This is a genomic window from Enterobacter sp. BRE11, from assembly GCF_031844285.1.
Classification (GTDB): Bacteria; Pseudomonadota; Gammaproteobacteria; order Enterobacterales; family Enterobacteriaceae; genus Pantoea.
This window is the reverse complement of sequence record NZ_JAUZUX010000009.1, coordinates 57124-114338: the sequence shown is the minus strand read 5'-3', so window position 1 is coordinate 114338 and position 57215 is coordinate 57124. Positions and strand designations below refer to the sequence as shown.

Below are 57215 nucleotides of genomic sequence, written 5' to 3'. Positions count from 1 at the left end.
TTTTGCCCGCATCGATGCGCGTGACGCTCAGCACCAGGCTGTCGAGGGTATTGAAGCTGCGGCTGGTCAGGCTTTGCAGCCCCTGGATAATCTGGCTGGCGGCGACAATCGCGTCGACGCCCTCTTCGGGATGCGCCGCGTGCGCCCCTTTGCCGCTGACGCGGATAATAAACTTGTCGGCGTTGGCGTAGAACGCGCCGCCGCGCGTGGCGAACACCCCGGTCGGCAGACCTGGCTCGTTGTGCATGCCAAAAATCGCCTGTACCCCTTCCAGCACCCCGGCGTCAATAAACTGCCGCGCGCCGGCGGCGATCTCCTCGGCGGGCTGAAACAGAATGCGCACGCGCCCCTTCAGCGCCTTCTCATGCTGCTTCAGCAGCAGCGCCGCGCCCAGCATCACCGCGCTGTGCACGTCGTGGCCGCAGGCGTGCATCACGCCGGAATGGCGAGAGTGAAAGGCCAGCCCGCTCGCTTCATGCACCGGCAGCGCGTCGATATCGGCGCGCAGCGCAATCAGCGATTCGCCCTGGCCAAGCTCCGCCACCAGCCCGGTTTTTAGCGGATAGTCGAGCAGCGGAATATCTGCCGCCTGCAGCCAGGCGCGCAGGCGCTCGGTGGTCGCCTCTTCCTTGCCGGACAGCTCCGGCCAGGTATGCAGCTCGCGACGCCACGCAATCAGCTGGGAATCGAATGTGCTCATGGTTCTCTCCGGCAGGGTCAGGCCGCGACCAGATGGTGCGTCGCCAGCAGCTCAAGCGAGCGAAAGCGCGCTTTCGGTTCGGCAACTGGCGTGTCGACAATAAATTCGTCGACGGCGTAGTGCTGCTGTAGCGCATCCAGCTGGGCATGCACCTGCGCGGCGGTGCCCTTCAGCAGCGACGGCGTGCGCGGCTCAATAACGTAGTCGCTAAAGCCGCCCTGGCGCACATAGCGCTCCGCCTGCTCAAGGCTGGCGACGTTGACGCCCTGCCCGCCATTAACCTTAACGTGAAAATGACGCAGGCCGCTGGCCAGCAGATCCGCCTCCGCCGGGGAGTCTGCCACCACTACCTGCACCGCGACGAGCGCGCGCAGGCCGCTCAGACGATGGTAGGTGCCGAGGGTGTTCTCCATTAGCTGACGATCGCCGTTAAGATGGGCGGCGAAGACCAGCTGCCACCCCTGCTGCGCGGCGAGCGCGGCGCTCTCTTCGCTGGCGCCCAGCAAAAACCGGTTAGCCGGACGCGGCGGCAGCGGCGTGGCGTGCAGCGCCTCGCCGTCGTCCGCGGCGCGCTGCGGCGCGTCAAGCCATTGTCCCAGCTGCTTCAGCTGCTCGGCGAAACTGCCTTTCGCCTGCGCGTCCACGCCCGCCTGCAGCGCGCGGGTCGACAACGGTAGCCCGCCCGGCGCCTTGCCGACGCCGAGATCGATGCGGCCTGGCGCCAGCGACGCCAGCAGGTTGAAGTTTTCCGCCACTTTATAGGGGCTGTAGTGCTGCAGCATCACGCCGCCGGAGCCGACGCGAATATGCCCTGTCTGGGCGATAATCCAGGCGATCAGCACCTCCGGCGACGGACTCGCCAGCTGCGCGGTGTTGTGGTGCTCGGCCAGCCAGAAGCGGTGATAGCCCCAGCGTTCCGCCTGCTGCGCCAGTTGCAGCGTGCGCTGTAACGCGCTGCTGGCCGGCTCATCCGCAAGCACCGGCGCTTTATCTAACAGACTCAGACGATATGACATTCACCTTTCCTCACTAATACTCCGTTGCGACCCAGTGTGGAGCGAGGCGAATAATTCGTAAAACAACAAATATGGAAAAAGGATCGCGAAAAATGGCATAGCAGCTGTTATTTCTGCCGGGCAGTGCGCTCCTGAAATAAATAAATAAAAGCGGATAGCGAGAGAAATAATAAAACCCATCCTTTCTGGCGAATTACGCTCTCCTCCTTAATCCGCCGTTATTTGTTATTTTCAGATAAGCTTTGCGCAATTCGTTGGTTCATTTGGCCTGCGCCGCGTCCGATGATGAATTCCGCCTTTTAAGGCAGTTGATAACAAAGGAATTCACATGACGCGTTCTACTTTTTCGCCACTGCCGCGCGCGCTGGCACTGGCTCTGCTTGCAGGGAGTATCACCGTTTACGCGGCGGAGACGCCGGTTAAAGGCGGCACGCTGATCTACCTTGAGCAGCAGGCGCACACCAATCTTTATCCGCCTGCGGGCGGCTTTTACCCCAACGGCGGCATCCTGAATCAAATCACCGATAAGCTCACCTGGCAGAACCCGGAAACCTTGCAGGTTGAGCCCTGGATTGCCGAGAGCTGGAGCAGCAACGCGGATAAAACCGAATATACCTTTACGCTGCGGCCCGGCGTCACCTTCTCCGACGGCACGCCGCTGGACGCCAGCGCGGTGGCGAAAAACTTCGATACCTACGGTCTGGGCAATAAAGCGCAGCGCCTGCCGGTCTCTGAAGTGATTAATAACTACGACCACAGCGAAGTAATCGATCCCCTGACGGTGAAGTTCTATTTCAAAAAGCCCTCGCCCGGTTTTTTACAGGGCACCGCCACCATCGGTTCCGGTCTGGTTTCGCTCAGCACCCTCGCGCGTAATTTCGACCAACTCGGCGACGCGCGACATATCATCGGCTCCGGCCCCTTTGTGGTCAGCGACGAAAAGCTGGGCCGCGAGGTCGACATGATCGCGCGCAAAGGCTATCAGTGGGGGCCGAAAAACGGCCAGCAGCAGGGGCCCGCCAATCTTGACGGCATCAAAATCATCGTCACGCCGGAAGACAGCGTGCGCATCGGCGCGCTGCTGGCGGGCCAGGCGGACGTGATCCGTCAGGTGCAGGCCTATGACGAGAAGCAGGCGAAAGATCGGCACTTCCCGCTCTACGCGGCGCCGACGCGCGGCGTAAACGACAGTATCAGCTTCCGCCCCGACAACCCGCTGGTGAGCGACCTGCGCGTGCGTCAGGCGCTGCTGCATGCCACCAACGCGAAGCAGGTGGTCGACACCCTCTTCTCGCCCAACTACCCGCAGGCTAAATCAGTGATCGCCGCCAGCGCGGCGGGCTTTGTCGATCTCAGCGACAGGCTGACGTTCGATCCGGAACAGGCGAAAAAGCTGCTGGACGAAGCGGGCTGGAAGGCGGGCACCGACGGCATCCGCGCCAAAGCGGGCAAGCCGCTGGCGCTGACCATCTATGAATCGCTGCCGCAGCCGCAGAACAAAGAGGTGCTGCAGCTGATTGCCCAGCAGTGGCGTCAGGTCGGCGTGACGCTGACGGTGAAAGCGGGCGACGCGGGCAGCAAGACCCTCGACAGCCTCGATCCGCTGAAAACGCCGCTGACCGTCTCGGAAGTGGGCCGCGCCGATCCCGACGTCATCAAAAGCCAGTTCTACCCCAGCAACCGTGACGCGCTGCTGCAAAAAGGCGGCTCCAGCGACAAAGTGCAGAGCTTCCGCGATGACAAGCTCAACGCGCTGCTGCTGGCGATCTCCGCCGAGGTCGATCCGGCGAAGCGCCTGCAGCTAGCGGGCGACGCGCAGTGCTATCTGCTGGATAACGCCTACGTCATTCCGATCTTCGAGGAGCCGCAGGTGTTTGCCGGCGCGCCCTGGCTGAAAGGGGTGCGCTTTGAAGCGGTCGGGCGCCCGGCGTTTTACGGCGCCTGGCTGGAAAAACATTAAGGCGGGATAAATGATGCGACACTCTCTGCCGCAACGACTGGGGAGCGGTCTGATGGTGCTCTGGGCGGCCTTTACCCTCTCTTTTTTGCTGCTGCAGGTGCTGCCCGGCGACGCGGTGCTGATTAAGTTTCAGAACCCCGATTTGGGGCTGAGCCCGCAGCAGATAGCGGAGATGCGCCTCGCCTACGGCGCGGACAGCCCGCTGTGGCAACAGTATCTGCATACGCTGTTCGCCATGCTGCGCGGCGACTTCGGCTTTTCGGTGCAGGCGGGTGTGCCGGTGAGCGCGCAGATCGCCGATAATCTGCCGGGCACGCTGCGCCTGGCGCTGTGCGGATTTCTGCTGGCGACGCTGCTGGCGTTCGCGCTGGCGGCGCTGTCGCGTCAGCCCGCGCTGCGCGGCCTGCGTTCGCTGCTGCAGTCGTTCCCCGCGCTGCTTATCTCTGTTCCGACCTTCTGGCTCGGCATCGCGCTGATCCAGATCTTCTCTTTCCAGCTGCGCTGGATACCGGTCATCAATCCTTCGCCGTGGCAGGGAATGCTGCTGCCCATCGTCACGGTGGCGGTGCCGATCTCCGCGCCGCTGGCGCAGATCCTGCTGCGCAGCATTGATGAGGTTTCGACGCAGCCCTTTGTGGCGGTGGCGCGCGCCAAAGGCGCAAGCGAAAGCCGCGTGCTGTGGCGTCACGTCTTGCGCAACGCCATGCTGCCGGTGCTGACCATCGCCGGACTGCTGCTGGGCGAGCTGATCGCCGGCGCGCTGATCACCGAAACGGTGTTCGGCCTTGGCGGCCTCGGCCAGCTGACGCAGCAGGCGGTAAACAACCAGGATGTCGCGGTGCTGCAGGCGGTGGTGATGATCTCTGCGCTCGGTTTCGTAGTAATCAACCTGCTGGTGGATCTGCTGATGCCGCTGTTCGATCCGCGCCTGAATCGCGCAGCGGGAGGTGCCCTGTGAGCCTTGTGGACTACGCCGCCGCGCGCCGCGCCTCAGGCGGACGCCGGACGCTGCGCCTGCAGCCAGGGTTATGGCTGGCGTGGCTGGTGATCCTGCTGGCGGCAGGCGCCGCCTTCGCGCCCACGCTTTTTACCGCCTTTAGCGCCACCGAAGGCATCGCCGGGGCTCAGCGTCTGGCGCCGCAGGCGGGGCACTGGCTCGGCACCGATCAGCTGGGACGCGATCTCTGGGCGCGTATGGTTTACGGCGCTTCGGCGTCGCTCTCCGCCGCGCTGATCGCCGTGGCGATGGGGCTGACGGCGGGCACCGCGCTCGGCGTGCTGGCGGGGGCCAGCGGCGGTAAAACCGAGATGCTCATTATGCGCGCCGTCGACGTGCTGCTCTCCATCCCTTCTCTGCTGCTGTCGCTAAGCGTGCTGATCCTGCTCGGCTTCGGCACGCTGCACGCCGCGCTGGCGGTGGGCGTGGCGTCAATCGCCAGCTTCGCCCGGCTGGCGCGCGGCGAAGTGGTGCGCATCCGCCACAGCGACTACGTCGAGGCGGCTTTTGGCAGCGGCGGCACCTTTTTCGCCGTGCTGCGCCGCCATATTCTGCCTAACGCGCTGACGCCGGTGATCGCCTTCGCCGCGCTGCAGTTCGGCCAGGCGATCCTCGCGCTCTCGACGCTCAGCTTTCTCGGCTACGGCACGCCGCCGCCCGCGCCCGAATGGGGGCTGCTGATCGCCGAAGGCCGCAACTATCTCTCTACCGCATGGTGGCTGACCACCTTCCCCGGCCTGCTGGTGATCGCCGTGGTGCTGGCCGCCAGTCGCATCAGCATTCAGATTGCAGGAGGTCGCCGATGAGCGCATCCGCGCCGCTGCTGGCGGTGAAACATCTCAGCCTGAGCTATCGCAGCGGGCATCAGTGGCGTCAGGTGGTGCATGACGTCAGCTTTGAACTCCGGGCCGGAGAAATGGTGGCGCTGGTGGGCGAATCGGGCTCCGGCAAAACCACCACCGCGCAGGCGATTATCGGGCTGATGGCGGAGAACGGCCGCCGCGACGGCGGTGAGATCCGCCTCAACGGCGAAGATATCGCCACCTGGTCGCAGAAGCGGCTCGATCGGCTGCGCGGCGCGCGCATCAGCCTGGTGCCGCAGGACCCGGGCAATTCCCTTAACCCGGTGAAAACCATTGGCGCGCAGGTCGAGGAGATCCTGCGCCTGCATACCGCCCTCAGCGGCGACGCGCGTCGCCGCCGCGTGGTGGAGCTGCTGACGCGCGTCGGGCTGAGCCATCCTCAGCAGCGCGTCGATCACTATCCGCACCAGCTGTCAGGCGGCATGAAGCAGCGCGTGCTGATCGCTATTGCGCTGGCGCTCAGCCCGGATCTGATTATCGCCGACGAGCCCACCAGCGCGCTCGACGTCACGGTGCAGAAGCGCATCCTCGATCTGCTCGACGCGCTGCGTCGCGAGACCGGCACCGCCGTGCTGTTCGTTACCCACGATCTGGCGCTGGCGGCCGAGCGCGCGGATCGCATTATGGTATTTCGCCACGGCGAGATTCAGGAGTCGGGACCTGCCGCGCAGCTGGTCGGCGCGCCGCAGCATCCCTATAGCCGCCAGCTGTTGCGTGATGCGGCGCCGCAGCGCGTCGCACGGCGCGCGCCCGACCGGCTGGCGACGCCCGCGATTAGCGCCACCGCCGTCAGCAAAAGTTTTACGCTCGGTAAAAACAGGCGGCTGCAGGCGCTGCACAACGTTAGTTTTCAGGTGGCGCGCGCCTCGACGCACGCGCTGGTAGGCGAATCCGGCTCCGGTAAGACCACGCTGGCGCGCATTCTGCTCGGCTTCGAACAGGCGGAGAGCGGCAGCGTGACGCTGGACGGCGTCCCCGTCGGCGACCTGCGCGGCGAAGCGCTGCGCCAGCTGCGGCGTAAAATTCAGTTCGTCTATCAGAACCCGTTCGCCTCGCTCGATCCGCGCCAGACGTTGCTGGAGATCATCGAAGAGCCGCTGCGCAATTTCGAACGGCTCAGCGCCGCTGAGCGGCGGCGGCGGGCTGAAGCGGTCGCCGAGCGCGTGGCGCTGCCTGCCGAACTGCTGGCGCGCGGCGCGCGCGAGCTCTCCGGCGGCCAGCGCCAGCGCGTCGCCCTTGCCCGCGCCCTGATCCTCAACCCCGACATTCTGGTGCTGGATGAGGCGACCTCGGCGCTCGACGTGACCGTTCAGGCGCAGATCCTGCTGCTGCTGCAACAGCTGCAAAACGAGCTGGGACTCACCTATCTGTTTATCACCCACGATCTGGCGACGGTGCGTCATATGGCCGACGGCGTCACGGTATTGCGCGCAGGCGAAGTGGTGGAAAGCGGTGACGTTGTCACCCTGTTCGCCTCACCGCAGCACCCCTATACCCGCGAACTGATCGCCGCCATTCCGCAGTTCACTCCGCGTATGAGGGCTTCCGCATGAGGCGACGTATTGGCTTTTTCACCCGGCTGCTGGATAAGGCGCCTGCGCAGCAGCGCTACCGCCTGGCGACCGAACAGATCCAGCACGCCGAACGGCTCGGCTTTGACAGCGCCTGGATCGCCCAGCACCATTTTCACGAGGCGGAAGGCGGCCTGCCGGCGCCGCTGGTGTTTCTGGCGCACGTCGCCGCGCATACCCGCACTATTCGCCTCGGCACGGCGATTATCACCCTGCCGATGGAGAACGCCCTGCGCGTGGCGGAGGATGCGGCGGTGCTGGATCTGCTGGCTGAAGGACGGCTGGAGATCGGGCTGGGCTCTGGCGGCACGCCAGACTCGTTTTTGCCGTTCGGCCTGACCTTCGACCAGCGCGCCGCCGCCTTCGCCGATAATCTGCATCAGCTGCTCGGCGCCTGGCGCGGCGATTCGCTGGCCCATCCCGACAACCATCTCTATCCCCCCGCGCCGCAGCTGGCGCAGCGCGTCTGGATCGCCACCTTTTCCGCCGAAGGCGCCGCGCGCGCTGGCGCCGCCGGACACGGGCTGATGCTGTCGCGCACCCAGCCGCGCCCCGCCAGCGATCCCGGCCTGCCGCTGGATGCGATACAGAACCCGATTATCGACGCCTACCTCGACGCGCTGCCCGCCGGGGTGACACCACGCATTCTTGCTTCGCGCACCGCCTTTGTCGCCGACTCAGACAGCTATGCGCACCGCGTCGCGGAGCCGGGCATCCGCCAGCAGGCGCAGCAGTACCGCGCCGCTGGCCATGCGCTGCGCGGCGACTCGCTGGACGATCTTTTCGCCCAGTTCGATGCCCACATCGGTGACGCCGTCACGGTGCGCGCCTCGCTGGCGCAGGACAGCGTGCTGCCGCGCGTCACCGATATCTCTTTTCAGGTGCACTCGGTCGAGCCGTCGCCCGCCGATACGCTGCGCTCCATCGAACTTATTGCCGAACAGCTTGCGCCCTGGCTGCGCACGCACGGCGCTCAGGAGAAGCTATGACCCATTCTCACGATCTGCTGGCTGAACTGGCCGATATCGATCCCGCCAGCGCCCTGGCGCAGGCGCGGGCCACGCGCGATGCCGCTACCCGCCACGCCCAGGGCAGCTACGAGGTGCTGTTTAGCCAGCAGGAGCACGATTTTCCGCTGGCCGAGCGCCTCGCGCTGGCGGCGCAGGTGGCCGAATGGCACGGCGCTGAACGGCTGCGCGCCCACTATGCCGCCCATCCGGCGTATCAGCCGCTGAGCGATAACGCGCGCCATCAGCAGGCGCGCGATTTTGCGCAGCGCCTGACCGTTGAGCCGGTCGCCGCCGCGCCGACGCATATTGAAGCCTTGCGCCGCGCAGGCTGGAGCGAGCGCGGCGTGGTGACGCTGGCGCAGCTGGTCGGCTTTATCAGCTTTCAGAGCCGCCTGCTGGCCGGTTTGCGACTGCTGCAGGGCGAAGAGCGCAGCGGCCCGTCTCCCGCCGTCGTCGCGGGCCGCTGGCACACCGCCGCGCAGACCGCCAGCGGCCAGACCGCGCCCACCGCGTTTACCCAGGCGGAGCTCGGCTGGGAGCCCTGGCTGGCGGCGAAGCCGCTGGCAGCGTTCAGCGCCGAAGAGCAGGCGCTGCTGGCGCGCTTCGGCCACAGCGACTCCGACTATTTCCGCCTGCTGGCGCGCAACCAGCCGGTGCTGGAGCAGCGCACCCTGACCGATAAAGGCATCTTCTACACCTCGGGCGGGCTGCCGCGTGCCGAACGGGAACTGGCGGCGACGGTGGCGAGCAAGATCAACGGCTGCTTTTACTGCGCCTCGGTGCACGCGCGCAAGGCGTCGCAGCTGGCGAAAGATCACGATGCGGTGCAGAAACTGCTTAACGTCGCGCCCGGCGCGGTGCTGTCGCACGGCCAGTCGCCGCGCTGGGCCGCCGAGATCGACTTCGCCGCCTCGCTCTCCGTTACACCACCGGCGGCCAGCCAGAGCCAGCTTCAGGCGCTACGCGACCAGCAGCTGGATACGCTGGCGCTACTCGATCTGATCCAGGCAACCGCCTTCTTCGCCTGGGCGAACCGCCTGATGCTGACGCTCGGCGAGCCCTTCCTGCCTTCTGACGCACAAGGATAAGCATGTTGTTATCTGACCAACTGATCGCCTGGCGGCGCGAGCTGCATCAGCATCCTGAGCTGTCGAACCAGGAATTTCAGACCACCGAGCGCATCACGCGCTGGCTGCGCCAGGGCGATATTCGCCTGCTGCCGCTGCCGCTGAAAACCGGCGTGGTGGCGGAGATCGGCCACGGCACACCTTTAATCGCGCTGCGCGCCGATATCGACGCGCTGCCGATCGAAGAAGACTTTGAACGTCCCTGGCGGTCGCAGCAGCCCGGCGTGATGCACGCCTGCGGTCACGATCTGCATACGTCGGTTATGCTTGGCGTCGCGCACCGCCTGCGCCAGCAGGAGCAGCAGCTGCCCGGCCGGGTGCGCATTCTGTTTCAGCCAGCGGAAGAGACGTTTAACGGCGCGCAGCAGCTGATCGACGCTGGCGCGCTGGAGGGCGTGCAGGCGATTTTCGGCCTGCACAACGCGCCGGATCTGCCGCTCGGCACGCTGCGCACGCGCGGCGGCGCCTTTTACGCCAACGTCGACCGCTTCGTGATCCACATTCGGGGTAAAGGCGCCCACGCCGCGCGGCCGCATGAGGGCATCGATTCGATTGTAATCGGCAGCCATATCGTCACCGCCTTGCAAACGCTGCCGAGCCGCGTATTCAGCGCGCTGGAGGCGGTGGTGCTGAGCGTGACCCGCTTTACGGCGGGCAACAGCTGGAACGTGCTGCCGCAGAGCGTCGAGCTGGAAGGCACGGTGCGCACCCATAACGACGCGATCCGCGAGGCGATCCCGCACCGGATGCGCCAGCTGATCGGCAGCATCGCCGCGGGTTTCGGCGCGGAAGCGGAGCTGGAGTGGATTGCCGGGCCGCCTGCGCTAGTCAATACCCCTGCCTGGGCCGACTTTGCGCTGGATCTGGCGCAGGCGTGCGGCTTCGCTACTGAACACGGCACGCCGCAGATGGGCGGCGAAGACTTCGCCTTCTATCTGCACCATGTGCCGGGCGCCTTTGTCAGCATCGGCAGCGCCAGCGCCTTCGGGCTGCATCATCCGGGATTCGATCCCGATGAGGGCATGCTCGACGCGGCGGTGGACTATTTTACCCAGCTTGCGCCGCGCGCCCTGGATATCGTGGCCAGCGCATGACGAAAAAGAGGAGAAAGGAGATGGCGATCCCCGTTCTCGTACCGGTACTGGATCATGTGGTCATTAACGTGGCGGATCGGCTGGACGAGGCGAGCGCGCTCTACCGGCGGCTCGGCTTTCGGCTCAGCGAACGCGGCCACCATACGCTCGGCTCCAGCAACCATCTGGCGGTTTTTGGCGAAAACTACCTGGAGCTGCTGGGCTACGAGCCCGGCCGCGGCGAACAGCGCAAAGATGTGTGGCAGGCGCCGCCTGGCCTGACAGGGCTGGTATGGAAAACCCAGGATGCAGAGAGCGCCTGGCTGCATCTGCAGCGTCAGGATCTGGACGGCGACGCGCCCGCCGCGTTTCACCGCCCGGTGACGCTGCCGGACGGCGAAGCAAGCGAGGCGCACTTCCGCACCGTGCGGCTGCGCCCCGCGCTGATCCCCAATGGCCGCAGCTTTTTCTGCCAGCACGACACGCCGCATGCGGTGTGGCAGGCCGCCTGGCAGACGCATCCCAACGGCGTGCGCAATATCAGCGAATTTGTCATCGTGGCGCAGGATCCGGCGCTCTCCGCCCAGGTTTACAGCCACCTGTTCGGCGCGGATCGCATTCTCGCCTGTCAGGATGGTGCCTTCGTGCTCAGGGCGGGCGAAGCGAAGGTGCGTTTTGCCTCTGCTGCCTATGCGCAGACGCGCTTCGGCTCGCTGCCGGCGGACTATGACGGCTCGGCGCGCATGTCTGCGCTCAGCTTCCGCAGCGACGATCTGGAGAAGGTGAAGGCGAGCCTGCTGCTGGGGGATATCCCTTTTCGCGAGGAGCCGGATGCGATTGTGGTCGCGGCGGAGCAGGCTTTTAACCTGGCGCTGCGGTTTCATTTGTGAGGTGAAAAAGGGGCCGCAGTGATGGCAACATTTAACCTGCCTGTTTGTCATGCGCAGCGGCGAGAGGCACAAAGCCCGCTTGAAACACAAAGCGGGCTTTGTGCCCGGTGAATGATTCAGGCCACCTTGCTACATAGCTGGCTGGCGAGCTGGTCGAGCGCCCTGTCAAAGGAGGCGCGCTCTGCAGCGCTGAGAAATCCCTGTTGCTTCACGTAGTGGGCCGCGTCGCCTCTTATCTGCGACGCGTGCTGCCAAAGCCTGTCGGCCTGGGCCTGCGTAAGCCGGCGGGCCTTGCGGGCCGTACTGATATCGGCCTGCAACACATTTATCCGCCAGGATATGTGCGCCTGGAGCGGATCGGCGATGCGGCCCCCCGTCTCCTCTTTAACATCACGCTGTGCCTGTATGTCACAGGAGGGATAGGCCTGCGCAGGCATGGCGTCTGCCATTATCTGACCAGATACCAGTAAAGCGAGCCCTGCTATGTAATATTTCATCTGTGAGATACTCCCTGACAATTTGTAAAAGCGGCGCGGACATACAGGCCAGCCTCTGCTGTTAATCCCTTTTGCAACGCACGGTTAGCCGAGGCTGAACAGCGTGACGTCAAGAGTCAGAAGCTGCTTAGCCCTGCAGGTCTGGTATACCGGAAAGCGCGCGGATATCGCTGACAATCAAATCGGGAGCGGGCGCCAGCGGATAAAGCGCCTGCCCCTCCCGGCTGATAAACGCGGTCTTCATACCTGCCCGTTTCGCACCGCATACATCCCAGCCGTGTGCGGCCACCATCATGCAGGCAGAGGCAGAGTGACCCATTTCGCTCATCGCCCACTGATACACCCGCAGGTCAGGCTTGTAGATCCGCCGCTCGTCAACGCTGAGAATGCGGGTAAAAAATGGCTTAAGTCCGGCCGATGTTAACTGTTTTTCTGCCAGATCGGCAGAAGAGTTGGTCAGCGCAGCCAGACAAAACCCCTGATGAGAGAGCGAAGCTAATCCTTCAGCCACATCATCGTATGGCGGCATTGATGCCAGCACCTCCGCCACTGAAACGGCATCTTCCGTGAGCGGGATACCATAGCGCTCAGCCGTCATGCTTAACACAGCTTCGGCTATTTCCCCAAAGTGCGCCAGCTTCCCGTGACCGTCTCCACAAGGGAGTGGTGCAAAAGTGAGGTAAACCAGGCCTCGGCGATGGCGGGATCATTTCCCAGCCAACGTGCCAGATACGCCTTCAGGGGGCGGGTATCAAGCAGGGTTTCATTTACATCGAAAAAGATAACGCCCTTTTTCTCGGCTGCAGGTTGATGATGAGCCATCCAGTCTCCGGTTAAGTTAATCTTTGCGGTTGCTTATCTGACCCGTCCATACCCCAAGTCAAACTGAAGCGTCGCTTTATTTAAGAAAGTGGCTTGCCTGCTACGCGGCAGAAAACGTTTAACCCAAAAAGGCTAGCTTCTTGCACTTGAATTGCAAACGGAACAGGTAACCGCTTTTTAAGGGTACCGGTTGCGGTTGTGAATGCGTCGATAGCGCGTGCTGAAACAAAACAGGAGCAGAAAAATCAGGCATGGATCTTTTTTGAGGGTATTCCATCACTTCTCTTAAAATTGCGCGTGTGATTTTAAACTAATTTTTAGTTTTCTTTTCTGGCGATAAAAGTCGACGGTTAAATAAGCGATTGCATTCAATGCGTTAAATTTTGAACGCTTTTTTGGCTTCCGCTCTCTTAAGGTTTTGAGACGTTTTCTTTCAATGACTACTTATTAACGGTGCGTAATTTTCCACAGCCAGTGACCGATAACCAAAAAACATCTTACCTGGAGGTTAACTGGCATGCTGAAAAATACCCGTCTTACCACAATCCTGACGCTATCCGGTCTGTTTCTGTTTTTGGTTTTTCTTACTTCTTCACTGCTGAGCGTGATTTATCTCAATCGCAGCGCGAAATCTCTTAATGATCTTAACTATGAAGTCTCCGCAACTCTCGGCGTCGCTGACACGACCAACTGGATGCGTGCTGCTCGCACTACGCTGCTGGCCGCAGTGCCTTATGCTGACGGCAGCAATCCAGAGGCGTTTAATGCCGCACTGACCCAGGCCAGATTTTACTATGATGGCGGCTTACGTTTTATGCAGGCCTATCAGGCTGCGCCAAAACTGGCCGGTGAAGCGGAACTGGCTCAGGAACTGGCAGCCCGCTACAACGATTATACGGAGCAAGGCGTTGGGGCTCTTTTTACCGCGCTACAGAAAAAAGATGTGCACGCTTTTCTGACGCTTGCCGGCACGAAAGTGGTGGCACTCGATGAGGCTTACCGGGTTCCGCTGGACAAGGTTATTGCCATACATAAACAGTCATCCGTCAATATTACCCGCCAGGCCGATATCAATACCTATATTGCTTATACCGCGGCGGGTGTGTCGGTCATACTGTTTATTCTGGCTTCAGTCGTCGTGGCGGTGGTGCTGAAAAATGTTCTGATCAAACCTCTCCGTCGCGCTGGCGAGGTCACGGCAGCCATTGGCGCAGGCGATCTGACCTCGGTAATCGTTCATACCCGCAACGATGAAATTGGCAGGCTCTTGCAGGGGCTTGAAAGCATGCAGCTTGGCCTGAAAACCATGGTGAGCGAAATCGTCAGTGGCGTAAGCGAAGTGGCCCGCGTGACCTCGCAGATAAGCGACGGTAACCATAGTCTTTCCAGCCGCACGGAGCAGCAGGCGGCCGCGCTTGAACAGACCGCGGCAAGCATGGAGGAGCTCTCCTCTACCGTTGCTCTCAATGCCGGGAATGCCTCCGTAGCCAGCAGCGCCGCTTTAGAGGCGTCAGAAACCGCCTCGGACTGCGGCGCGGCGATGCAGGAGGTTGTGCGCACGATGGCGGACATTAAAAGCAGCGCAATCGCCATCAGCGAGATTACCTCCGTGATTAACAGTATTGCTTTCCAGACAAATATTCTGGCGCTGAACGCCGCGGTAGAGGCAGCGCGCGCAGGCGAGCAGGGGCGCGGTTTTGCCGTGGTGGCCAACGAGGTTCGCACGCTGGCGCAACGCAGCACACAGTCTGCACGGGAAATTGAAAAGCTGATTGCTGAATCCAGTTCGAACGTTGAGACTGGCGAGCAGAAAGTCGCACAGGTTTCGCTAACGACAGAGAAAATTATCCGCGACGTTAGCGGCGTGACTTCACTGTTAGGAGAGATTGCGGCGGCCTCCTCTGAACAGAGCAAGGGAATAAACCAGATCGGCGTAGCTGTAACGGAAATGGACAGCGTTACTCAGCAAAACGCTACGCTGGTTCAGTCTTCCGCCGCAGCCACTGACATACTGGAAGAGCAGGTTCAGTCGTTAAGCGCTATCACCCGCCGGTTCAAACTGCAGGCTGGCGCAGAGGTTACCGGCCTGCGCGCTTCTGCTTTGCCTTCTGTTCAGGCGAAAGCAAACGTCTCAGGCGGTGCGTGGGTCAGCTTCAGCTAAATCTGCCTGATGTCTGCATATTTTGTTGCAGGCATCCGCTTTTTTATCTCGCTAAAGAGGCTGTTGTGCCTGCCGCTGGGCTGAAGCAACCTAAAACAGAGGTCACAGCCCGCGTTGAGCGAAAAGCGGCCTCTGTCTGTTCATGTGATGTTTCAACGCTTTCAGCGACTTATGCTATCAGGGCTGGCAACAGTTAAAATTTACGCTATGCTGGTGAACTCATGTACTAGTTTGCGAGCATAAGCCGTGGGTTTTACCTGTATTGAAAAGGTCAGAACGCGCATCGATGAAATTGACGATGCGTTGGTTAAAATCATTGCTCAGCGTGCAAAGTGTGTTAAAGCCGCAGCTGCATTTAAAAGCGACAGCGCTGCCGTTCGTGCGCCGGATCGCGTAGAGCAGGTCATCAATAAGGCTCGCGAGAATGCCGCTAAGGCAGGAGTGCCAGAGATCATTATTGAGAAAGTCTATCGAAGCATGATTAATGCATTTATCGACTATGAGCTCAAACAACATGAACAATTACAGAAGGATCAATCAGACAGCGGGCGACATTAAAAGAGGTCGCACTTTTTCCTGACTGTGAATATCTCGAAAAGTGCGCTGTCTGCGGCCTGAAGTTTATATTCCCAGGCTGGCCAGCAGGTCATCAACATCGTCTTGGCTGGCAGCTTTTTCCGCTGCGGAAGAGCAATGCGCTGGGGCATTGCGCTCGCCAGTACCTGAGCCTGCTGAGCTATCACGGAGCACCTGAATCAGCTGCTGCTCTGCCTGATTCAGCACCTCCATCATTTTCTGTACAATCTGTCCGGTCAGATCCTGGAACCCTTGTGCCATCATAATGGCATGCAGCTGCTGGCGCGTAAGGCTCGTTATTTCTGGCACATCATGCAGCCATGCAAGGGTATCTGCTGCTAACTCACGGGTTTCTCCTTCGTCTGGCTGATGACTGGACGCGACCTTCCATCGCTCACTTAAATGTTTCGCCTTTTCTGCCAGTAGAGTTTGCATAGGCTGCGTCATCTCCACGCTATTAATTGCGCCATTTGCTGCCTCGCGCGTCAGCGTTACCACATAGCTCAGCCGTTCCCGTGCGTCAGGTATGCTTCCTGCAACATCAGCAATCGTTTTATCAAGCCCTAACTGTTGCAGGCTATCACGGAGTGTGCGCAGGATGGAGCCCGTGCGCACCGTGATTTCACGAATGTCCTGTTGCTCGCTGTGGGTGTCGGGTAATGACATGAATGCTGCCTCTGGTTTAGGGAATGCTGTTACCTGATATTATCGTCAGTCTGCTGCGGCTATTTAATCTCTTGACCTGTCTTTATGCTGTCAAAAGCGTGCATAACGTGAAGAAGTGGCTTATTCCTGAATGCCATCCTGAAGAGAGAAGCAAGGGCAACCGGAACGCGTTTGGCCTCTGCGGTCGGAAAGCGCGCTGGAATAAGGGGAAACAGGGGCCGGAATGGGCAAATTATTTTCCGGCCCGGGAGTTAAGCATGATTGATGCTGAGCAGACTCAGAGTTTGAATGAACTGACCTCAGCAAGAAGCCTGCCCGCCTGCTGGCTCAGCGAGCTGGCCGCCGCAGACATCTGTTCTACCATCGCCGCGTTTTGTTGCAGATTACTCTCCATCTGGCTGACCGCTATATTCACCTGGTCGATACCATAGCTCTGCTCTTTAGAAGAGTGGCTGACCTGATTTATCAGCTGCGTGGTTTAATCGACGACTGACAGGGTCTCATTCATACGCGTGGTTACCGTAACGGTTGTAATCCGGCCGGGAACTGAGAACTTGCCCCAGAAGTGTCTCAGCTGACTGATACGCGCCAGCCGCCTGCCCGATGACGTTTCCTGATGGCACCAGCGCGGCTGTGGTCGTGCCCAGGCCTTCGCGCGCCTGGGTCATCAGGGCGGTTGCCTGCGCGTGGTCGAGGTTTTGCGCCAGAGCGTCTGTAACGAGCTTGCTCAGGTGAGGAGCGTTAAATCCTTCTCACCAGACGGCAAAACTGGCGGGCCGGGACGCACTTCTGCTCAGGCGCGCGGACTCACTGTCATAACCTTTTGCAAGCGGTGTATCAGGGCGATGATAATCTGGCCCGACGGCGCACCCGGCCAGTAAACTGGCGCTCACTGTCGCTGCAAAAGGGCGTTTGAGAAACAAGGAGTATTCCTTGAGAAAAATAAACCCGTGACTGAATTACATAATGGTCACTTGTTGTCAATCAGAGTTTGCTACGCTAAGCTGGAAAAATGAATAAACATACAACTGCTCACCCCTCCAGGGGGCCTTCAGAACACAGCATCCGCGACCAGGTGGTTGCTGCGGCGACAGAACACTTCGGGCATTTCGGTTATGAAAAAACCACCGTATCCGATTTGGCAAAAGCTATAGGTTTTTCTAAGGCCTACATATATAAATTTTTCGATTCTAAACAGGCCATTGGAGAGCAAATCTGCGCTAACCGCCTGGGTATGATAATGGAGATTGTCAACGCGGCGATTGCCGATTCGCCGACCGCATCTGAAAAGATGAGGCAGCTCCTGAGGGCGCTGACGGAGTCCGGAAGCGATCTGTTCTTTCACGACCGCAAGCTCTATGACATCGCCGCCGTTGCCGCTCGCGATAACTGGCCATCAGCCGCAGCTCATGAAAAGCGCCTTCAGCAACTGATTGAAATGATTATTGTTGAAGGCCGGGCCTCTGGAGAGTTTGAGCGGAAAACGCCTCTGGACGAAGCAACACAGGCTATTTTTCTTGTCATGAGACCCTACATTAGCCCCGTTCAGTTGCAGTACAACCTTGAGACGGCTGCCTCCGCTGCCGCCCTTCTTTCCTCGCTCATCCTACGCAGCCTGGCACCCTGACCTGTGACCATTGACATTTTTGGTCACCAGAATAAGAATGCGGTTACTTTCCTTTCACTTTTTCAGGTAACCCATGCTCAGGATCAAACCTGCCACTTTGGCTGTATGTCTGTTGCCGTTGGCCCTGGTGGCCTGCGGTGACAATTCTGCCACCGACGATCCACGTACTCAGCCTCCCCTTGTAAGGGCGATTAACGTGGGGGCAGCGAATGCTGCTTACCGTTCATTTACCGGCGTTGTTGTTGCCCGCACTCAGAGCGATCTGGGCTTCAGGGTGCAGGGCAAAATCCTTGAACGCCTCGTGGATGCGGGTGAGACAGTTAAACGTGGGCAGCCGCTGATGCGCCTTGATCCCGTCGATCTCAGCCTTCAGGCCCAGGCGCAGCAGCAGACGGTCATGGCCGCCCGCGCGCGCGCCAGACAGGCTTCTCAGGATGAAGCGCGTTACCGCGGCCTGGTGGCGGCAGGCGCTGTCTCAGCATCCGCCTACGATCAGATAAAGGCCGCTGCAGACACGGCAAGAGCCGATCTCAGCGCTGCCCAGGCGCAGGCAGATGTGGCCCAAAATGCCAGGAGCTATGCCGTGCTGGTGGCTGACGCCGATGGTGTCGTGATGGATACGCTCGCTGAGCCAGGCCAGGTAGTCAGTGCGGGCCAGCCGGTGGTCAGACTCGCCCGTGCGGGGCAGCGTGAAGCCCTTGTCCAGCTGCCTGAAACACTCAGACCCGCGCCTCAAAGCGAGGCTGAAGCGACGCTGTATGGCGACAAAAATCAGTCCGTTAATGCACGGCTGCGCGTGCTTTCAGATGCAGCCGATCCGTTAACACGGACCTTTGAAGCGCGTTATGTGCTTGAGGGCGCTCTGGCCAGTGCGCCACTGGGTTCGACCGTGACGCTGCGCATCTCTGACGGCAATGCTGCCCACAGGCTGATGCAGGTCCCCCTTTCCGCGCTCTTTGACCCGGGCAAAGGCCCAGGAGTATGGATAATCACCGGTCAGCCCGCTCGGGTATCCTGGCGCGCAGTGCGGGTAGAGGGGCTGAGTGACGATATGGCAAACGTCACCAGCGGAATCGGTGCCGGTGATAAGGTCGTTGCGCTTGGTGCGCATCTGCTGCATGACGGCGAAATCGTTCGCGTTGCGCTTGAGGGTGATGGCAGCATCGCCGGAGGCCAGCCGCATGAGTAACACCCGTTTTAATCTCTCCGCGCTCGCTGTTCGGGAGCGTTCGATTACCCTGTTCCTGATCATCCTTATCACGGTTGCAGGCATCCTCGCTTTTTTTGGGCTGGGACGAGCAGAAGATCCGCCGTTTACCGTTAAGCAGATGACAATCATCACCGCATGGCCGGGCGCGACGGCGCAGGAAATGCAGGATCAGGTTGCTGAACCGTTCGAAAAACGTCTGCAGGAGCTTAAGTGGTATGACCGGACGGAAACCTACACCCGCCCGGGAATGGCATTCACCATGCTGTCGCTGCAGGACAGCACGCCTCCCTCACAGGTGCAGGAAGAGTTTTATCAGGCGCGTAAAAAGCTGGGAGACGAGGCTAAAAACCTGCCTGCCGGCGTCATGGGCCCTCTGTTCAATGACGAGTTTTCGGACGTCACCTTTTCCCTCTTTGCGCTGAAAGCGAAAGGTGAGCCTCAGCGTTTACTGGCGCGCGATGCAGAGTCGCTGCGCCAGCGGCTTCTGCATGTGCCAGGCGTTAAAAAGGTCAACATTATTGGTGAGCAGGCTGAACGCATCTTTGTCTCTTTTTCCCATGACAGACTGGCCACGCTGGGCGTGTCACCCCAGGACATATTTTCAGCGCTAAATAACCAGAATGTCCTGACGCCAGCGGGCTCAATTGATACGCAGGGCCCCCAGGTGTTTATCCGCCTTGACGGCGCTTTCAACAAACTGGAACAGATTCGTCAAACGCCCGTCGTTGTGAATGGCAGAACGCTGCTGCTGTCTGACATTGCCGCCGTTGAACGCGGATATGAAGATCCTGCAACTTTCCTGATCCGTAATCAGGGAGAACCTACTCTGCTGCTGGGCATTATCATGCGCGAGGGGTGGAACGGGCTTGAACTGGGCAAATCGCTCGATGCGGAAGCGGCCAGCATCAACGCATCAATGCCGCTGGGCATGACGCTGACGAAAGTCACCGACCAGTCAGTCAACATCCGTTCCGCAGTCGATGAATTTATGCTCAAGTTCTTTGTCGCGCTGCTGGTGGTCATGGTGGTCTGCTTTGTCAGCATGGGCTGGCGCGTGGGCGTGGTGGTGGCCGCTGCCGTACCGCTGACGCTGGCAGTGGTTTTCATGGTCATGGAGGCATCAGGTAAAAACTTTGACCGCATTACCCTGGGATCGCTGATTCTGGCGCTGGGGCTTCTGGTGGATGATGCCATCATCGCGATTGAAATGATGGTCGTCAAAATGGAGGAAGGCTACGATCGCATCAAAGCCTCAGCCTACGCATGGAGCCATACTGCCGCCCCAATGCTGGCAGGTACGCTGGTGACGGCCGTCGGCTTTATGCCTAACGGCTTTGCGCAGTCTACCGCCGGTGAATATACCAGTAACATGTTCTGGATAGTGGGGATTGCGCTGATCGCCTCATGGGTGGTGGCCGTGGTCTTCACGCCCTATCTGGGCGTGAAAATGCTGCCAGAGATAAAAACGGTATCAGGTGGCCACGCTGCAATCTACGATACCCCGCGCTACAACCGTTTTCGCCGGTTGCTGGTTCGCGTTATCGCCCGGAAATGGATTGTTGCCGGGGCAGTTATCATTATCTTTACCCTTGCCATTCTCGGCATGGGTCTTGTAAAGAAACAGTTCTTCCCGACATCCGATCGTCCCGAGGTGTTAATTGAGGTGCAGATGCCCTACGGCACCTCTATTGAACAGACCAGCGCGACGACGGCGGAAATCGAGAGCTGGCTGAAAAAACAGCAAGAGGCGAAAATGGTCACCGCCTACATCGGGCAGGGTTCACCCCGCTTCTATCTGGCGATGGCACCTGAGCTTCCCGATCCCTCCTTTGCGAAAATTGTTGTCCTGACCGACAGTCAGGATGCGCGCGATATTCTCAAGCACCGGCTGCGTGAAGCTGTCGCCGCCGGACTGGCTCCTCAGGCACGCGTTCGCGTAACCCAGCTGGTCTTTGGGCCCTACTCCCCTTATCCGGTAGCTTATCGGGTCATGGGGCCCGATCCGGATAAACTGCGTGAGATTGCAGGCGAAGTAGAGGCAGTCATGCAGGCCAGCCCCCTGATGAGGACCGTGAATACAGACTGGGGCCAGCGCGTGCCAACGCTGCACTTTTCACTCAATCAGGATCGGCTGCAGGCAGTAGGGCTGACGTCAAATGCGGTTGCTCAGCAGCTCCAGTTCCTGCTCTCTGGCGTGCCCATCACCTCCGTCCGTGAAGATATTCGTTCGGTGCAGGTGATGTCGCGCGCGGCAGGGGATATCAGGCTCGACCCCGCTAAAATAGCCGGATTTACCCTGGCAGGCTCATCAGGCCAGCGTATTCCGCTCTCTCAGGCAGGAGACGTTGAGGTGAGGATGGAAGATCCGGTGCTGCGGCGTCGCGATCGCACCCCGACCATTACCGTCAGGGGGGATATTGCCGACAGCATGCAGCCGCCTGATGTTTCTACGGCAATTCTGAAACAGTTACAGCCCGTAATCGCTAAGCTTCCGGCTGGTTACCGAATTGAGCAGGGAGGCCCTATAGAGGAGTCAGGTAAAGCGACGAAAGCCATGGCGCCGCTGTTCCCCATTATGGTTGCCATCACGCTGCTGATCATCATTTTGCAGGTGCGCTCAATGTCAGCGATGGTGATGGTGTTTCTGACTGCGCCACTGGGGCTGATTGGCGTTGTACCGACGCTGCTGCTGTTCAGTCAACCGTTCGGAATAAATGCGCTGGTCGGACTGATCGCGCTGTCGGGGATCCTGATGCGCAACACCTTAATCCTGATAGGGCAAATCCATCATAATGAGCATGAAGGGCTGACCCCTTTTGATTCAGTCGTGGAAGCAACGGTTCAGCGTGCTCGCCCCGTCTTGCTGACGGCGATGGCCGCCATCCTGGCATTTATACCGCTCACGCATTCTGTTTTCTGGGGAACGCTGGCTTACACGCTGATTGGCGGAACCTTTGCCGGCACCATTGTTACGCTGGTTTTCCTGCCTGCTATCTATGCCATCTGGTTCAGGATACGCCCCAAAAATCATGAAAACAGCGAAGGTCACGCTGCAAACTAACCGCTATCCGCAGGGGACCACCCCTCCCCTGCGTGCCGGTTTAACCCGTGACGCGATGCAAACTTCTGGCACAGACTGAACGGAATTACTGGGCTAAATGTCCGCTTTGAGCGAAAAGCGGAAATTTTGACATGAACTGCCCACTTACCTTATAAAATTGTTTCCACAACAAAGGGATATTCAATTGAAGATCTATACCTACCCCAAAAGCCGATCATTAAGAGTACTCTGGGCTCTTGAAGAAATGGGAGTGAATTACGAGTCCATCAGAGTCGATCTTTTGAACCCTACTTCTGAGGTTAGATCACCCCATCCATTGGGAAAAGTGCCTTTTTTGACCGATGGTGACGTGTCAATCAGTGAAACCTTAGCGATCTGTATTTACCTGTGTGAACAACATAAAAACATCTCTATTTATCCCGCAACCGCTGAAGAAAAATCTTCTGTAAATTCGTGGTTAAGCTTCACGCTATCCGATCTGGAAGCCCCCGTATGGAGTCTGCTCAAACATATTGTCTTCACTCCCGAAAATCAGCGTTCCCCGGATTTAATGAATTACCTCAGTAAGGAAGCAGATACAGTCATCTCTCAGATTCGCTTTAAGCCGAATCAAACATGGATTGCGAGTAACAACTTTACACTGGCCGATATTTTTCTTTCTCATACGTTGTTATGGGCAAAATTGTGCGGATTGGAAATCACCGAAGAGATTGATAGCTACATATTAAGATCAACGAGTCGCCCCGCTTTCTTAAAGGCTCAGGAAGTAAATAATCGCTAATCAGGTTTTGTCATCTTTTAAAGGTGCATTGATGTCCGCTTCTGGCACAGGGCTGCTGTTGCAGCCCTCACAAATTAAACTTCAATAGACTCAGCTATCTCCAGAGCATCATCCACTTCAATACCGAGATAACGGACTGTACTTTCGAGGTTTTTGTGACCTAACAGTAGCTGGATCACTCGAAGATTCTTCGTTTTTTTATAGATCAGATATGGCTTGGTTCTTCGCATAGAATGCGTACTGTATAGAGTCTCGTCGAGACCCAGCTTATCAATCCATCCATGAAAAATACGGTTATATTGCCTGGTTGAGATATGTCGTGAAGAACCGACGCGGGACTGGAACAGATAGTCGCTACTACGTAGATGAGCCATTTTGATCCACGCTGCCACAGCCTCTCTGGTTCCCTTAGTCAGTTCAAACTGAACAGGGCTTCACGTTTTTTGCTGCAGCACTGTCGCTCTGCCCGAAACAGAGTGCCCATAGGCCACATCAGAAACTTTTAGCTTAACCAGATCACAGCCCCGAAGTTTACTGTCCAGAGCCATGTTAAACAGAGCTAAATCGCGTACTTTTCCTTCCAGCTCAAGTCTGATACGGATTCCCCAGATATGAGAGATCTGAAGAGGCCGTTTCTGGCCAATAATACGGCCCTTGTTCCAGGGGGATGTTGTCATGCTCAATCTCCTTAGGGTTAGGAGATGTGATTATGGTTGTCCCATATGAGCGAGAAGCAGAAGTTGAGGACTATAAGAAGACTACTTAATGTTAGCCGGCTTCAACACAAGCGCGCCGTAGTGTGCTTCGCGGTGACAGTTCGGACAGAGTGCAATAGCATTTTCAACAGAGTCCTCTCCACCGTTAGCAAGCCACTCCACATGATGCACTTCAAGATACGGTCTACCATCTTCCCGCTTGAATGGTGCGTCACGTAGGCAGCTTTGACACTTACCTCCAGCTAAGGCTAATACCTCTGCTACAACGAGGGGATTACGCTTGAAGATATAGCTCTTTATAATGACCCTTTCTGGCGTGGTATTGGCTGTAGCCAGCTTCTCTCTACGTTGTTCCGAGGTAAGTTGAGACGCTGTTTCTATGGCCTTTTCAAACTCACTTTTAACCGGACGTGTTAGCCATTTGCCGTCTGAAGCTTCATAGATTTCAAACACACCATGAAGTGCGGAATCATAGACCTCGAAAACGTTTCCGCGCTTGAAAAGTCGATCATATTCATGGTGGCGATGGGTGGCATCATCTGTTCGTCTGGCAGTCCTGTTAAAACTCCAGTGACCACGATCGCAGTTAACTGCGTTAACTATCAGATTCAAATAAGTGTTGTCTTTGTAATGTGGAAATCTTTTCTTTAAAATTGCATCGACCTGCGCAGCCGTAGCCTTTCCAGCAAACTCGTTTTCAACTATCTCAGCGGTTGTTGTGCGGATTGGTTTATCACCATAAACATACTTACGAGCCATTTCTCTATTCCTTGAAAAGTTCTGGAAGGTGTTGCTGGAACATAGGCGCAGTGAACATCTTTGACCTGCTCCCAGCAAACTAACATAGCATGATGTAAGCAAGTTCCGCTTGTGGCGCGGAGCGGACCGCCTAACTGAGCCGAGGGGCCGCTGTGAGCGAGGAACTGACATCTGCACTTCATAACTCCCAAAAAAGTGTCTATAGAAACGGTATTTAATCGAGTTTAAACAAATAAAATATTCCAGACTCACATCAACCATTGCGAGTAATTTTCTATCTACGACGCAAGAATAGCTAGATTAAACGTGGGTGACTATAGTTATTGTATACTTAATTGGTTTTCATGATTTCGTCCCTAATCTCTTCAACTTTTTTGCTAAAAGTGACTGTGTCGAAGTTTTGTGGATCATCATGGCCGTCATAATAATAATGATCGATTACGCCGTGAAAGGCGGGAATCAACCATATCGCTCGCCTCACACTCGCAGCCGTATAGATTAGTGCCAGCCTTTCATATTGTATATCTGTAAATCCTGGAGTAGGTCCTTCATAGCCATTACCAGGTTTAAATTCTTTGTGTTTTTTGCTGTCCCTACGTGGTTGTATATTTTCAACTCCCACGAAAAGGCCTGATTTAACCTTGGGGTTTGTACAGACCTCAAATTTTGTAGTTTCCATTCCTTGAGAAAAATCTCGCACCTTCTTTGACGCCCCAACACGGTTGGTATATACATGTGCGTTTTTACTATTATTATCGAAAGTTTTATTAAATAACCAAGAGTCGCTGTTCATATCAGGAGGAAAACTATTGTTAGGTGGGCAGTAACTGTTTGCAGTCGAGCATTTAGGGTAGCTAGTGTCGTGGATGATGAAGTAATTTGCTCCAATGGTAGTATTTAAAGACCCACCTAAGTCGTTCTCATTTATGTTCCTTCTGGAGATGAACTTCATCAAGCTTATAGGGTCTGGTGCTTTTTTTCCAACTAAATTTTTTAGAAATGGAGTTATCGTTGATTCTTTGAGACTACCATTTCCTTGAGGAATAAATCTCAGCAGACATTCGGCTTGTTCTGCACTATTTCCTTTGAAGGATTGTGTTTGCGAATCAAATTTACAGTAGCCTTCTGAAGCTTTTAGTTGTGTAACGCCCTCATTCAAACGACATTTTAATTCTAAATTTTTTTGTCCATTTGCAATTGCAGTGAATGAAACGATTACAAGGATAAAGTTGTATTTTGTAAATTTATAGATAATAGCATTCATTATGGACTCCTGTATGCGTGCTGCACGTTACTCGCGACAGCTTCATAACCAGTTTCGGCACATGGGTGAGATAGGTAACTGGTGGTGGTTTGTTAAAGTATTATGTAACTACATGATATTATTTGAAATTATCAACTCCCTGTGAATTAACTCGCACGCGACGCTATATAAATTATTTGACGATTTATATATCTGCGAAATTATGTCGCTGATAATTTTAAGTTCACGTATTTATATTAATATAAGAATTCATATAGAAAGTAAGTTTAGGGTCTATAACTGAATCCAATGTTTCAGGAGTTGTGTCATCAGGGAGGTCATAAACAGCAGTGCCTATATCTTTTAATATATTACGAAGATCGGCGTCACTAGGATTATTTGTTTTGATTTCGGGTTTGAAAAACTTTCATCGAAAGTGGTGTCAGTTACTATCATATTTGACGCATCAATCCAAGCACCAATTCTGACGGCAACATAAAATACCCTAGCTTGAAATTTAGGGTAATTCCCTGCGAGACAGGCGTAGTAAAACATTATATCGGCTTTTTTTCGGTCCTCTTTGGTTTTTGCTTGGTCGCAGGCTACGTCGTGAATAACCGATGCATTTCTATAGTTACCTATGTAGGGAGAGCCAACTACGTCCCAAAGTGCCTGAGGAATGCTGGCACCATTAATTATACTACCTTTTGGCGCAACCCAATCTTTTTCGTCAGGATCTCTATATGAATAACCATCCACTAACTGCATATTTCTATTTGGAGTTTGATCTGTCAACCAATGAGTTATTATTTCTCCGCTGAAAAAACCGTTTTTATTCATTTTTTTCACCTTGTGATTTTACAGGACAAAATCCTGAATGAATTTTTGCTAAAAGTTCTCTTATAGCTATCAGTGCGAGAACGGTTTTAACTACAACAGGTAGGTGTACTTTATCTAAACATTCTATGGCTTTATTCAAAACCTTAACTATATCATCGTAGTTTTCACAAAACTTCTCAGGCGCATCTATTTTATTTGCCTCTATACTCAAGTCATTTATGGCATCAGAAGCTTCATAGATTACGACAGAGTCAGTATCATTTATTTTTGGTTTTTTGTCATTAGACATAGATGCACCTCAAATATTTTAGATTATTCCCGTATGGGATTGGTATGTTTTATGTGAGCTAACATACTACGATTCAAGGAGTTATTTTTTTAACACTCAGCAACATACGTGCAGTATTTAATTCTATAACAATCACAAATTATGCGTGATTATGAGGAATATTAATGGAGCTTGATTAGTTTTAGCACGGCACAATTGCGTTGTGGATGTATTTCATAAAAAAAGATCTCCTGCTAAATAACGCGTGAATTCATGATTCAACCTTTGATTAATAAAAACTTGGTAGCCTAAAATATCGTTAGCATTCTAATTGAATAGAAAACTATGGTTGAAGCATTAACGCCTCTTTAACAGCTTTCTATCCGCACATTTCATGTGGCGAACTACGTCTGCTTTTGGCACAAAGCGGACTAACGCGCAGACCAGTGTCCGCTATGAGCGAGCAGCGGACATTTCACTTATGACAGCTGAGTGGTTCTAATACGTTGAACATAACTGACCTATTGCGCTCTTGAAGTCAGGCCAGTGAAGTGTTCCCTCACCATATCCGTTAACTCGAAAATACAATCGAGATGTGTACTATCTGCCACAACCCGACTGCTTACATTCGGATTGCCGCAGTTCCTGAAAAATTCTTCCATACGGCTTACATCAAACAGTTCATCATGCTCAGCAAGCATGATTGTTACTGGAATAGAGATTTCTTTAAGTTGCCTTTCGGGATTACGAGGGGTAAGGGCGTTAGCCATATTAACGCTGTATGTCTGAACAAAGTTAGGCCTTGCATTAATAACCTCACAGGGGAAATTAAGCCTTACTCCTGCACGACGTCCACATAGAAAACCTGCACTCATAGCATTGATTATGAAGCTCAAACGGTTTATCGATGCAAAGGGAGAGGAAAACTCGCGGTTCAGAGCAGGAGGTGAAAAAGGACCTAATGCTGGGGCTAGCAAGATCAGGCTTTCAACAACCCTCGATAGAGAGTATCGGGTAAAGTAATTTATCAGCATACCGCCTCCACTGGAGTGCCCAAGCAAGTGATTCTGGCATCAGGAAAAGAGGTTCGGACATAATCAATGACGACATCCACATCACGCCAGATTTGAACAGGACTGGAAGCTTCTCCCCGGACACCTACCGAACGACCGTGCCCACGGATATCGACGAGACAAACACAGACGGGCAGATCGTAACTCAACTGTCGTGCAAGAATGTCGTAGCCAGCGTCAGAGTTGACCCCGCCACCATGGTAGACAATAAGAACCTCATCAAGGGCTGCCATTGGCCTGTATACCCGGATATATAAATCATTGATCCGGCTTTCGGTGATGTTATCAGAAGGGAGTAATGAAGCGTTAAATTGCTCATAGCGTTCGACAAAACGGGTGAAGTCAATCACGTCCTGAATTCCTTATTCAATCGGATTCACTACCTGTGAATTTGTGTCATGAAGCATGCACGATTTACTGTATGCATGAGAGTCTTTTTTACATAAAAGTGCCTGATGCACCGCCTGAAAAGCTCTCAGCGCGGTTCTGCAGCCCGAAGGCTGTTTTCGGTATTTTTCCTGTCCGAAATACTGACAAATGCCCCTGATAATTCCTGTATATCTGTATGGTTATGCAGTGAAAGCTATTCTCCACGGCTTAGTGCATGCAGATGCCGGAAACGTCCGCTTCTGGCACATAGTGGACCTTTAGCAAAAGCATTTTTGGCCGGACGGTAATACTGAGTTAAAAATGATTAACCACCTGGTCGATCATACTGCCTGCCTCCTTGCCCGACATCCTCTGAGATTTGCCACAGCAAGCCAGTGCCATCCACTCGCTCAGCCCTACCCTTGCCTCTCTCTGCTGTCCCAAATAGTTAACCTATACTGACTAATGCACTTCTGTTTACCCTACACGGCTGTCCCGGGTTAAGAGCCTGACGCCAGCCTCCTCATGAGTATCTGGAGAACACCATGCCAAAGAATAAAACCCTGAAAGGACTATTGACCCTGTCTGTAGTGGTCGCGATGTTTAGCACGGCTGGCGTGTATGCCCAGACGCCAACCAGCCCTGCGCAGAACGGCGCCGCAGGCCAGAGCGCCTCAGGCGGCAAACTCAGCGCGGGCGACGAAAAAGCGCTGAAGGATATGGCGCAGGCCAATATCAATGAAATCGCCGCCGCCAAAATCGCGCTGAGCAAGGCAGAGAGCAGCGACGTGAAAGCCTACGCGCAGAAGATGGTCGATGACCACGGCGCCGCCTTGACCAAAGTTCAGACGGTCGCCGAGCAAAAAGGGGTGACGCTGCCAACGGAGCCGGATGCCAAACACAAAACCATGGCCGCGAAGCTGGAAAAAGAGAGCGGCGCCGCCTTTGACAAGATGTATATGACCAACGCCGGCACGAAGGATCACAAGATGGTGCTGTCAAAACTGCAAAGTGACGCCAAAAATATTAAGGATCCCGATGTGAAAACCCTGGCTGATGCGCATACGCCAGTGGTAGAGGCGCATCTGAAGTCCGCCGAGCAGATGCCGCACGCCGGTAAGTAACCTGCCGGTCGTTACTGACTCCTGTAAGCTGAGTTCCAGGAGCGCCAGGCGTGCACAACGGGAGTGTCAGCGTTGCTGAACAGGCTCGCGCTTGAGCGCCAGGCCGCTAATTGAGGCTCGCCTTCAGGCAACGGCAAACTGACACTCTCCCCGCATGTTTGTCGCCCTTTTGTCTCTCCTCAGCCGCCCCTGCCTCATCCCCGCTTCTGCAATTCGCTGCTCCCTTTTCCTTAAGTAAACGCCTTCCGATAAGCGGTTGACTTACGCCGTGATAACCAGAGAATGATGCCTCCGGGTAGTTAGCAAGATGAAAGGGAGTTTACCATCAGTTATTCCATCGCCTCCTTCGGCGCGGCACGCAAAAAACTGCTGGTCGCCGCGGCCCTGCTGCTGGCTGGCTGCGCCTCCAGACCACCTGAGTCGCTGGTCACGCCCCTTCCCAGCGCAAAGCCGCAGCCGCAAAAAACCACGCCGGCAGCCGCACAGCAACCGGTACGCGGCGTCTGGCTGGCGACCGTTTCCCGTCTCGACTGGCCGCCGGTCAATTCGGTTAACCTAAGCAGCGCGGCGCAGCGCATTCAGCTACAGCAGCAGGCGCTGACGGCCAAACTCGACAAGCTGAAAAGCCTCGGCATCAACACGGTCTTTTTCCAGGTCAAACCGGACGGCACCGCGCTCTGGCGCTCCGATATTCTGCCCTGGTCTGATATGCTGACCGGCACCATCGGCGCCGATCCCGGCTACGACCCGCTGATGTTTATGCTGGATGAGGCGCACAAGCGCGGCATGAAAGTGCACGCCTGGTTCAATCCCTACCGCGTCGCCGTCAATACCCGTCCGTCAACCCTTGCCGAGCTGAACCGCACCCTGTCGCTGCACCCCGCCAGCGTCTATGTGCTGCACCGCGACTGGATCCGCACCGCCGGCGATCGGCTGGTGCTGGATCCCGGCATCCCGGACGCGCGCGACTGGATCACCAGCATCGTAGCTGAAGTGGTCAAACGCTATCCTGTCGACGGCGTGCAGTTCGACGATTATTTTTATGCGGAAACAGCAGGCTCGCCGCTCAACGATGCCCAGACATATCGCGCCTGGGGCCAGGGATTCGCCTCAAAAGCGGACTGGCGGCGGCACAATACGCAACTGCTGATTGAGCAGGTGTCGCGCACCATCAAGCAGATTAAGCCGCAGGTCGAGTTCGGCGTCAGTCCCGCGGGCGTCTGGCGTAACCTGTCACACGATGCGGCAGGCTCCGACACGCGCGGCGCGGCCGCCTACGACGAAGCCTTTGCCGATACCCGCCGCTGGGTGCAGCAGGGAGTGCTCGACTATATCGCGCCGCAGCTCTACTGGCCCTTCGCGCGACAGGCGGCGCGCTACGACGTGCTGGCCCACTGGTGGGCGCAGGTGGTGAAGCCGACCCATACCCGCCTCTATATCGGCGTCGCGCTTTATAAAATCGGCGAGCCGTCGCGTACCGAGCCAGACTGGACGGTAGAAGGCGGCGTGCCGGAGCTGAAGAAGCAGCTCGATCTCAACGAAACTACACCTGGCATCGACGGCACCATTCTGTTCCGGGAAAACTACCTTAATCAGCCGCAGACGCAGCCCGCCGTTCGCTATCTGCAGCGCCGCTGGGGCGGCTGATTTATCCCCAGGTGAGGATACGCTTTACTTTATCCTTTAGTGGGTATATTTTGGGTTTTACCCCCAGGCGGGGATAGCTGCATCCCCGCCTTTGATCAGGAGCGGTGATGATATACAGCCCCAAACAGCTGGCCCACCTGGTCAGGCTTGAACGGCAGAAGCGTGGCTGGACGCAGAGCGATCTGGCGCGCCGGGTCGGCATCAAGCAGGCCACTGTGTCGAACTTTGAAAACAATCCTGACAAAACCACGCTGACGACGCTGTTTAAGATCCTGCAGTCGCTGGAGCAGGAGCTGGTCATTCAGGGTAAATCGGCGCAGAACGGCAAGGAGCTTGACTGGTAATGGATCGGCTTATCGCCTGGATGAACGGCGAGCGCGTCGGCACCCTGACACGGCAGAAAAACGGCGCGCATCTCTTTCAGTATGCGCCGGGCTGGCTAAGCAATCCGCTGGCGCGGCCGCTGTCGCTCTCGCTGCCGCTGCAGTACCCCGCTATCGCCTCGGCCAGCGTGATTAACTTTTTCGACAACCTGCTGCCGGACAATCCGCGCGTCAGGGAGCGCATTCTTAACCGCTATCGGGCGAAGTCGATGCAGCCGTTTGATCTGCTGCGGGAAGTGGGCCGCGACAGCGTCGGCGCGGTGATGCTGCTGCCCGAAGAGGCCGCCGCCCCTGACCTCTCTCTCCGCTATGAGCCGCTGGACACGGCGCGGCTGGAAAAGATCCTCTCAGCGTACCAGAGCGATATTCCGCTGGGCATGATCCCGGAAGAGCGCGACTTCCGCATCTCCGTGGCGGGCGCGCAGGAGAAAACCGCGCTGCTGCATACCGATCGGGGCTGGGCGATCCCCCAGGGGCCGACGCCAACCTCGCATATCATTAAGCTGCCGATCGGCGAAATTAAACAGCCCTTCGCTACCCTCGATATGCGCGACAGCGTGGAAAATGAGTATGTCTGCCTGGCGCTGGCGCGCGAGCTCGGCTTCCGCGTGCCCGACGCCAGTATTATCACGGCAGGCAGGCTGCGCGCGCTGGCGGTCAGACGATTTGATCGCCGCTGGAGCGCCGACGGCACCCGGCTGCTGCGTCTGCCGCAGGAAGATATCTGCCAGAGCCTCGGCCTCGCCTCGGCGACCAAATATGAGTCTGACGGCGGCCCAGGCATCGCGGCGATTATGTCGCTGCTGATGGGCTCCAGCAATGCGCTTGAGGATCGCGACGATTTTATGAAGTTTCAGGTGTTCCAGTGGCTGATCGGCGCCACGGACGGCCATGCAAAAAACTTTTCGCTCTATATCGAGCGCGGCGGCAGCTACCGGCTAACGCCCTTCTACGACATTCTTTCCGCTTATCCGGTGCTGGGCGGCGCAGGCCTCAATATCCGCGAGCTGAAGCTGGCGATGGGGCTAAGCGCGTCGAAAGGTAAAAAGAGCGAAATAGATAAAATCTTTCCGCGCCATTTCCTCGCCACGGCGGAAAGCGTGCGCTTCTCCAGGGAGAGGATGGCGCAGATCCTCGCCTTCTTCGCCGAGGCGCTGCCCACCGCCGTAGCGCGCGTCAGGGCGCAACTACCCGCGGCTATCCCGCCAGCGATCGCCTCCGCCATCTTCGACAACGCGCTGAAAATGGCGGCGCGCCTGACGAAATAATCGCATCTCTCAGGCGGCGGCCTGCTCCGCGCCCAGCAGCGCCAACACCCGGCTGCGCAGCGCCACCAGCGCCGGATCGTCGCGGCGGCGGGGATAGGCCTGCTCGACGTCGATCACATCCAATACCCGCGCCGGACGCGAGCTAAAGACCACCACGCGATTCGCCATCACCAGCGCCTCTTCCACGTCGTGCGTCACCATCAGCGTGGTGAAGTTCTGCTCCTGCCAGAGATCGACGATTTCCTGCTGCATACGCAGGCGCGTCAGCGAATCGAGCTTGCCGAGCGGCTCGTCGAGGATCAGCAGGCGCGGATGGTTGACCAGCGCCCGCGCCAGCGCGGCGCGCTGCGCCATGCCGCCGGAGAGCTGATGCGGCCAGGCGCGCGCGAACTCTTGCAGCCCGACGCGACGCAGCATGGCGTCGATGCGGGTCTGCGCCGCCTGTTTGCTCTCGCCGCGAATCTGCAGCCCCAGCCCGACGTTGTCGTACACGGTGCGCCACGGATAGAGCGTCGGATCCTGAAATACCACCACGCGCGACGGATGCGGCGCGGTGATGGCGCGTCCCTCTTCCGCCAGCACGCCGCTGGCGGGCTGCTCAAGCCCGGCCAGCAGGCGCAGCAGCGTCGATTTGCCGCAGCCCGACGGCCCGAGCAGCGCGACAAATTCCCCCGGCCGCACCTGCAGGCTGATATTTTCCAGCACCGGCAAATCGCTGCCCTCCAGCGTAAAATGGTGGCTGACATTTTCTATATCGATATTTACGCCTGCCGCTTGCGTCGCCATAAAATAGTCTCCGAAGTCCGCTTAATAACCCCATAAATAGCACGCGCCTCGCGAATGAAATATGCCGAAAGCGGTAATAGGTTTGCCCGTTCTTCATAATGAAATATCGCATGAGCACATGCGGGATTGTTATTTGGTGACGTCTGGCGCATGCGTTAGTTTCCAGGTAATTCACTAAAAGGGACAGGCGCTATGGCATTACATTCACTCTCGCTGAGCCGACGCACCGTACTGCGCGGCCTCGCCACGCTGGGTGCAGGAATCGGCTTAAGCCCGGTATTCACCGGTTCCGTGCTGGCGGAGGATCCGCCACTGAAAACCATCAAGCTCGCCTGGGGACAAACCGCGGTCTGCCAGTCGCCCATTTCGGTGGCGCTGAAGCAGGGATTCTTTAAAAAATATGGTCTCAACGTCGAGCCGGTAAACTTCAGCGGCCCGACCGACGCGCTGTTGCAGGCGATCGCCACCGGTCAGGCGGACGGCGGCATCGGCATGGCGCTGCGCTGGCTCAAGCCGCTGGAGCAGGGATTCGACGTCGATCTCACCGTCGGCACCCACGGCGGCTGCATGCGTCTGCTGACGCCGGAAAACAGCAACATCCGTAGCGTAAAAGATCTGGTGGGCAAATCGGTGGCGGTGACCGACCAGGCGAGCCCAATCCGCAACTTCTTCGCCATTCAGCTGGCGAAACAGGGCATCGATCCCGATAAGGCGGTGAACTGGCTGCAGTATCCCGCCGATCTCTTCGGCGAGGCGCTGCGTAAAGGCGAAGTGCAGGCGCTGGCGACCGACGACCCGCAGGGCTGGCTGCTGAAGCAGCAGCACGGGCTGGTAGAAGTAGACAATAACCTGAACGGCGAATATGCCCACCTGACATGCTGCGTGCTGGGGCTGCGCGGCTCGCTGGTGCGCGACGATCCCAACACTGCGCAGGCGATCACCCAGGCGATTGTCGACGCGCAGCAGTGGACCGCCGACCATCCGGAGGAGACGGCGAAGATCGTCCAGCCGTTCGTGCCCGGCTCAGTGCCGGTCGAGTCCATCGCCGCGATGCTGAAAGAGCATACCCACAGCCACCACTCTACCGGGGCGCAGCTGCGCGGCGAAGTGGCGACCTACGTCAACGAGCTGAAAAAAATCAACATGATCCGCCCGGACACCGACGCGCAGCAGTTTGCCGATCACTATGTGCCCGATCTGCTGCCGGATAACGGCCAGCATCACCATAGGAAGATGAGTTAGGGAGAGCAGCATGGCCACAGATATTCTGACGTTGCGCCGCCGCGCCGAGTCGCGGCGCCTCGAACCGGCGCTGTGGGGCGCGCTGCTGGCGTGGTGGGCGCTGGTAGCGCTAATGATCGCGCTGCCCGATAAGCCGCAGGGCTTCGCGGCGCCGCGTTTCGTCAACGAGACCCACGAACTGTTTATCGCGCTGGCGACGCTGCTTACCGCGCTGGTGCTCGGCTCTTGCGCCGCGCCCACGCTGAAGGCCTGGCAGCCGCTGAAGCGCAGCGGCCGCTGGCTGATTGCGCTGGCGCTGCTAATCGGCCTGTGGGAATACATCACCGCCAAGCTGGCGCTACTGCCCGCGCCCTTCTTCGCGCCACCGCGCGCGCTGATCGAGGCTTACGCTACCGACTGGCCGCGCCTGCTCGACAGCGTGCTCAACTCGCTGCGCCTGCTGGCCTTCGGCTTTCTCTACGGCAGCATCGTCGGCTTCGTCACCGGCGTCGCCATCGGCTGGTCGCGCGGGCTGGGCTACTGGGTGCATCCGATCCTGCGCTTTCTCGGCCCGGTGCCTTCGACGGCGCTGCTGCCCCTGTCGCTCTATTTTTTCCCCTCCAGCTTCGCCGCTGCCGTGTTTCTGATTGCGCTGGCGACCTGGTTCCCGGTCACAGTGCTCACCTGGTCAGGCGTCGCCAGCGTCGATAGCCGCTATTACGACGTGGCGCGCACCCTGGGAGCGAAATCGCTCTTTCTGGTACTGCGCGTCGCGGTTCCCGCCTCGCTGCCGCACCTGTTCGTCGGGCTGTTTATGGGATTAGGCGCCTCTTTTTCGGTGCTGGTGGCGGCAGAGATGATGGGCGTCAAATCGGGTCTGGGGTGGTATTTGCAGTGGGCGCAGGGCTGGGCCGCCTACGCCAATATGTATGCCGCGCTGATCGTGATGGCGGTGTTGTTCTCATCGCTGATCACCCTGCTGTTTCTGGTTCGCGACCGCACGCTCGCCTGGCAGCGCAACGCGGTGAAATGGTAACGCTTTCTCAAGAGGAGTCGCCTGTGGCTGCATCTATCTATAACTCTGTGACCGAACTGATTGGCCAAACGCCGCTGCTGCGCCTGTCGCGCTTTAGCGAGCGCCACGGCGTGCGCGCCGAACTGCTCGGCAAGCTGGAACTCTTTAACCCTAACCACAGCGTCAAGGATCGCATCGCGCTGGCGATGATTGAACAGGCGGAGCGCGACGGTCTCATCAGGCCGGGCGATACGATTGCCGAAACCACCAGCGGCAACACCGGCATCGGCGTCGCCTCAATTGCGGCGGCCAAAGGCTATCGCTTTCGCGTCTACATCAACGACTTCGTCAGTATCGAGCGCAGCAAGATTATCCAGGCCTACGGCGCAGAGGTAGTGCCCTTCAGCACCGTGCCGGGCTTCGCCGACTACTACGAGGCCAGCGACGGCGACTTTGTCGCCGCCACCCGCTGGCTGGTGGCGCAGGTGGCCGAAGCCGAGCCGAACGTGCATTTTCTTCAGCAGCTACAGAACCCGGCGAACCCGCGCATGCATGAGCTGACCACCGGCCCGGAAATCTGGCGCGATACCCAGGGCAAACTCGATATTTTCGTCGCCTCGGTGTGCACCGGCGGCACCCTTTCCGGCATCGGGCGTTATCTGAAAGCGCAGGATCCCGCCATTCAGGTAGTCGCCGTCGAACCGGGCATCGGCTCGCAGCCGAGCCCGCAGCATCCGGAACCGCTGGAGATTACCGGCGTCCACGCCTTCAGCGGCCAGCCGCCGGAGCGGATCCCGCCGAATCTGGATCCTCAGGTTTATGACGACGCGATCGCGGTGGAAACCTGGCAGGCGTATCAGGCTGCGCGCCAGTTCGCGCTGGCGGAAGGCATACTGGTCGGGGATTCATCGGGCGCGGTGCTGTTTGCCGCACAGCAGCTGGCGGCGCGGCCGGAAAATCAGGGCAAGCGCATCGTTTTGCTGCTGGCCGACGGCGGCGTCAACTACCTCAGCACGCGGCTGTTCAGCCACGAGCACCCCGCGGAGAGCCTGAAAGAGGCGACGGCGGTGCAGACCTCGCAGCTGCTGCTGTAAGAGAGACAGAGGAATAAAACGGCAGCCTCGGGCTGCCGTATTTTTTTACGCCAGCACGTTCGCGGTGATGCCTTTGGCGAATAGCAGCGGATCGGTTTCCGGGCGCAGCACGTTGATGGCCTTCAGATCGCGCGCGTAGATATCGATCTCTTTCACAAAGGCCTCCCCTGACGAATAGTGGCCGTGGGTATGGGTTTTCAGCACGCTGGCGATTTCGTCAGGACGGGTATTCAACGCCTTGCTGTTAAAGGCCTGTGCAATGACGTCGGGATGCTGCGCGGCATAGGCGTGGGCCTGCAAAATGGCGTGGGTAATCGCCGCGGCCACTTCAGGACGATCGCGGATCAGACTGCCGCGCGTGCCGATCACGCAGCAGCTCAGGTTGGCGTAGTCGTCGCTGAGGTTGGTGGCGACCTCCCGATAGCCCGGCTGCTGCGTCAGACGCCACATCACCGGGTCGGAACCGCTCGCCGCCTGAATCTCCCCTTTTTGCAGCACCATCGGCAGCAAGTCCTGCGGAAAAACGCGCCACTCCACGTCACCGTTGGGATCGACGCCGTGCCGCTTGAGCAGCAGCGAGAAGAAGTTTTTATCCGCGCCCGCCATATCGGTGACGCCAATGGTTTTGCCTTTCAGCGCCTGCAGCGAGGTCGGCCCGTCGTCGCGCGTCAGCAGCCGCATACAGCCGCCGTGGGTGCCCGCCGTCAGCTTAACGTCAAAGCCCTGCTCCAGCGCCTTGAGCCAGCGCAGCGCCATGCCGACCGCCGCTTCCGCCTTGCCGGTGGCGATCGACTCCAGCAGCAGCTCGGTGGAGTTGCCGAAGTTTACGAACTCGACCTCCAGGTTGTGCGCTTTAAAGAACTGATGCTGATCCGCCACCACGACCGGCGCCAGACAGATGGCGTTGAGGTTGACCGCCAGACGCACCGGCGTCGGCTGCGCCAGCGCCCATTGTCCCGCGCCGCCCTGTAGCAAATCGTGCGGCATCGACATGCCGGGCATGGCGTTATCCGCCCGGAGCGACGGTGAAAAGGCGCTGGCGGCGAATGCCGCAGCGGAATAATGCAAAAATTGCCGACGTGATAAAACGCTATTTACTGGCATGCTCTTTCCCCCGAATGAAATACCCTTTCCCGGAAATGAAATATCGAATAAATATGACGACAGAAGCAGAGTAAGGGGAAACAGAGAGAGCAACCAGCCTGTAAATTATGCCGATTACGCATGTGGTTATCCGCTTTAATGCTTTTACTTCGCCGGGAGAAAAATAAAGAATCGAAAATCATCCCGAATAACCGAGGAAAGATAATGGCGCTTAGCGAATATCTCCACGAGCTGCTGCCGGTAATTAGCCAGACGCTGGCGAGCAGCGCGGCGGAGGTGGACAGACTCGGCGAATTCCCCACTACCAATTTCACGCTGCTGCGCCAGCATGGCTTGCTCAGCTTCGCGCTGCCTGCGGCGGCGGGCGGCGGCGGCGCGGATTTGGCGGCGTGCCGCGCGGTGATTGCGGCGGTGGCGCAAGGTGAACCTTCCACCGCGCTTATCCTGATTATGCAATACCTGAACGCCCGTCGGCTCGGCGACGACGCCAGCTGGCCCGCCGACCTGCGCCGCCAGGTGGCGCAGAGCATCGCGCAGGACGGGGCGCTGATCAACGCGCTGCGCGTCGAGCCGGAGCTGGGCACGCCCGCGCGCGGCGGCCTGCCCGCCACCACGGCACGGCGCGTTGCCGACGGCTGGCGCATCAGCGGCGAGAAAATCTACTCCACCGGCAGCGTCGGGCTGAGCTGGTTTCTGGTCTGGGGGCGCAGCGACGACGCCGATCCGCTGGTCGGCGCCTGGCTGGTGCCCGCCTGCGCGCCCGGCATTCGCATCGTAGAGGAGTGGGATCATCTGGGCATGCGCGCCACCTGCAGCCACCGCGTGGTGCTTGAGGAGGTCTGGGTGCCGCTGGAGAATGCGGTCAACGTCAGCCGCTGGAGCACGCCGCGTCCGGCGCTCAACGACGAAGAGAGTCTGTGGATGGCGGTACTGCTGGGCACGCTCTATGACGCGGTGGCACGCACGGCGCGGCGTGAGTTCATCCGCTTTCTGCAGCAGCGCGTGCCCGCCAACCTGGGCCAGCCGCTGGCGAGCCTGCCGCGCTTTCAGGAGCTAACGGGCCGCATTGAAACTCTGCTGTTTACCAGCCGCACCCTGCTCGACGCCGCAGCGGCCGGACAGATCGCCGCAGCCGACGCGGCAAAGGTGAAACAGGTCACCATCGACAACGCCATTCGCAGCGTGCAACTGATGGTCGAGCCTATCGGCAATCACGCGCTGACGCGCGCCAGCCCGCTCGAACGCCACCTGCGCAATGTACTGTGCGGCCGGATCCATACGCCGCAGGACGATGTTATTTTCACCGCCGCCGGCAAAGCGGCCCTTTTATCCGACAGGAGTAAATGATGACGCTGGAATTTATTGGTCTGGTCGGCGCGCATGAGGCGAGCGAGTCCGACGCCGGCAACGGTCAGGTGGTGGATCTGCCCTTTATCAAAGCCTTTGCCCAGACGCAGGCGTATGCGGGGTTTGACAAAGTGCTGCTGGCGGTAAATACCCGCGCGCCAGATTCGATGACTATCGCCAGCTACGTGGCGGCGCTCACTGATAAGCTCGGCCTGCTGGTGGCGCATCGGCCCGGCTTTCAGGCGCCGACCTTCGCAGCGCGCCAGTTCGCGACGCTGGACCAGCTCAGCCAGGGGCGCGCGGCGATCAACGTGATTACCGGCGGCGACAGCGGCGATCTGCAGCGCGACGGCGACTTTCTCGATAAGGAAAGCCGCTATGCGCGCAGCGGCGAATATCTGGAGGTGATGAAGCAGGTATGGACGTCACCGCAGCCGTTCAGCTTTGATGGCGATTTCTATCAGGTGCGGGACAACTTTACCGCGGTGAAGCCGCACCAGAAACCACGCGTGCCGATTTACTTTTCCGGCGCGTCGGAGGCGGCGGTAGAGATTGCTGCGCGGCATGCCGACGTTTATATGATGTGGGGCGAGCCGCTGGAGCAGGTAAAAGAGCGAATCGCCCAGGTGCGCGCGGCGGCGCAGAAATATGGCCGCGAGGATCAGATTCGCTTCAGCCTGTCGCTGCGTCCGGTGCTGGGCGCGACCGATGAAGAGGCCTGGCGGCGCGCCGACCATCTGCTCACGCAGGCGCAGGCGAAGATCGGCGGCCAGGCGATCCAGCCTGACAGCAATACCGGCTCGCAGCGGCTCTATCAGCTGGCGACGGCGCGCAAAGTGTATGACAGCTGCCTGTGGACCGGCATCGCCGCCCTTTCCGGCGCGGCGGGCAACTCCACCTCACTGGTCGGCGCGCCGGAGACGGTGGCCGAGGCGGCGCTGGAATATTACAAGCTCGGCGTCACCACCTTCCTGTTCCGCGGCTTCGATCAGCTGCGCGACGCGGCGGATTACGGGCGGTTGCTGCTGCCGAAAATTCGTGAGCGCGTTGCGGCGTATGAAGCAGCGTGCGTCGGTATTAACTTACAGCACCATAAATAACCCTCTGACGCGTCGGGCATCCCAAAAATGATTGACAAACCTGCCTTTGCGCACCAACATCCCGATTGACAAATCCCACAAATTGCAATTTGAAGGAATATTAAAAATGCAAACTCACCCTTACCCCTGGCTTTTTTACCCTGCGCTTTCTGAAGAACGTCTTTAACTTATTGCCGAAGAGCTGCTTAAGGTACTGGATATGACCTGGCAGCAACTCTCTTCCCCTCTGGATGATAATTACACTCGCGGAGCCTGTACGTTTGGCCGACAGCGACAAATGCTTATCGCGCTCTGTTTGAGTAATAAGCATACATGGCTGCAGCTGACTCATCCGGGGATGGATGTGACGTTCAATATTGAAAACATTCCAGTGCGCTTTTTTGCAGACGACCCGGACAATCCCAAAAAGCCCGGTTTTTTCCGCAGGAATGAAGTGGACCAGCTTTTTGAGCCTCAGCTAACCACGCCTACGCTGCATCGCTTTGTGGTTGAGAAGCCAGAATTTGAGGGTGAAGGCGCGCGAGTGCATTTCATTGGCACTAACGCGCTAGATGAAATTGTTTCAAAATGGACCTATGGAGAAGGGCGTGTTCCGCCGCTGCATGCGATGGGCGATACCCCACCCACTTCCGTTCCCATTGTTCTGGATCCTATCCGCGCACCGAGCCGCGACAGGCCAGAACAATCTAATCATGAGTAACAGGTGAAACGTGTTTAACGGTTCTAATTTACGACTGGCTCGTCTGTATCACGAGCTGTCGCTGGAGCAGGTGGCTGAGCGCGTCAGCAAGACTCGTCAGTATATACAGCGGCTGGAAACCGGCATTGCTGTCCCTACTCCCGTACTGACAAAAGAATTAGCCGTCGCCTTAAAAGTGACGCCTCAATTTTTTTGCCTTCAGGAGCCACAACGCACTAATGAAGAGCTAGTGCATTTTCGTAAGCGGGAAGGCACGCGTGTGTCAACCCGGCTTTCTACGCTGGCAAAGGCCGAGCTTTACGGTCGCCTGATTACCTTTCTCGATCGGCAACTGGAACTGCCTCCCGTCTGTTTTCAGGAGATTACCGCCCATACCCCGGAAGAGATTGAGAAAGCAGCTGAAAAATGCCGTATCGACTGGGGGCTGGGATGGGGGCCAATTGATAACGTGACGCGTCTGGCCGAAAAACTCGGTGCTTTCGTAACCTCGTTTGATTCCCTTTCCGATGAGGTCGATGCGCTCTCTGTGCCGCTCGAACGCCCGTTTATTGTCAGAAACAGAGCGAAGAAATCAGCCTGTCGTCAGCGATTCGATATTGCGCATGAGATTGGGCATCTGGTTTTACACAGCGGCATGACGACAGGCGATCGCACGACGGAATCTCAAGCGAACAGGTTCGCTTCAGCACTTTTGCTTCCTCGATCGGCGATGGCCAGCTTCTTTCCCTCGCCAGTAGGAGGACGAATTAACTGGAAAGGATTAAGCGAATTCAAGCTAACCTGGAAGGTCAGCAAAGCGGCGATCGTTTACCGGGCGCATCAGCTCGGTTTGTTGACGGACGCACAGTACAAAACGGCTTTTACCGCATTGAAACGCAAAGGCGAAGCGATAGATGAAAAGGAAGATAGTTTGATCGTCAGCGAGAAGCCGGAGTTTTTGCCCAGTGCTCTGAACTTTCTTTATGAGAATATGAATGTTGATAAAGCAGCGGTTGCGCAGGCGTTGGCAATAACCCCCTGTTTACTGGATGAGCTTACTGAAGTCGCTGCTCCTGAAGGCGACATTCGTTTTAGCGGGAATGTCGTTTATTTAAGCGGCTATATCAAAAATATCCCTTAATTTGCCTCTCTGTCCAGCTAGCCTGACGATGTCATCTCTTTGAAGCAAAACGGCAGGTACAGCCTGAGCTGTCCCGCCGTGGTTTTACTCGCTGAAAGTCCACTCAGAACCGATAGGTCGCAGATACCGAGAAGTTGCGCGGCGCGCCATAGACGTTATAGGCGCCGACCCAGGTGTCGTACTCTTTGTCGAACAGGTTATTCAGGTTGGCCTGCAGCGACAGATTTTTATTCACCTCATAACGCGCGAAGAGATCCACCAGCGCATAGCTGCCCTGCTTCGCGTGCCAGGTGCCGTTGCCTTCCGGCGCGCCGACATCCTGCCAGGTGTGCGTCTGCCAGTTCACGCCGCCGCCGAGCGTCAGCTGATCGAGCATCGACAGGCGATAGCTGGTGAACAGGTTGAAACTGGTGCGCGGCAGCTGCGCGTTATAGGCGTTGCCGTCGCGATCTTCCGCCAGATAGGTGGTGCCGCCAAATGTCATCTGCCAGTTATCGGTCAGCGCGCCGTTCAGTTCAAACTCCACGCCGCGGCTGACCACGCCATCCTTCGCTACGTAGGCGGTGCTCTGCGAGCCCGGAATGACCTGGCCGGTATCTACACCAACATTGTCCAGCTCGGTGCGGAACACGGAGAGCGTGGTGGTCAGACGGCTGTTGAGCCAGTCGGACTTCACCCCCACCTCGTAGTTTTTCCCGATCACCGGCGAGAGGAAGGCGCCGCTGCTGTCGCGGTAGTCCTGCGGCTGGAACACCGAGGTATAGCTGGCGTAGGCGGACCAGTTCTCGGCGAAGTCGTAAATCAGCCCGCCGTACGGCGTGATATTGTTTTTCTCCAGCTCCTCGCCGCTGGCCAGCGTCTGGCGGTTCCAGTTGGTGTAGCGCGCGCCCAGGATCAGATGCAGCGGGTCGGCCAGCGAAATGCGCGTCGCGAGGTAGACCGCTTTTTGCCGCACGGTGGTGCTGTCCGCCGTCAGCTCACGCGGGCCCCAGTCGGTCTCCGGGAAGTTGCCGTTATAGTCGTTGTAGTTGCCCAGCTCGTCCGCCGAGATATTGGCCCAGGAGCTGTAATATTTGTTGTCCTGACGACTGTAGTTAACGCCAACCATCAGCTCATGCTGACGGCCCAGCAGTTCGTAGGGGCCGCTGGCGAAAGCGTCGACCGCATCCACCTTCCGCTTGCCGGTGTTATAGCCGGTGCCGCCCACTACCGGATAGTTAGCGTACTGCGAGACGCCCAGTCCGGTGGTTTTATCAAAGTAGCCGTCGAGGTAGAGCTGCTTGCTGTCGAGGTACATCTCGTTGTGCGTACCGTTCAGCGTGATGTTCCAGCCATTGTCGAAATCCTGCTTCAGGCTCACGAACAGCTTTTTGTTCTCTTGATCGTTATAGGCCCACTCCGGCGCGGTGTTGAAACCGCGGCGGGTATGAATCTGCGTGCCGTCGGTGTACCAGCGCGGCGTGCCGCTCCACATCGTCGAGTCGGTGTTGACCTGCGAGAATTCATAGCCCACCGAGAGGGTGGTAGAGTCGGTCAGATCGGCGTCAACCACGCCGTAGACAAACTGCTTAGTCGCGCCGTAGCGCTCAATAAAGCTGTTTTTGTCGTCATAGCCCGCTACCAGGCGGCCGCGCACGCTGCCGTCGCTGTTGAGCGGCGTCGAGAGATCGGCGACGTAGCGCTGCTTGCCCCAGCTGCCGTAGGTCGCGGAGACGCTGCCGGTGAATTCTTTGCTGTCGGCGTGCTTGCGCACCATATTGATAGCGGCCGACGGGTTGCCCGGCCCGGTCAGCAGACCGGTCGCGCCGCGCACCACTTCAACCCGCTCGTAGAGCGCCATATCAGATTTGGCGTCGCCCAGGTTCCAGTTTGAGGCGAAGGTAGTCGGAATACCGTCGACCATAAAGTTGTCGATGGGAAAGCCGCGCGAATAATAAGTAATGCGATCCATATCGGGGCTGACGGCGGTGATCGCCATGGTGTTGTGCAGCACGTCATTCAGCGAATGGAGCTGCTGGTCTTCCATGCGCTGCTTGCTGACGATGGTCACCGACTGCGGGATATCGCGCGCGGTCAGTGCCATTTTGGTGCCGGCGCGGGTAATGGGCACGCTGTAATCGCGCGCGTCCTGCTGACCGGTGCTGCTGGCGCTGGCGTCGACGACGAGCGTCTGTTCACTGGAGGCGGCCGTCTCGGCAGCCTGAGCGCTCTGCGCAACGCTGGCGGCGATCAGCACGGCCAGCAGCGAGCGTTGCAGCGGGCGTTTCATGGCGCTGGCGGACTCGCCCGCACGGTATTCCCTGACGCGCTGAACATCAAAAGACATCACTCTTCCTCTTTTTTCGTTATTGGGTATGGCTGCCACGGGTTGCTGGATCGTCTCTCCTGTCCGGTCGCAGGGCACTTTACTGACGTAATGCTGCAAGAAAGCAAATGAGAAATATACGCATTGCTATTATCATTGCAAGCAATTGTTAATAAATGCTGCAAAAACCTATCAGCCTGCAAATCGAATATATAGCTGATTAATATGGATTTTTAAGGCGTGACATGTTCAGAAGGCAAAACTACTGGAATTTACAGGAAAGTCAGAGGGTGATTTATTGGGCAGCGCTGGGCGCGCAGGCCGCAACCTGATGCGTCATGTCCGCGAAAAACAGTTTCGTCGCTTAGCCTGCCAGCCTGAAGGTCGGTCGCGGGTTAATAAGCAACACGCTGTTCGGCAAGCTCAGCAATTTTATTAATGCGTTGATTGCTGGCTATTTAATTTAAGGCATCCTGTGACTGAAGAATATTTATTCCGGATGGTGAAATAGTGAAACAGCGCGTGCTATTCGGGCGGATAAAATAGTTCCGCGCGTCACTACCGGAATGTTGTGCTAAATAGTGGCTGGCACTTGCGAAAGGTAAATATTGCAAAGGTTAATGATAACGCTGCGCAAAGGGTGGCCGGTTTAGACATTTATAACGTCTCTTCATTTTACCCTTTTGTGCCACTCTACATACAACCGGTAAAGGAGTGAGCCGATATAGCGGCTCAGTTGGGCTAATCTGCCTGTAATCAGCAAGATAAAATCCGTTACGTTTAAATATATAGCCCGCACAGCAGCCTGCCCGCCATAACGGCAACCGCGCAAAAACTATTCGCTGCGCTCCCACCTGGCTGCTGCGCTATATTTGTTCTTGTTTTTTTATGCTAATAGTTTCCCCCGGGCGAGCTAGCCACAGATTATCAATTAAATGCTACGCTCTGTGCTTTAGCTTATTTCCTTTATCTAATTTTTACCGTAAACTGCGCGTTTTACCTATTTTGATTCGTTAAGGGTTATATCCATGAGTGATGCGCTGAAAGCATTGAATAATCTTCGTACGCTGCGCGTTCAGGCACGAGAAATTGAGCTCGACGTGTTAAACGAGATGCTCGAAAAGTTCTCTGTCGTTGTCGCAGAACGCCGTGAAGAAGTGAATGCTGAACAAGCCGCGCAAAAAGAAAAAGCGGAGAAGCTGGCGTTGTATAAAGAGATGCTGATGAAAGATGGCATCGATATTTCCGATCTGGCCGACCTGGCGCAGAACGAAAGCAAGCCTAAAGCGAAACGCGCCCCGCGCCCGGCAAAATATAAGTTCACGGATGAAACCGGCGAAACCAAATTCTGGACCGGTCAGGGCCGCACGCCTTCGCCGATCAAAAAAGTGCTGGATGCAGGCGGCTCGCTCGACGAGTTCCTGATCTAAGCTGATTGAATAAAAAAGGCGCTGATATCAGCGCCTTTTTTATTTCTGCATTGCAGCTTACTGCACGGCGGCCAGATCAGACCGCTGGCAGGCCGAGATTTTCACGCAGCGTGGCGTAAGCATAGTCGGTCGGAAACAGGCCGCGACGGCGCAGCTCCGGGATTACCAGCTCAACAAACAGATCCAGCTGCTCCGGCATAATGGCCGGCATAATATTGAAGCCGTCCGCGCCGCCCTGCTCCAGCCAGAGCTGGAAGTCGTCGGCGATATCCTCTGCGGTACCGACGATCACCCGGTGCCCGCGCGAGCCCGCCGCGATCGCCGCCAGCTCGCGCAGCGTCAGGTTCTCGCGCTTCGCCATATCGGTCATGAGCTTCACGCGGCTCTGGTTGCCCTCGCCCAGCGGTACCTCCGGTACCGGGCCGTCCAGCGGATAGCCAGAGAGATCCATGCCAAAGCGCAGCGAAAGCTGCTTCAGCCCGTTGTCGATATCCACCAGCGTGTTCAGCTCTTTCCACAGCGCCTTCGCCTCTTCGCGCGTGCGGCCGACAATCGGCATCACGCCCGGCATGATCACCACGTGCTCCGGGTTGCGGCCCGCGGCTGCGACCTGCGCCTTCTGCGACTGATAAAACGCCTGCGCCTCCTCCAGGCTGGCGGCGGCGGTAAAGACCACTTCGGCGGTTTCGGCGGCGAGCTGCTGGCCGTCGGCGGAAGATCCCGCTTCGATAATCACCGGGCGTCCCTGCGGGGAGCGGGTGATATTCAGCGGACCCTGCACCTGGAAATGCTCGCCGACGTGGTTAATCGGATTGATCTTGTCGTTGACGAAATATTGTCCCGAGGCCGGATCCGGCTCTACCGCGCCCTCTTCCCACCCTTCCCACAGCTTGCTGGTCACCTGCAGAAATTCGCGCGCGCGCGCATAGCGCTCGGCGTGGTTCGGCATATCGTCGCGGCTGAAGTTTTTCGCCACGTCGGCGGAGAACGACGTCACCACGTTCCAGGCGGCGCGGCCGCGGCTGATATGGTCGAGGGAGGAGAAGGTGCGCGCCATGGTGAAGGGATCGCTGAAGGTGGTCGACGCGGTGGCGGCCAGGCCGATACGGCGGGTATTGACCGCCACCGCCGACAGCATGGTCAGCGGCTCAAGGCGCGCCATGGTAGAGGGCAGACGATACATGCTGGTCGCCAGCGCGTCGCCAACGAAGAAGAGGTCAAAACGTCCCGCCTCCGCTTTCTGCGCCAGGCGAATCAGCCAGTCGATATCGGTCGGCGCGCCCAGCTCTTCGGTCAGGCGCCAGCCGCTGACGTGATGCCCTACCGGCTGAACGAAAAGACCAAGACGCAGACGATGTTTTGCAGATGAACTGTCCATATTATTTCCCTGATTGCAGTAAAAGCCCTCTTTGGGCGGCTATGAAAAATGGTCGGTAGCGATAAGTGCCTGCTCCAGCGCCGCTGGCGAAACCTCAAACGGCAGACGCGCCGCGCTGGCTGCCGGAAAACGCACTTCAGCGGCCAGACGATGCAGCGCCGCCGCGCGATCGCCTGCCAGCACGGGCAGCTTCAGTGGGGCGTCGAAGCGGCGCAGCAGCGCCACCAGCGCCGGGTCCGGTTCGCCGTTGCCCTGCTCCATAAAAGACTGAACCAACAGGCTGTAACCGACTTTTTCGCCGTGCAGCCAGGGGTGCAGCTCCGGCAGTCCGGTCAGGCGGTTATGGATGGCGTGGGCGTAGCCCGGTGTGGGTAGAGTATCGCGCATACTGTTGGCCAGTCCAGCCAGCACGATATTCGCGTCGATGATACGCTCCAGCGAAAAGGTGACATAGCGCTGGCATCTTGCGCAGCGGCTGGCTGCGCAGATGCGCGCCCTGCGCGTTATAGACGATCGCCACCGGAGACCAGGCGGCGCAGGTGGTCAGAATCGCCTCCGCCCCCTGCTGCGCCGTATTGGCCTGCAACTGTTTAATCGCCTCGTCGGTACATTCGCCGTCGAGCAGCTTCAGCTGCCAGCGGATGCCCTGGCTTTCGAGGCTTTGAGTGAGTTCAGGATTCACCGCCTGCCTGGCTTGCGGCGATTTGATAGCTAACACGGCTTATCCTGCTGTGGGTCTGCTGCCCGCTGAAAAGGTCGGGTAAACAGAGAGTTAATAAGGTTGCCCATGCGCGTGGCGTCTGCAGGGCATAGTACGACAAACGCTAATTTAAGCAACGCCTTATGCGGCCTCTGCTCTTCACAAATTCGCATTAGCTTATCGATATTTCAGATATAGCGAGCGGCGCCTTTGTTGCTACCCTCTGCACTCTGCTTTTTAGTCTGGAGATGACGATGCGTTTTTCCCCTGATCTGGCGGCGACGCTGTGAGCCTCACTGCGCAGCTTAGCCAGATGATAACCGGTTCCCAACCTGACGAGGCAGCGCGCCAGCGCGCGCGCGAAGGGGTGCAGGATTTTCTCGCCGTCAGCTGGCCGGTGCTCAACCGACAGGTGCCGGACAGCGGCTTGCCGCTGCTGAAAACGATTTACGGCAATAGCGGCCCGGCGTCGCGCGCGCTGCTGCTCGGCTACGCCACACACGCGCTCGACTATGACGATTTTCACGCCGACTTTCGCGGCCATCCCAGCGTGGTGATCCTGCCTGCGCTGCTGGCGTGGGCGGCGGAGAACAACGCGTTCAACGCGGCGCGCTTTTTGGACGCTTATAGCATCGGCGTGGAGATGGCCGGCCGGCTGGGTCTCGCCATGACGCAAAGCCACTACACGCTCGGTTACCACAATACCGCATCGCTTGGCACGCTGGCCGCCGCCGCGGCACTGGCGCGCTTTAGCGGCGCGGACGCGCGCCAGACCGCGGTTCTGCTCGGCATCGCCGCTACCGAAGCGAGTGGCCTGCGCGCCCAGTTCGGCTCGGCGGTGAAGCCGCTGCACGCCGGTTTCGCCGCCGAGCGCGCGGTGCGCGCCGCGCAGCTGGCGCTGGCGGGGTTCGACGGACAGCCGGAGGGCGTGCTTGAGGCCTTTATTTCGCTGGGCAGCGCGCGTGAGGCGCAGCCTGAAAAGCTGCTGGAAAACTGGGGCGCGCCCTGGCGCATTGTCACGCCGGGCCTGGAGTTCAAACCCTTCGCCACCTGCGCCGGCACGCACAGCGCGGCGGAGGCGACGCGCGAGATCCGCCAGCGCTGGAGCGGTTCGACACCAGCGCTGCTGAGCGCTATCGATCGCATAACCGTGGCCTTTCCGCCCGGCGGCGATATCGCTGCCTCAGTGCGCCAGCCGAAAAACGGCATCGAGGCGCGTTTTAGCCTGGAATATGTCATCGCCGCCATGCTGATTTACGGCGACCTGCGCATGGCGGATTTTGCCGAAGGTGAAATCAACCCGCAAATTATGGCGCTGGCGGCGAAGGTAACGCGCCAGCCCGACCAGAATGCGCCGCCGGATGCCATCAATCCCGGGTTGCGCTTTCATGAAGTGACGCTGTTTCTCAACGACGGCACGCTGCTACGCCAGCGGCGCACTCGCCAGCAGTCGCTGGCGACGCCGGTGGACGTCGCAGGCAAGCTGCGCGCGGCGCTCGACGGGCAGCCTGCACTACTGGCCTGCAGCGCACTGCGCGATGATGAGGATTTACGCCGCCTGGCGCAGACGCTGATCGCCGCGCTGTAGCGGGCGGCGCTTAGCCTTGCGGCGGCGTAAAGGCGGCGCCCGTTTTTTAACCTATTGTCCAGCAATGTAAATATGCTGACATCAACTATACAATGAGAATCATTATCACTATCATGCGCATTTACTTGCACTCATTAACGTATCAGGGAGAAAGTTTAAGTGAATGTAACGGTAGATTTCAGAAAGCGCCCTTGCGCCCTGCTGATGGTCGGCATGTTAAGCGCCACCGGCGTCGGCGCGGAAGAGACTGAAAAGCTGGCTGACGACGAGACGATGCTGGTCACCGCCGAACAGATCCTCAAGCAGCAGCCCGGCGTCTCCACCATTACCGCCAAAGATATTGAAAAAAGCCCGCCGGTAAACGACCTCTCCGACATCATCCGTATAATGCCTGGCGTCAACCTGACCGGCAACGGCGCCAGCGGCAGCCGCGGCAACAACCGCCAGATCGATATTCGCGGCATGGGGCCGGAAAATACCCTGATCCTGATTGACGGCGTGCCGGTTTCCTCGCGCAACGCGGTGCGCTACAGCTGGCGCGGCGAACGCGATTCGCGCGGGGACAGCAACTGGGTGCCGCCAGAAATGGTGGAGCGTATCGAAGTGATCCGCGGCCCGGCGGCGGCGCGCTATGGCTCCGGCGCGGCGGGCGGCGTGGTGAATATCATTACCAAGCGGCCGACCAACGACTGGCACGGGTCGCTCTCGCTGTTTACCAACCAGCCCGAAGAGAGCAAAGAGGGTGCGACCAAACGCGCCAACTTCAGCCTGAGCGGGCCGCTGGCGGGCGACGCACTGACTATGCGCCTCTATGGCAACCTCAATAAAACCGACGCCGACGCCTGGGACATTAATACCGCGCAGAACGGCTCCTGGGCCGCGGGTCGCGAAGGCGTACGTAATAAAGATATCAACGGCGTGCTCTCCTGGAAGATAACGCCAGAGCAGATCCTTGATTTCTCATACGGCTACAGCCGTCAGGGCAATATCTACGCCGGCGACACGCAAAACAGCAACGGCAATAACAGCGCCAACGGCCTGGTCGAGTCGCTGGTCGGCAGCGAAACCAACCGTCTTTACCGCCAGTCTTATGGCCTGGCGCACAACGGCATCTGGGACTGGGGCCTGTCGAAGCTGACGTTCAATTACGAGAAAACCAACAACACGCGCCTGCAGGAAGGATCCGCCGGCAGCGTGGAAGGAATGATCAACAGCAACACCTTCGCCACCAGCCGACTGGAGAGCTACCGCGGCAACGCGGAGATTAACTTCCCGCTCGACTGGCTGCGCGACCAGACGGTGACGCTGGGCGCGGAGTGGAACCATGACAGGCTGAACGATCCCGCCTCGATGCAGGCCGCCAATCAGGCGGGCGTGAATATCGGCGGCGTCAGCGGCAACGCGGCGGATCGCAGCAGCAAGAACAGCGCGACCCTCAGCTCGCTCTACTTCGAGGACAATATCGCCGCGACCGACTCGACCGAAATTATTCCCGGCATTCGCTTCGACTATCACAACAGCTTCGGCGCCAACTGGAGCCCGAGTCTGAACCTGTCGCAGGGTCTGGGAGACGATTTTACGCTTAAGGCGGGTATCGCCCGCGCCTTCAAAGCGCCAAACCTCTATCAGTCCACCGAAGGCTATCTGCTCTCGACCCGCGGCAACGGCTGTCCGAAAAATATCGCGTCAGGCAGCTGTTATCTGCTGGGCAGCGACGATCTGGAGCCGGAAGTCAGTGTGAATAAGGAGCTGGGCATTGAGTTCTCCCATCAGGGCTATGTGGCGGGCATCACCTGGTTCCGCAACGATTATAAAAACAAAATCGTTTCTGGCCGCGAGCGCGTAGGCATCGCTTCTAACGGCTATAACATTCTGCGCTGGGAAAACGCTGGCAAAGCGGTGGTCGAAGGGCTGGAAGGCAACCTGACGGTGCCGCTGATCGCCGATACGCTGGAGTGGCGCAGCAACGCCACCTATATGCTGAAGTCGGAAGATAAAGAGACCGGCAATCCGCTGTCGATTATTCCTGAGTACACCATCAACTCGCAGCTGGAGTGGCAGATGACCCGCAACCTTTCCGGCAATATCAACTGGACGATGTACGGTCGCCAGAAGCCGCGCCAGTTTTCCGAGTCGCGTCTGGAAGTGAACAATCTTTCGCAGCGCGAGGTCGGCGCCTACTCGGTGCTGGGCCTGAACCTCAACTACGACCTGACGAAAAACCTGCGCGCCAACGCGGGCGTCAGCAATCTGCTCGACAAACGGATCTATCGCGAGAACGCGGGCGCGTCGACCTATAACGAGCCTGGCCGTGCCTGGTACGCTGGCGTAACGTACAACTTCTGACCGGTCCCGCCGCCGCCGTTGCGCGACGGCGGACAGGCGAAGAAAGATTGCTGATTTAACCTGATGTAAAGCGAGGCGCGTGGGGTTATGATGCTGCCGCTGCGGGTCATGCGTCGTCACACTCCGCCGCGCCTTGCGGGAAAAAGCAGACAGATGCACAGGCGCGGATTTCGACGCCAGGCTACGCTGAATAAACCCGTAATTCAGGAGAGTAAAGCCCGTGAAATTTGAAAATCAGGATGCGTTTAAACTGGCGGTGGCGTATATGGAGCGAAAAGAGAACGTCACCGGCATTACCGTCTACTTTAAATCCTTTATCGAAACCTACCAGAAATTCGATCGCTGGCTGAGCGCCGCCGATCCGGTGCAGGCTGTCGAAGAGGAGAAAAAAGCGGCAAAAGCCAATCCCGATTCTCTGCTCTGACGCGCCGTGTGGCGGGATAAGAGGGTCGGCTTCCCCTCACTCTTACCCCGTTGTCCTGGCGCCCTTCGCCCGGCTCCGTCTGGGCGTTGTCCCCTTGCACCAGCACCTTAGCGACGCATTCGTCGCTTATCATCCGCCTCTGTTTTATGCTTAACTTTCGCTCTACCTTTTTCAGTACGTGGTAAAAATGCACTATTTTAACGATGTAATGGGCTTTATTGAGGGGAACGTCGCGCTTTCCGCCACCTTCAATATTATTCTGCTGGTCCTCGCCGGCATGGTTGCGCATCTTGTCTGTAAATTTTTCGTGGTCAAGGTGGTACGCAAAGTCTTTTTCAGCACCCATAAAAGTGACGTGCCGCTGGATAAGGATGTGAGGATATCGGAGAAGCTCTCTAACTTTATTCCGGTTATCACCGTCTATTATCTGCTGCAGTTTATGCCCGAACTGCCGGAACATCTGCAAATCGCTATCAGGACGCTGTGCGGCATTCTGTTCTTTGTCTATTTATCGATCTTTTTTAATGAAGTGCTGGAGATCGTCAATAACTCCTATTCGAAGAAATCGAAGCGTAAAAATCATTCGATTAAAGGCTATATTCAGGTCGGCAAAATTCTGGTGCATATTTTATCGGCCATTATGATCCTGGCGATTATGTCGAATAAATCGCCGGTGATTATTATTTCCAGCCTTGGAGCCGCGGCGGCGATATTGATGCTGGTTTTTCAGCATACGCTGCTGTCGCTGGTGGCCAATATCCAGCTCTCTTCTAACGATGTGCTGCAGCTTGGCGACTGGATAGAGATGCCGGATAAAAATCTCAGCGGTGAAGTCACCGATATCGCCCTGCATACCATTACCATCCGCAACTGGGATAACACCATCTCCCGCATTCCCACCAAAAATTTCCTGACGGAAACCTACACCAACTGGCAGGCGATGTTTTCGTCGGGCGCGCGGCGCATTATGCGCAGCTTTTATCTCGATCTCGATTCCGTCACCTTTGTGAATCAGGAAATGCTGCAGTCGATGACGCAGCTGCGCGGCGTCAGCGAACCGCTGTCGGTACTGCTTGACGGCCGCGACATCAGCGCCGTAGGCGATCGCTGGTTTATTGAAAACGGCATGACAAATCTTACCGTGTTCCGCCACTACCTGACCGCCTGGCTGGCGCAGCGCGACGACATTCGCAAGGATATTTATATCGTGGTGCGCGCGCTCAAGCCCTCGCCGGACGGACTGCCGATCGAGGTCTACTGTTTTACCTCGTCGACGCTGTGGGCCGACTATGAAAATTCGCAGTCGGCGATTTTCGAGTATATCTACGCCGTCGCCGGGATATTTTCGCTGCGCATCTATCAGCACCCTTCCGGCTCCGATTTCTGGCGTCTTTCGCGCGACCGCGCGCAGGCGTCAGAGGAAAACCGCTCGCCTTTCGCCTGAAAAGCCAGCATGTTCAGACCCGGTTTTAGCTTCTCTCTCTGCCGCTGCGCGCAGCGGCAAGCCCGCCCTCTTTTTATTAATGTGCATAAAATCAGCTTCTTTTGCTTAAACCTTCCCTTGCTTACGCGAGACGTCGGGCTACGCTTAAAGCGTGACTAGCTAGTCCTTTTATCTAACGGAACACTGATAGGAGTTCTACCTATGACACAACAGAAGTACAGAGGTGGCGCGGGTAATTTTGCTAACGATCCGGATCGAGCCAAAGAAGCGGGCAGCGCAGGAGGCAAAGCCAGCGGAGGCAATTTCAGAAACAATCCTGACAGAGCCAGGGAAGCCGGCCGGAAAGGAGGGCAGAAAAGCCGTCGCCCGCCTGGTAGTTCTGAGTAAGGTACCTTTTGGACTGTTGTTCGCCAGGGAGTGGCGGTTTCCTCTATCGTCACGAATGCGCATAAAAAAGGCCGCCTGAAGGCGACCTGACAGAATACGCGTGCCCCATCCGGCGCTTATCTCCGGCACTCGCAATGGCTTAGCTCTTGAAGGGGCGGAAGAAGAGTCTCACAAAATGCGTCAGGCGCTTTAACCTTTCTTGCTCAGGCAACTATTAGCCTGCTAACAAATCATGATCAGGTGAGCGCCTTGTTTCTGCTTCCCTCACGCCCCTCTCCTTTTATCGCTACACTTAACTCATCGCGGGCGTTTTTTGCCGCGCCGCACTCCCCCTGATGAGGTCAAGCCTATGCCGTCCGGACAGTTCTATATACTCAATAAGCCTGAACTGACTTTTAGCTGCAGCTATCATCTCGACAGCGTTGCCGATCGCGCATTCGAGTCGCGCATGCTGCTTGAGATCCAGAAGGAAAACCAGCCGGTTGAGGTGTTTGCGCCGCTCAGCATCGGTCAGGAGATGGTTTTCGTTTCACCCAGCGGCGAAGCGAAAAATCTCTACTTGATCAGTGAAACCGACACCCATTTTATCTTTGCTTCTCGCGCCTGAGGGCGCAGTTCAGCCTTCAAATCGGCCCTAACAGCTTCTGCTCGCATTCCACACCGGGCATGATTGTATTTAATCCGTCGGTCATCATCTGTCCGGCAGCGTAGAGCGCCTCAAGCGGCATTTGCGGCAGGCTTTCAAGAATGAACCACATTCTCCGATCCGTTACGCTCAGTCGGGTTCTTACTCCCTGCCGCCAGTTCCAGCGGCGACAGGTAACACCCTGATTATCACGCCAGATCACTTCGCCTGCCTCTGGCGTTTCAACGACTGGCTGTCCATCTTTAAGGGTATCGAACATTTCTGTGCCGTCAGCGATAACCAACTCTGGCGTGCCGACATACGCGGCGAGGTTCTCTCCCCCAACCGGAATGGCGTAGCGCAGGCTGACCGCGTTATAAAGATCGACGACAGGATCAAGCGATGCCATGCCGCCGTCACGAACGACGCGATTACGTAGTGCCTCTGCTGAGCATGGCGTGCGTTTAGGTTTTGCGCCAAACGTTCGAAACACCTCGCTCCAGGCGTTTAAATGCGCATCCGCCCAGTCTGGTTTACCCGCAAGCACCGCTGCGCAAGCTTCGCGCAGCGCCTCAGTACCGAACTGCGGAGAACGTACGGCGGCGACCTTCACCACAATGCTTAATGCGCGGAAACCCGGCGCGATATGACGGATATCTGAACTGATTGACGGCACCATTGAAGAGATCTCATAATCCAGTAATGACTAATTTATTGCATAATATCGACCGATGACCAAAAAAGTCAATATAACGACCAGCACTGGCGCCGATGCAGCGATGGTGAACGAAGCGATTTCTGCACGAATCAAGCTTTACCGCAGCCAAAAAAAATTATCGCTGGATGAGCTGTCGCGCCGGGCGGGCGTCAGTAAGGGAATGCTGGTGGAGATTGAAGCCTGCAAGGCTAATCCCAGCATTGCGCTGCTTTGTCGGCTCGCCGCGGCGATGGGCGTCTCTGTCGCCGATATCGTTGACGTCGCCAGCGATCCAAAAGTACATGTTCTTCAGCCTGAACAGATCCCTCTGCTGTGGCAGGGAGAGCACGGCGGAAGCGCCAGATTACTGGCGGGCACCCGTGGGCCCGATATGGTTGAACTGTGGCGATGGGAACTTTATCCAGGTGAGGTATTTACCTCTCCAGGACATCCATCGGAAACCTCTGAGCTGCTGCATGTGACCGCCGGGACGCTGTTGTTAACGGTAAATGGCGACGCTTATACCCTTGAAGCTGGCTATTCAGCCGTCGCTACCACCGATACGGCACACAGCTACGCCTGTGCCAGCGATGAGCCGCTTATTTTTACTATGACGGTGCATGAAAAAGCGCGCTGACGCGCGTGAACGTAATAAACTGGAGCTCGCTATGTTTACCGGACTGAGCGCTTTTCCCCTGACACCCGTGACCGCGTCAGGCATTGATGAAAATGGATTTGCCCGCATTCTTGCGCGGCTAACGACGGCCAAAGTCGACGCTATCTGTGCGCTGGGGTCGACGGGTAGCTACGCTTATCTGACGCGGCAGCAAAGATCACGCGTCGCGACGTTGGCGGTTGAGCAAGCAGAAAAAATTCCAGTGATGATTTGTATCGGCGCCGTCAGCACTTCTGAAGTGCTGCATCTTGCCGATGACGCGCAGCGCGCAGGTGCCAGCGCGCTGCTTTTGCCGCCGGTGAGTTACCAAAAGCTGAGTGAAGATGAAGTGTTTAGCCTGTTTGAAACGGTCTCTCGCTACGTTTCGGTGCCTGTTTGCCTGTATGACAATCCCGCCACAACACATTTCAACTTCTCTTCTGATCTTTACCGGCGTATCGGCAAGCTTCCTCACCTTGAATCGGTAAAAATCCCAGGCGTACCGGATGAGGCGGAACAGGCGCGCAGCCATATTAATCAGCTGCGCGCCCTGCTGCCTCAGCGAATCTTTATTGGCGTCAGCGTAGACGCCGTTGCCGGGATGGCGCTCAATGCGGGCTGCGATCTCTGGTATTCCGTTTGTGGTGGCCTTTTCCCACAGACGGCGAAGGCGATTACCGTCGCCGCCGCACTGGGCGATTGTGCGCGCGTCACCCAGTTCTCCGCGCGCCTGAGCCCGCTGTGGGCGCTCTACCGTAAGCACGGCGGAAGCATTCGCGTAATGGCGGCGGCGGCCGGCGTGCTGGGCCTGACCGATCCTGATTGTCTCCCTCGTCCGCTCCTGCCGCTTTCGGTCGAACATCGGGCTGAAATCGCCGAGGTGATTACGGCGCTGGAACTCTCCTGATCCTTTCCTCCTGACGCCGTTTCACTCAGGTGCAGCCAGGGCGTGATTCACCTGGCTGCCATTACGCTTTGTTAGCGGTATCTAATCAAACGCGATTCCTCTATACTTTCGGCGTTATTTTTAGCAGAGAGTGGTGACATGTATAGCGAATTAGAGAGCCTGTTGCAGCAAGAGCTGGATCAAATAAACCGCGCTGAAAATCGCAATGACAGACCCTATTTTGATATCTCGTTTATTAAGCAATATCCGGGGCTGTATGGCCTGATGTGCTTTCTGTTTGTGATTACCATGGGTGTCCTGCTTTATTCATCCTCATTCGGCACCATTGAATATATGGTTTGCTGCGCTATTTTCGCCATCTGTAATTTCTTCTTCTTTTTCCATATCAATCCTGCCTACCGGGTTAAGGATATCGACAGAGGCGCGCTGAAAAATTGCTATACCGGCGACTGGTATATGGAACGCCACGTGCGCGACGATTTTATTCAGTCGCTGCTTGCTGGCAACGTGCTTAGCGCTGACGAAAAGGCGCGCCTGAAGAGCC

General features: G+C 57.6%; 51 protein-coding genes and 4 pseudogenes (2 of these 55 only partly in view). 36 read left to right on the top strand and 19 right to left on the bottom strand.

The genetic code is table 11. The annotated features are described in order from the left end of the window. Together Q9R34_RS11290 and Q9R34_RS11285 are read right to left on the bottom strand one after the other, a co-directional pair. Positions 1–700, bottom strand: the 5' portion of a protein-coding gene (locus tag Q9R34_RS11290) for an amidohydrolase (RefSeq protein ID WP_485893720.1). It extends 455 nt beyond the left edge of the window; 700 of the gene's 1155 nt are visible here — the first part of the coding sequence; its start codon is at positions 698–700; its stop codon lies beyond the left edge, outside the window. A gap of 17 nt (positions 701–717) precedes the next feature. Beyond that, positions 718–1716 carry an MsnO8 family LLM class oxidoreductase gene (locus Q9R34_RS11285; protein WP_485893718.1) on the bottom strand — a complete coding sequence of 333 codons (999 nt, stop codon included), beginning with the start codon at positions 1714–1716 and terminating at the stop codon, positions 718–720. Between the two features lie 328 nt (positions 1717–2044). Between Q9R34_RS11285 and Q9R34_RS11280 the strand changes: the two genes are divergently transcribed. The 8 genes from Q9R34_RS11280 to Q9R34_RS11245 are packed head-to-tail and all read left to right on the top strand — an operon-like array spanning position 2045 to position 11207. Beyond that, positions 2045–3676: a TIGR04028 family ABC transporter substrate-binding protein gene (locus Q9R34_RS11280; RefSeq protein WP_485893716.1), complete on the top strand. Its 1632-nt coding sequence runs from the start codon at positions 2045–2047 to the stop codon at positions 3674–3676. A gap of 13 nt (positions 3677–3689) precedes the next feature. Further along, positions 3690–4634, top strand: coding sequence for an ABC transporter permease (locus Q9R34_RS11275; protein WP_485893878.1), 945 nt, complete (start codon positions 3690–3692; stop codon positions 4632–4634). After that, on the top strand, positions 4631–5479 hold the full coding sequence (locus tag Q9R34_RS11270) for an ABC transporter permease (RefSeq protein WP_485893714.1): 849 nt from the start codon (positions 4631–4633) through the stop codon (positions 5477–5479). The genes Q9R34_RS11275 and Q9R34_RS11270 overlap by 4 nt, the downstream gene beginning before the upstream one ends. After that, entirely contained in the window at positions 5476–7089 is a 1614-nt protein-coding gene (locus Q9R34_RS11265; protein WP_485893712.1) for a dipeptide ABC transporter ATP-binding protein, read from the top strand. The genes Q9R34_RS11270 and Q9R34_RS11265 overlap by 4 nt, the downstream gene beginning before the upstream one ends. Beyond that, positions 7086–8096, top strand: coding sequence for a putative FMN-dependent luciferase-like monooxygenase (locus Q9R34_RS11260; protein WP_485893710.1), 1011 nt, complete (start codon positions 7086–7088; stop codon positions 8094–8096). Before Q9R34_RS11265 ends, Q9R34_RS11260 begins: the two co-directional genes overlap by 4 nt. Beyond that, positions 8093–9205, top strand: a complete 1113-nt coding sequence (locus tag Q9R34_RS11255) for an alkylhydroperoxidase domain protein (RefSeq protein WP_485893708.1) — start codon at positions 8093–8095, stop codon at positions 9203–9205. Before Q9R34_RS11260 ends, Q9R34_RS11255 begins: the two co-directional genes overlap by 4 nt. A 2-nt stretch (positions 9206–9207) precedes the next feature. Next, a complete protein-coding gene (locus Q9R34_RS11250; RefSeq protein ID WP_485893706.1) occupies positions 9208–10338 on the top strand; it encodes an amidohydrolase in 1131 nt (376 codons plus the stop codon). A gap of 20 nt (positions 10339–10358) precedes the next feature. Further along, positions 10359–11207, top strand: a complete 849-nt coding sequence (locus Q9R34_RS11245) for a VOC family protein (protein ID WP_485893704.1) — start codon at positions 10359–10361, stop codon at positions 11205–11207. 116 nt (positions 11208–11323) lie between these two features. Here Q9R34_RS11245 and Q9R34_RS11240 read toward each other — a convergent pair whose 3' ends face one another. The 3 genes from Q9R34_RS11240 to Q9R34_RS11230 all read right to left on the bottom strand — a co-directional run bounded on the left by Q9R34_RS11240 (position 11324) and on the right by Q9R34_RS11230 (position 12526). Next, positions 11324–11704 (bottom strand): hypothetical protein, encoded by a 381-nt coding sequence (locus Q9R34_RS11240; protein ID WP_485893702.1) that lies wholly within the window; start codon positions 11702–11704, stop codon positions 11324–11326. Between the two features lie 127 nt (positions 11705–11831). Further along, positions 11832–12302 carry an HAD-IA family hydrolase gene (locus Q9R34_RS11235; protein WP_485893876.1) on the bottom strand — a complete coding sequence of 157 codons (471 nt, stop codon included), beginning with the start codon at positions 12300–12302 and terminating at the stop codon, positions 11832–11834. Between the two features lie 17 nt (positions 12303–12319). After that, positions 12320–12526, bottom strand: a complete 207-nt coding sequence (locus tag Q9R34_RS11230; protein ID WP_485893700.1) for a hypothetical protein — start codon at positions 12524–12526, stop codon at positions 12320–12322. 517 nt (positions 12527–13043) lie between these two features. Here Q9R34_RS11230 and Q9R34_RS11225 point away from each other — a divergent pair. Next, positions 13044–14687: a methyl-accepting chemotaxis protein gene (locus Q9R34_RS11225; RefSeq protein ID WP_485893698.1), complete on the top strand. Its 1644-nt coding sequence runs from the start codon at positions 13044–13046 to the stop codon at positions 14685–14687. A 246-nt stretch (positions 14688–14933) separates the two neighbouring features. Continuing rightward, on the top strand, positions 14934–15245 hold the full coding sequence (locus tag Q9R34_RS11220; RefSeq protein WP_485893696.1) for a chorismate mutase: 312 nt from the start codon (positions 14934–14936) through the stop codon (positions 15243–15245). A gap of 63 nt (positions 15246–15308) precedes the next feature. Here Q9R34_RS11220 and Q9R34_RS11215 read toward each other — a convergent pair whose 3' ends face one another. Beyond that, positions 15309–15929, bottom strand: a complete 621-nt coding sequence (locus Q9R34_RS11215; protein ID WP_485893694.1) for a protein phosphatase CheZ — start codon at positions 15927–15929, stop codon at positions 15309–15311. A gap of 23 nt (positions 15930–15952) precedes the next feature. Here Q9R34_RS11215 and Q9R34_RS11210 point away from each other — a divergent pair, with 23 nt between their 5' ends. Further along, entirely contained in the window at positions 15953–16360 is a 408-nt protein-coding gene (locus Q9R34_RS11210; protein ID WP_485893692.1) for a hypothetical protein, read from the top strand. 72 nt (positions 16361–16432) lie between these two features. On the opposite strand, the pseudogene Q9R34_RS11205 reads toward Q9R34_RS11210, so the two are convergent. Continuing rightward, positions 16433–16852 (bottom strand): annotated as a pseudogene (locus Q9R34_RS11205) (TolC family protein); the annotation flags it as partial. 89 nt (positions 16853–16941) lie between these two features. Between Q9R34_RS11205 and Q9R34_RS11200 the strand changes: the two are divergent. The 4 genes from Q9R34_RS11200 (at position 16942) to Q9R34_RS11185 (ending at position 22608) form a co-directional block, all read left to right on the top strand. Next, positions 16942–17556 carry a TetR/AcrR family transcriptional regulator gene (locus tag Q9R34_RS11200; protein WP_485893690.1) on the top strand — a complete coding sequence of 205 codons (615 nt, stop codon included), beginning with the start codon at positions 16942–16944 and terminating at the stop codon, positions 17554–17556. A 73-nt stretch (positions 17557–17629) separates the two neighbouring features. After that, positions 17630–18745 carry an efflux RND transporter periplasmic adaptor subunit gene (locus Q9R34_RS11195; protein ID WP_485893688.1) on the top strand — a complete coding sequence of 372 codons (1116 nt, stop codon included), beginning with the start codon at positions 17630–17632 and terminating at the stop codon, positions 18743–18745. Further along, entirely contained in the window at positions 18738–21827 is a 3090-nt protein-coding gene (locus tag Q9R34_RS11190) for an efflux RND transporter permease subunit (RefSeq protein WP_485893686.1), read from the top strand. The genes Q9R34_RS11195 and Q9R34_RS11190 overlap by 8 nt, the downstream gene beginning before the upstream one ends. Positions 21828–22011: 184 nt before the next feature. Further along, positions 22012–22608: a glutathione S-transferase family protein gene (locus Q9R34_RS11185; RefSeq protein WP_204231763.1), complete on the top strand. Its 597-nt coding sequence runs from the start codon at positions 22012–22014 to the stop codon at positions 22606–22608. A 74-nt stretch (positions 22609–22682) separates the two neighbouring features. On the opposite strand, the pseudogene Q9R34_RS11180 reads toward Q9R34_RS11185, so the two are convergent. The 6 genes and pseudogenes from Q9R34_RS11180 to Q9R34_RS11155 form a co-directional block, all read right to left on the bottom strand. Beyond that, a pseudogene (locus Q9R34_RS11180) lies at positions 22683–23285 on the bottom strand (site-specific integrase). A gap of 81 nt (positions 23286–23366) precedes the next feature. Next, on the bottom strand, positions 23367–24083 hold the full coding sequence (locus tag Q9R34_RS11175) for an HNH endonuclease (protein WP_485893684.1): 717 nt from the start codon (positions 24081–24083) through the stop codon (positions 23367–23369). Between the two features lie 331 nt (positions 24084–24414). Beyond that, positions 24415–25347, bottom strand: a complete 933-nt coding sequence (locus Q9R34_RS11170) for a hypothetical protein (protein ID WP_485893682.1) — start codon at positions 25345–25347, stop codon at positions 24415–24417. Between the two features lie 342 nt (positions 25348–25689). Then, positions 25690–26166, bottom strand: a complete 477-nt coding sequence (locus tag Q9R34_RS11165; RefSeq protein ID WP_485893680.1) for a DUF1353 domain-containing protein — start codon at positions 26164–26166, stop codon at positions 25690–25692. After that, a complete protein-coding gene (locus tag Q9R34_RS11160; RefSeq protein WP_313052749.1) occupies positions 26159–26455 on the bottom strand; it encodes a hypothetical protein in 297 nt (98 codons plus the stop codon). The genes Q9R34_RS11165 and Q9R34_RS11160 overlap by 8 nt, the downstream gene beginning before the upstream one ends. Before the next feature lie 500 nt (positions 26456–26955). Then, positions 26956–27740, bottom strand: a pseudogene (locus tag Q9R34_RS11155) (alpha/beta fold hydrolase). A 681-nt stretch (positions 27741–28421) separates the two neighbouring features. On the opposite strand from Q9R34_RS11155, the gene Q9R34_RS11150 reads away from it, so the two are divergent. The 4 genes from Q9R34_RS11150 to Q9R34_RS11135 all read left to right on the top strand — a co-directional run bounded on the left by Q9R34_RS11150 (position 28422) and on the right by Q9R34_RS11135 (position 32298). Next, the gene (locus Q9R34_RS11150; RefSeq protein WP_485893678.1) at positions 28422–29000 is read left to right on the top strand and encodes a DUF4142 domain-containing protein; all 579 of its coding nucleotides are present in this window, start codon (positions 28422–28424) and stop codon (positions 28998–29000) included. Positions 29001–29324: 324 nt separating this feature from the next. Next, complete coding sequence (locus Q9R34_RS11145) at positions 29325–30647, top strand: glycoside hydrolase family 10-like protein (protein WP_485893874.1); 1323 nt, start codon at positions 29325–29327, stop codon at positions 30645–30647. Between the two features lie 107 nt (positions 30648–30754). Beyond that, a complete protein-coding gene (gene hipB, locus Q9R34_RS11140) occupies positions 30755–30991 on the top strand; it encodes a type II toxin-antitoxin system antitoxin HipB (protein WP_434123651.1) in 237 nt (78 codons plus the stop codon). Beyond that, positions 30991–32298 (top strand): type II toxin-antitoxin system HipA family toxin, encoded by a 1308-nt coding sequence (locus Q9R34_RS11135; RefSeq protein WP_485893676.1) that lies wholly within the window; start codon positions 30991–30993, stop codon positions 32296–32298. The genes hipB and Q9R34_RS11135 overlap by 1 nt, the downstream gene beginning before the upstream one ends. A 9-nt stretch (positions 32299–32307) precedes the next feature. Here the strand turns inward: Q9R34_RS11135 and Q9R34_RS11130 are convergent, their stop codons facing one another. Next, entirely contained in the window at positions 32308–33084 is a 777-nt protein-coding gene (locus Q9R34_RS11130) for an ABC transporter ATP-binding protein (RefSeq protein ID WP_485893674.1), read from the bottom strand. 192 nt (positions 33085–33276) lie between these two features. On the opposite strand from Q9R34_RS11130, the gene Q9R34_RS11125 reads away from it, so the two are divergent. From Q9R34_RS11125 to Q9R34_RS11115, 3 genes are read left to right on the top strand one after another with little or no spacing between them, the layout of a single operon-like run. Then, a complete protein-coding gene (locus Q9R34_RS11125) occupies positions 33277–34326 on the top strand; it encodes an ABC transporter substrate-binding protein (protein ID WP_485893672.1) in 1050 nt (349 codons plus the stop codon). Between the two features lie 10 nt (positions 34327–34336). Beyond that, positions 34337–35341 (top strand): ABC transporter permease, encoded by a 1005-nt coding sequence (locus Q9R34_RS11120; protein WP_485893670.1) that lies wholly within the window; start codon positions 34337–34339, stop codon positions 35339–35341. 23 nt (positions 35342–35364) lie between these two features. Beyond that, positions 35365–36414 (top strand): PLP-dependent cysteine synthase family protein, encoded by a 1050-nt coding sequence (locus Q9R34_RS11115; RefSeq protein ID WP_485893668.1) that lies wholly within the window; start codon positions 35365–35367, stop codon positions 36412–36414. Between the two features lie 45 nt (positions 36415–36459). On the opposite strand, the gene Q9R34_RS11110 is transcribed toward Q9R34_RS11115, so the two are convergent. Beyond that, positions 36460–37518 (bottom strand): ABC transporter substrate-binding protein, encoded by a 1059-nt coding sequence (locus Q9R34_RS11110; protein ID WP_485893666.1) that lies wholly within the window; start codon positions 37516–37518, stop codon positions 36460–36462. Positions 37519–37722: 204 nt separating this feature from the next. Here Q9R34_RS11110 and Q9R34_RS11105 point away from each other — a divergent pair, with 204 nt between their 5' ends. The 4 genes from Q9R34_RS11105 to Q9R34_RS11090 all read left to right on the top strand — a co-directional run bounded on the left by Q9R34_RS11105 (position 37723) and on the right by Q9R34_RS11090 (position 41785). Further along, on the top strand, positions 37723–38865 hold the full coding sequence (locus Q9R34_RS11105) for an acyl-CoA dehydrogenase family protein (protein WP_485893664.1): 1143 nt from the start codon (positions 37723–37725) through the stop codon (positions 38863–38865). Further along, positions 38865–39965, top strand: a complete 1101-nt coding sequence (locus tag Q9R34_RS11100) for an LLM class flavin-dependent oxidoreductase (RefSeq protein ID WP_485893662.1) — start codon at positions 38865–38867, stop codon at positions 39963–39965. The genes Q9R34_RS11105 and Q9R34_RS11100 overlap by 1 nt, the downstream gene beginning before the upstream one ends. Positions 39966–40164: 199 nt before the next feature. Then, positions 40165–40665: a hypothetical protein gene (locus Q9R34_RS11095; protein ID WP_485893660.1), complete on the top strand. Its 501-nt coding sequence runs from the start codon at positions 40165–40167 to the stop codon at positions 40663–40665. A 10-nt stretch (positions 40666–40675) separates the two neighbouring features. Further along, positions 40676–41785, top strand: a complete 1110-nt coding sequence (locus Q9R34_RS11090) for a helix-turn-helix domain-containing protein (RefSeq protein WP_485893658.1) — start codon at positions 40676–40678, stop codon at positions 41783–41785. 103 nt (positions 41786–41888) lie between these two features. Here Q9R34_RS11090 and fhuE read toward each other — a convergent pair whose 3' ends face one another. Beyond that, on the bottom strand, positions 41889–44054 hold the full coding sequence (gene fhuE / locus Q9R34_RS11085; RefSeq protein WP_485893872.1) for a ferric-rhodotorulic acid/ferric-coprogen receptor FhuE: 2166 nt from the start codon (positions 44052–44054) through the stop codon (positions 41889–41891). 1064 nt (positions 44055–45118) lie between these two features. On the opposite strand from fhuE, the gene Q9R34_RS11080 reads away from it, so the two are divergent. Continuing rightward, a complete protein-coding gene (locus Q9R34_RS11080; RefSeq protein WP_033748500.1) occupies positions 45119–45520 on the top strand; it encodes an H-NS family histone-like protein in 402 nt (133 codons plus the stop codon). 76 nt (positions 45521–45596) lie between these two features. Here Q9R34_RS11080 and Q9R34_RS11075 read toward each other — a convergent pair whose 3' ends face one another. Further along, entirely contained in the window at positions 45597–46898 is a 1302-nt protein-coding gene (locus tag Q9R34_RS11075) for an LLM class flavin-dependent oxidoreductase (protein WP_434123634.1), read from the bottom strand. A 39-nt stretch (positions 46899–46937) separates the two neighbouring features. Then, a pseudogene (locus Q9R34_RS11070) lies at positions 46938–47601 on the bottom strand (dehydroquinate synthase/iron-containing alcohol dehydrogenase family protein); the annotation flags it as partial. 283 nt (positions 47602–47884) lie between these two features. Here Q9R34_RS11070 and Q9R34_RS11065 point away from each other — a divergent pair. The 6 genes from Q9R34_RS11065 to Q9R34_RS11040 all read left to right on the top strand — a co-directional run bounded on the left by Q9R34_RS11065 (position 47885) and on the right by Q9R34_RS11040 (position 54394). Beyond that, positions 47885–49186 (top strand): MmgE/PrpD family protein, encoded by a 1302-nt coding sequence (locus tag Q9R34_RS11065; RefSeq protein ID WP_485893655.1) that lies wholly within the window; start codon positions 47885–47887, stop codon positions 49184–49186. 204 nt (positions 49187–49390) lie between these two features. Next, complete coding sequence (locus Q9R34_RS11060; protein ID WP_485893870.1) at positions 49391–51532, top strand: TonB-dependent siderophore receptor; 2142 nt, start codon at positions 49391–49393, stop codon at positions 51530–51532. 220 nt (positions 51533–51752) lie between these two features. Further along, entirely contained in the window at positions 51753–51956 is a 204-nt protein-coding gene (locus Q9R34_RS11055; protein ID WP_033748479.1) for a hypothetical protein, read from the top strand. A gap of 187 nt (positions 51957–52143) precedes the next feature. Continuing rightward, positions 52144–53400 (top strand): mechanosensitive ion channel family protein, encoded by a 1257-nt coding sequence (locus Q9R34_RS11050; RefSeq protein ID WP_485893653.1) that lies wholly within the window; start codon positions 52144–52146, stop codon positions 53398–53400. Between the two features lie 201 nt (positions 53401–53601). Beyond that, complete coding sequence (locus Q9R34_RS11045; RefSeq protein WP_434123622.1) at positions 53602–53787, top strand: con-10 family general stress protein; 186 nt, start codon at positions 53602–53604, stop codon at positions 53785–53787. A gap of 349 nt (positions 53788–54136) precedes the next feature. Beyond that, positions 54137–54394, top strand: coding sequence for a hypothetical protein (locus Q9R34_RS11040; protein ID WP_485893651.1), 258 nt, complete (start codon positions 54137–54139; stop codon positions 54392–54394). Between the two features lie 16 nt (positions 54395–54410). Here the strand turns inward: Q9R34_RS11040 and Q9R34_RS11035 are convergent, their stop codons facing one another. Next, the gene (locus Q9R34_RS11035; protein ID WP_485893868.1) at positions 54411–55100 is read right to left on the bottom strand and encodes a B3/B4 domain-containing protein; all 690 of its coding nucleotides are present in this window, start codon (positions 55098–55100) and stop codon (positions 54411–54413) included. Between the two features lie 43 nt (positions 55101–55143). Here Q9R34_RS11035 and Q9R34_RS11030 point away from each other — a divergent pair, with 43 nt between their 5' ends. From Q9R34_RS11030 to Q9R34_RS11020, 3 genes are all read left to right on the top strand, one after another. Next, entirely contained in the window at positions 55144–55746 is a 603-nt protein-coding gene (locus Q9R34_RS11030) for an XRE family transcriptional regulator (RefSeq protein ID WP_485893649.1), read from the top strand. Between the two features lie 31 nt (positions 55747–55777). Further along, positions 55778–56671, top strand: a complete 894-nt coding sequence (locus tag Q9R34_RS11025; RefSeq protein WP_485893647.1) for a dihydrodipicolinate synthase family protein — start codon at positions 55778–55780, stop codon at positions 56669–56671. A gap of 138 nt (positions 56672–56809) precedes the next feature. Beyond that, a protein-coding gene (locus Q9R34_RS11020) for a YlaC family protein (protein WP_434123618.1) crosses the window boundary here: on the top strand, positions 56810–57215 show its 5' portion. The gene runs 56 nt beyond the window's last position; the window shows 406 of its 462 coding nt (coding positions 1–406); its start codon is at positions 56810–56812; its stop codon lies off the right edge, out of view.

Excerpts from the sequence above, each read along its gene's own strand:
- Q9R34_RS11240 (WP_485893702.1), bottom strand. The coding sequence starts at position 11,704 with ATGAAATATTACATAGCAGGGCTCGCTTTACTGGTATCTGGTCAGATA.
- Q9R34_RS11165 (WP_485893680.1), bottom strand. The coding sequence starts at position 26,166 with ATGAATAAAAACGGTTTTTTCAGCGGAGAAATAATAACTCATTGGTTG.
- Q9R34_RS11230 (WP_485893700.1), bottom strand. The coding sequence starts at position 12,526 with ATGGCTCATCATCAACCTGCAGCCGAGAAAAAGGGCGTTATCTTTTTC.
- Q9R34_RS11160 (WP_313052749.1), bottom strand. The coding sequence starts at position 26,455 with ATGTCTAATGACAAAAAACCAAAAATAAATGATACTGACTCTGTCGTA.
- Q9R34_RS11200 (WP_485893690.1), top strand. The coding sequence starts at position 16,942 with ATGAATAAACATACAACTGCTCACCCCTCCAGGGGGCCTTCAGAACAC.
- fhuE (WP_485893872.1), bottom strand. The coding sequence starts at position 44,054 with ATGAAACGCCCGCTGCAACGCTCGCTGCTGGCCGTGCTGATCGCCGCC.
- Q9R34_RS11215 (WP_485893694.1), bottom strand. The coding sequence starts at position 15,929 with ATGTCATTACCCGACACCCACAGCGAGCAACAGGACATTCGTGAAATC.
- hipB (WP_434123651.1), top strand. The coding sequence starts at position 30,755 with ATGATATACAGCCCCAAACAGCTGGCCCACCTGGTCAGGCTTGAACGG.
- Q9R34_RS11235 (WP_485893876.1), bottom strand. The coding sequence starts at position 12,302 with ATGACGGCTGAGCGCTATGGTATCCCGCTCACGGAAGATGCCGTTTCA.
- Q9R34_RS11190 (WP_485893686.1), top strand. The coding sequence starts at position 18,738 with ATGAGTAACACCCGTTTTAATCTCTCCGCGCTCGCTGTTCGGGAGCGT.
- Q9R34_RS11110 (WP_485893666.1), bottom strand. The coding sequence starts at position 37,518 with ATGCCAGTAAATAGCGTTTTATCACGTCGGCAATTTTTGCATTATTCC.
- Q9R34_RS11210 (WP_485893692.1), top strand. The coding sequence starts at position 15,953 with ATGCTGTTACCTGATATTATCGTCAGTCTGCTGCGGCTATTTAATCTC.
- Q9R34_RS11040 (WP_485893651.1), top strand. The coding sequence starts at position 54,137 with ATGCCGTCCGGACAGTTCTATATACTCAATAAGCCTGAACTGACTTTT.
- Q9R34_RS11130 (WP_485893674.1), bottom strand. The coding sequence starts at position 33,084 with ATGGCGACGCAAGCGGCAGGCGTAAATATCGATATAGAAAATGTCAGC.
- Q9R34_RS11100 (WP_485893662.1), top strand. The coding sequence starts at position 38,865 with ATGACGCTGGAATTTATTGGTCTGGTCGGCGCGCATGAGGCGAGCGAG.
- Q9R34_RS11260 (WP_485893710.1), top strand. The coding sequence starts at position 7,086 with ATGAGGCGACGTATTGGCTTTTTCACCCGGCTGCTGGATAAGGCGCCT.
- Q9R34_RS11060 (WP_485893870.1), top strand. The coding sequence starts at position 49,391 with ATGGTCGGCATGTTAAGCGCCACCGGCGTCGGCGCGGAAGAGACTGAA.
- Q9R34_RS11175 (WP_485893684.1), bottom strand. The coding sequence starts at position 24,083 with ATGGCTCGTAAGTATGTTTATGGTGATAAACCAATCCGCACAACAACC.
- Q9R34_RS11245 (WP_485893704.1), top strand. The coding sequence starts at position 10,359 with ATGGCGATCCCCGTTCTCGTACCGGTACTGGATCATGTGGTCATTAAC.
- Q9R34_RS11105 (WP_485893664.1), top strand. The coding sequence starts at position 37,723 with ATGGCGCTTAGCGAATATCTCCACGAGCTGCTGCCGGTAATTAGCCAG.
- Q9R34_RS11125 (WP_485893672.1), top strand. The coding sequence starts at position 33,277 with ATGGCATTACATTCACTCTCGCTGAGCCGACGCACCGTACTGCGCGGC.
- Q9R34_RS11080 (WP_033748500.1), top strand. The coding sequence starts at position 45,119 with ATGAGTGATGCGCTGAAAGCATTGAATAATCTTCGTACGCTGCGCGTT.
- Q9R34_RS11150 (WP_485893678.1), top strand. The coding sequence starts at position 28,422 with ATGCCAAAGAATAAAACCCTGAAAGGACTATTGACCCTGTCTGTAGTG.
- Q9R34_RS11135 (WP_485893676.1), top strand. The coding sequence starts at position 30,991 with ATGGATCGGCTTATCGCCTGGATGAACGGCGAGCGCGTCGGCACCCTG.
- Q9R34_RS11095 (WP_485893660.1), top strand. The coding sequence starts at position 40,165 with ATGACCTGGCAGCAACTCTCTTCCCCTCTGGATGATAATTACACTCGC.
- Q9R34_RS11075 (WP_434123634.1), bottom strand. The coding sequence starts at position 46,898 with ATGGACAGTTCATCTGCAAAACATCGTCTGCGTCTTGGTCTTTTCGTT.
- Q9R34_RS11275 (WP_485893878.1), top strand. The coding sequence starts at position 3,690 with ATGCGACACTCTCTGCCGCAACGACTGGGGAGCGGTCTGATGGTGCTC.
- Q9R34_RS11280 (WP_485893716.1), top strand. The coding sequence starts at position 2,045 with ATGACGCGTTCTACTTTTTCGCCACTGCCGCGCGCGCTGGCACTGGCT.
- Q9R34_RS11255 (WP_485893708.1), top strand. The coding sequence starts at position 8,093 with ATGACCCATTCTCACGATCTGCTGGCTGAACTGGCCGATATCGATCCC.
- Q9R34_RS11265 (WP_485893712.1), top strand. The coding sequence starts at position 5,476 with ATGAGCGCATCCGCGCCGCTGCTGGCGGTGAAACATCTCAGCCTGAGC.
- Q9R34_RS11225 (WP_485893698.1), top strand. The coding sequence starts at position 13,044 with ATGCTGAAAAATACCCGTCTTACCACAATCCTGACGCTATCCGGTCTG.
- Q9R34_RS11045 (WP_434123622.1), top strand. The coding sequence starts at position 53,602 with ATGACACAACAGAAGTACAGAGGTGGCGCGGGTAATTTTGCTAACGAT.
- Q9R34_RS11195 (WP_485893688.1), top strand. The coding sequence starts at position 17,630 with ATGCTCAGGATCAAACCTGCCACTTTGGCTGTATGTCTGTTGCCGTTG.
- Q9R34_RS11050 (WP_485893653.1), top strand. The coding sequence starts at position 52,144 with ATGCACTATTTTAACGATGTAATGGGCTTTATTGAGGGGAACGTCGCG.
- Q9R34_RS11250 (WP_485893706.1), top strand. The coding sequence starts at position 9,208 with ATGTTGTTATCTGACCAACTGATCGCCTGGCGGCGCGAGCTGCATCAG.
- Q9R34_RS11170 (WP_485893682.1), bottom strand. The coding sequence starts at position 25,347 with ATGAATGCTATTATCTATAAATTTACAAAATACAACTTTATCCTTGTA.
- Q9R34_RS11025 (WP_485893647.1), top strand. The coding sequence starts at position 55,778 with ATGTTTACCGGACTGAGCGCTTTTCCCCTGACACCCGTGACCGCGTCA.
- Q9R34_RS11030 (WP_485893649.1), top strand. The coding sequence starts at position 55,144 with ATGACCAAAAAAGTCAATATAACGACCAGCACTGGCGCCGATGCAGCG.
- Q9R34_RS11285 (WP_485893718.1), bottom strand. The coding sequence starts at position 1,716 with ATGTCATATCGTCTGAGTCTGTTAGATAAAGCGCCGGTGCTTGCGGAT.
- Q9R34_RS11120 (WP_485893670.1), top strand. The coding sequence starts at position 34,337 with ATGGCCACAGATATTCTGACGTTGCGCCGCCGCGCCGAGTCGCGGCGC.